Raw genomic sequence first — 57,671 nt, forward strand, 5'->3', positions numbered from 1 at the left:
TACAATAACTTGGCCGGAAACGTAAAAAGGAAATATACGAATTTCTTTGAAGGTGTCATGGATGTTGTCAGTAGTGTAAACAAAGCTGTCGATGACTTTGAAAAAGGAATAGTAAACAGCATTGCGGGCATGGTTACGGGACTGGTAACCGTTGTTAAAGATGCAGGTGTTGTCGCCGTATCTGGAGTTGTTCCTGATCCTGTGGAGCCATCTTGGTTAAAAGATAGCGCAGATGAAACAGTTGATGCCTACACACAAGCTGCGATACAATTCTTACAAGACCCTATACGTGCGGTTGAATCAACTGCCCAAGCCTTCACAGATACTGTGGAGCAAGAGGGAGTTATGTACGTTACTGGTGCGACCTTCCCTGCCTTGATACCAAGTAGTTTGGCTGTCAAAGGAGCATCAGGCGTTGCCAAACTAGGCGCAGGGGCAGCGAGAAGAACGCCGAAATTATTGGATAGTAAGCCTTTTAGTGGTAATTATTATCGGAAAAAGATAGAGGCAGCTAAAGCTGAAATGGTTAAAGTGACAGAGAAGATCTCTTTTGGTAAAGACTATGCCCTTTCAACTGGTGGCGCAAACTTTATACTAAGAGATAAAGCTCTTGAGGACCACGTCAATCCCCAATTGGTTAATATGAAGAATGGTGGAGGGGGAGAGGCTAAAGGTATAGATAATGTTAAATCAGGAGATACGAGTTCTCTTGCACCTGGGGGCGGATTGGCTGCACATGAGCTAAAAGGTGGGCATTTAATTGAAAGACATGTTGGAAAAACTGATGGAGAATTATTAGAAAGAATAAGAAACAATCCTAGAATTAATGGCTCTTCTACTTTTAAAGATAGAGCTACTGCTGAGAAAGTTGCTAGTAAGGTCTTAAGCGATCTGAATAACAAAAAAGCAGTTGAAACTTGGATAAGTAATCCTCAAAGTAAGTCAAACTTAGTCTTAACTTATGAAGGAACCGAAGTCATTGGACGTGGAGTAAAAAGAGGTTCTACAACTGTTGAAAATATGACAAATGCTAGAATTGTCTTGAAGAAGGATGGAGAAGGGAATTACATTCTAACTGGCTATCCAAATTAATACTAAAGGGTGAGATGTTATGTTGTCTTCTAACAAACTAGAAGAACCTGTATTTCAGTTCTTGGCTGGAACTTTTCATCAAGATATTGATTCTCCAGAAGAGGCCTTACAAGAATTATTAACAGAGGAAAGTAAAGAGTATCTGGAATTTGCTATTATCTTTTTAACAGATTTTATTGAAAGTGAATATTCAGATAAAGAAAAAAATGAATACATTCAATCTTGTGCGGATGGTGTGTACTTTCCGGCTACTGGTTTAAAACCACTTCAGTGGCTCTATCAGGTTATTGAACAAATAAGAGAAGCTGTTAAAACAAAATAACATTATTATAAACCTTAATTGGCTAATAGCCTTTCAAGGTTTTTTACTTTAACTTACAATTGCATGGTCTAACTCCACTGGAGGACATTTGGGATAGGAACACATTTTAATGGTCCTCCTGATATTGATAATCTTGTACCACGAAATAATTACATTAATAGGAGGGGGGAGTTTGGTACGAAATGGAGACTGAGTGGGCCATTGCATTGAGAGAGATACCGCCCAAAAAGGTCTCTGTTATTATTGAACCGATTTAGAATTAAATTTTCATCGTGTATCGTTGCGCGTATTTTCGTTTAATGAAAGAGCAATTCAATTATATCGTAATTAGGATTCAAACAAGAAGGAGTAAGTAGACAAGCGCTGTTTCGAAATGGGAATTGGCATGATATGATCCATATGGCCATACTGCAACAAGAATATATGCCAGCTCAAGAAAGCTAAATAAGGTTTTTGCGTACTCTTTCTTAAGTTCGTATAATTTAAAAAACTTTCAATTTACAAATTTATAAATTTAATGTATAATGTTGGTAAAAATTATATTGCTCGTTTGGAAGAATGTATAGTGAGTCAAGGGTAAATAGCAAAAGCAATCTACTTTTATATTGCTAATACAAGTGGATTGCTTTTTTTTATGTTTTCAACGAAGGGCAGACTTCATTTTCAAAGAATAGGTGGGGATTTATAATGGCAATTCAATATTTAGAAAATAGCTGTAATGATCAAGAGCAAATAACGGCTTTGTATGACAATGTAAAATGGACAGCATATACAGATGATGTTCCTAATTTAATGCAAGCGATAGCACATTCACTATCTGTGATAACAGCATGGGATAATAATCATTTAGTAGGTCTCATTCGCGTCGTTGGGGACGGCTATACGATTATTTATATTCAGGACATTTTAGTAAACGAAGCGTACCAAAATCAAGGGGTCGGATCTGCATTAATGCAGCGGGTGTTGGATAAATATCGAGATGTGCGCCAAAAAGTCCTTCTGACAATAGATGAACCTGGTGTAAGAGCTTTTTATGAAAAACATGGATTTAAATCGTGTGATAAGGGCAGTTTAGTAGCCTTTGCCAAATTGCATGCATAGTTCGCATTACAATACTAATGAAATGCGTTCAATTTTTAAAGAAACAGGAGGAATGAAGGTGAAATATGATTCTGTCTTATCAGAACCATTATATAAGGAAGTGGAGTTCTATGCTTGGGAAAAGCGACTTTTTCAAACAAGTTTTGTTAAAAGATTGAAGTATCTTGCACACTTCGGTGGTGGTGCCTTTATGTCTCCTGTTGTGCATAGTAGGTATGAACATACTGTAGGAGTGTGGAAGTTGGCGGCACTTTATTTTCCAAATCATGATGTCTTAAGGGCAGCAGCCATTTTACATGATATTGGTCATTTACCATTTTCCCATGCGGTCGAAAAACCATTAGATTACAATCATCATGCTCTAACAGAAGCATACATACAAGATGGGGAAATTGCTTCCATTCTCCATAGTGCTAATTTACAGCCTGAAGATGTTGTGCAATATCTTCGTCAACCTTCTCCTTTAACAGGGACAAGGGAGGTTTTAGGTTTGGATCATTTAGATAGTTTTTTACGAGATACGTACATGAGTGGCAGAATGGAAGAATTGCGCCAGGGAAGTATTAAAGCGAATTCATTGTTCAGATCGAGGTGTAGAAACAGATAAACAAACGGGTCTTCAATTACTTCGATTAATTATTCGAGATCATGAACTATTTCTTTCGCCCCTATTATTAGCAGTAGATCGGTTGCTAGCAGAAGCTATTTCGATTTTGTGGAACAATGGTGGCGAAAGTAAGGAAGCGTTCGCTAAACAAACGGATGCAGATGTCATTGCTATATTAAAGTGCTCGCAAAATCCGAAAGTGCGAGCTATTATCCATACTATTTTATACCATCCTGAGCAAATTTATGTACATCAAGCCACATCGGAACAAGGTATCCGTTGTGGCGTTAGAAAGGTGTATCAAAAAAGCCCTATTGCAAACGGAAGGGCTTTAGCTGAAACCGTAGAAGGAAAAGCAATACTAAACCGTTTGGAGCAATTAAAAAAAGAATACGAGGTAAGTATTCCTTTATGAGCTTAATGAGGCGGGGAGGAGTATTAAAAAAAGTGACAATGGGTCTAATTAAACAAACGTTTGTATGAAATAGTTTAGCTAGAAAAGTGGTGGGAGAGGTCAATGAATCCTTACCGCTTGCCAGAGATGTTAACTAAGTTTATGCAGGGCAGAAAACGATAACAGCGACATCGTAAGCAAAAAACGCTTTTCTTCAAAGAAACTTAAACTTAGCTCCCCTCTGCCCTTATTACCATCTTCTTGACAGATATTAGCGCAACTGTTTTACAAAGCAAACTCTATCTTGACCTTTTCCATCATAATTAGTCGTAACGTCAACACCGTCGAGCTGTTTATTTCCTTCCTCGATGTCAAAGCCCATTTTCTTATGGTAAGCAATCGAAGTTTTATTGACAGGCGAAGTTACACAGCGGACAATTTGACGGTTATGCTGTTTAGCCACCGTAAAAAAGCGCTTATATAATAATGTCCCAATTTGTTGATTTCTATATGGAGGATGAACACCGATGAAATGAATGTATGCTTCATTCACTTTAGACGGAGAGAGGAATCCAATAAGAAAGCCTACAATCTCCCCCTCTATTTTTGCAACAAAGCTTGTATTTGTAAAGTGATCGAAAAATAGCTTCGGTAACATAGCTGCCATATCCCTTCCTCCCCACCATTCATTAATGAGTGGTGCTAGTGAATAGAAGTCGGAACCGTTAACAAAACGAATATGTATGCTTGCATGCATGATTTCCTTACCCCTTTTACTTTATATTTTCCCATATTGTATCATAGGCTTCAAAGCTATTCGGAACTGTTTTTTTTTTTTTGAGGATAAGAAGAATGATAGCAGCTTTGTAAATTCCATTTTATGTAATAGATACATTGAAAAAAATGAATCATTTACAAACAGAATCTTTCGAAAAGTTATGATAAACTAGAACATAACAATTCATAGAGAGCTAGATTTTTCATTTAATTCTATCAAGCGTATGCAAGAGGGGGATTAGACTCATGGAATGGTATTTAAAATTTATTTTAGTGGGGTTTTCCATTGCCTTGCCTGTTGGGGCGATTACTGTAGAAATGACGAAACAAGGCTTGAAGAATGGCTTCTTTCATGGGTGGGCTGTTGGCTTTGGTGGAATGACAATTGATGCGTTGCTGATTCTGGCGTTATACTTTGGTTTTGCGCAAATATTATCATTACCTTATGTACAACTACCTTTATGGGTGATTGGCGCAGTGTTTTTATTTATGCTTGCTTACGACTCCATTAAAAATGCGGATAAGGATATTACAATGGCAGGAGGGAAGGTAAATCGCTCCTTAGCAAAAACGTATCGGAATGGATTGCTAGTGGCTGTTTCTCCAGGAAATCTAGTTTTTTGGGTTTCCATATTCGGAGTCGTTTTAGCGGATTCTTACTCTCAATCAGGACAGGCTAGCTTCATTATTTCTGCTTTAGGTATATTAACAGGGATTCTTTTGCATGATGTTGGCTTGTTATCTGTGGTTTCCATTACCCGTAAAGTGATGAGCAGAGCGATGATTAAATGGACATCCGTGGTTGCAGGCGTAATGTTATTCGGTTTTGGTTGTTATTTTCTCTATGAGTTTTATGTGAATGTACAAAATGTATTGTAACCAAGGTTATAGTTTATATAGAAAGTGTTCAACATTAGGGTGTTTAAAAACTGATCAATGGCGGTCAGTTTTTGTTTTGGTTAATTTGCTCTTTTAAAAGAAAAATAACTTTCACCAGAAAGGATCTAATTGCTTAATTTTTCATAGTTAACGTAATAGTTGCGTTCATGAATAAATGATTATATGATAATGCTTAGCATATTTGCTTCTGGAAAAGATGACGCCATTTATTCCAAATAGAAGGTGTTGTAACCTTATTTCAAGGATTGCAAATATGCATTGGTTACATCTAAATGGCTCGTTTTATAAGGGATAGTATGTAGTAAAGATAAGATTTACCTTAGATGCTTAAAGGAATAGATGACTAGCAAAAAAATAGTGAATGGATATATGTATGAAACTATTAAGTTGAGGATATTTATCAGAATTATATAAAAAACAATAAATTTCGAGCATACAAGGAGGAAATAAATGGCGTACAAATATAATGACAATACTTTTATAATGGAAATAACGCAGTTTGATGCAAAAGGATCTGGAAGAGCGGTTATTCAACGTGAAAACAAACAAGGTAAACGGAAAAAACAACACATCACCATTCCCTACACACTTCCTGGAGAAAGGGTGCAAGCGACACTTGTGCCTCCGTATCGAAATAGAGTTGCCAAGCCAGATCAAATTATCGAAGCCCATCCAGAACGCATCGAGCCAGCATGTCTTCATTTTGGTAAATGCGGTGGCTGTTCTTGGCAGCATATATCATATGCAACTCAATTAAAGAAAAAAACTTCCCAAGTAAAACAATTATTAGAAGAGCAACACTTTGATTCCAATGTCGTACAATCAACTATTGGTGCAGATGAAGCTTGGTATTACCGAAATAAAATGGAATTTACATTTAATAAAGCCGGTGATCTTGGTTTACATGAAAAGGGTAATTATCAAAATATTATTCCTTTAGAAACATGCTTCATTGCCAGTCAGGAAATGGTGAATGCAACGATGGAAGTAGCTAAGTGGGCTCAAACACACAGGTTGTCAGGCTATGATAAAGAAACGAAAGAAGGGCTGCTCCGTCATTTAATGGTGCGTCATTCCCAAGCAACTGGCGAAATGATGCTCGCTCTATTCGCAACAGAAAGCCCAGTTGAATCTCCTGCTTTGTCGGATCTTAAGGAACGCATAAAGGATAAATTTCCGTCTGTAACAAGCTTGCTTTGGTTGGAAAATCGGGATATTGCTGATAAAGTACAAGCGCAGCAAGTCCATGTTCTTGCAGGGCGAGATTTTATTTACGATGAATTGGCTGGTTATCGCTATCGATTGTGGTATGATACATTCTTTCAAACAAATCCGAAACAAGCGGAAAAATTAGTAGAATTAGCACTAGAAATGGCTCAACCTCAAGCAACAGATAAAATGATTGACTTGTTCTGTGGTGTTGGTACCTTTTCTTTACCGTTTGCAAGTCGTGTTTCACAACTTGCTGGAATAGAAATCGTAGAATCCTCCATTGCATCGGCAAAACGGAATGCCTCAGACAATGGTGTTCATAATACATTATTCTTAGCTCAGGATGCTCGCCACGGTCTTAGAAAGATGCTTGAAACATTTGGTAATCCTGATGTATTGCTACTCGATCCCCCTCGGTCAGGAGCGGGCGGAAAAGTCATGCGTCGGATTGCGCGTTCAAAGCCAAAGCGCATTGTCTATGTATCTTGTAATCCAAAAACACTTGCTTCAGATATAAAAGAGCTTGTCCCGTTTGGCTATCAACTAGAAGTGGTTCAACCGGTTGATTTGTTTCCACAAACGTATCACGTGGAGTGTGTGGCGTTGCTAGAGTTGAAACAAGAATAGATTTCCAATGGGGTGTTAATAGGTTTTTTCTTCTGCATTTTCGATTCACTGAACAGAATGGTAATAGATAAGCGAGGAGGTTAAGTTTGCAAGCTACATGTGTGAAATTCTGTGAGTTTGGAGCACCAACTAGAGTGTTGCAAGTTGGAAACCGATATTTATCGCCACCAGCAGCCGACGAAGTGCTTGTTCGAATGCTAGCACGTCCAATCAATCCTTCTGATCTTATTCCTATTAGAGGATCTTATGCACATCGTATTTCTTTGCCTAATATTCCTGGATATGAAGGTGTTGGCATCATTGAAGAAGTTGGTGAAGCGGTTTCTAAACAGCTTGTCGGCATGCGAGTCCTTCCTTTACGTGGAGAAGGAACTTGGCAGGAATTTGTGCAAACAAAAAAGGAGTATGTGGTTCCAATTCCTGATGCTATTCCTAATTATATAGCCTGTCAGTTATATATAAATCCGATAACAGCGTGGGTGATTTGTACAGAAGTATTACGCTTAAAAGAAGGGGACGTGCTACTTGTTAATGCAGCTGGTTCTTCTATTGGTAGGATTATGGCACAATTATCTAGGTTAATCGGCTTTGAGATGATTGCAGTATTACGAAATGATCATCATAAAAAGGAGCTACAACGATTAGGCGTTGCGCATGTAATTCATTCGACAAATACAACGAAATCCATCTATCATAATGTGATGGAGATCACCAATGGGAATGGTGTAGCAGCTGCAATTGATGCTGTAGGAGGCTTTTCTGGAACAGAGCTAGCTTTGTGTGTACAACCTGATGGTGATTTTTTAACACTTGGTTTGTTATCAGGAGTTCCTGTTGATTGGAAGTTGGTTTCGACACAAGCAAAAGTTAATGCGCGTTTATTTCATTTAAGACATTGGAATAAGCAAGTTTCTACACATGATTGGCAAAAAGCCTTCAAACAAATAATTCAATTCATCGTCGAAGGAAAAGTAACTTTGATGAAGCATGCGGCAACTTATCCTTTATTTGAGGTTAAAGAAGCTGTGCAATGTGCTGAAACAGCTCAATCCAATATGGGGAAGGTTATTTTAATAAATTAATAAACAAAACCATCAGTGAACTGAACTGCACCTCCAATTATTAAAGTTGTGTCTAAAAATTGGGATGCAGTTCAACTGGTGATGGTGTGTATTAGTGTTATTGCCCATCGTATCCAGATTAGATGAACACAACTATCGTTGAAGCTAGAGAATAAATTTCATCCAACTCTCCATTATAACACCAGACTTTCCATCCATGTTACGGTAATAGTATGGGGGTAATAACTATGTATACGTATAAAACCTCGCAAATTGCTGAATTAATTGGAATTCATCCTAATACAGTACGACTATATGAAGATTTAGGTCTTATTCCAAAACCTAAACGTCAAGCAAATGGCTATCGTATTTTTACAGATCATCACGTAGAACAATTTAGACTTGCCCGGCGAGCCTTCCAAATTGAAGTGTTACAAAATGGACTAAGGAAAAAAATGGTCAAGATGGTCAAGACAGCAGCGTCTGGTGATTATGATAAGGCTCTTCAGCTTACCCAGGAATACATAGAACAATTACAAGAAGAACGAAATAATGCAGAAGAAGCTATAGGCATTGTGAAAAGGCTTCTATACGGTGAACCAACCCAAAACAAACAGCATATGAAACGAAAGGAGGTTTCTGAATATCTTCATATTTCTATGGATACACTTAGAAATTGGGAGATGAATGGTCTCCTATCTGTGAAACGTAAGAAAAATGGTTATCGCATTTATAGAGATGACGATATTCTGCAGTTGAAAATTATTCGCTCTCTTCGATGTGCAAATTATTCTCTTGAGTCCATTTTACGTATGCTCCATGCTGTGTCTTTAAATCCTAACACAAATTTAAAAAAAGTACTTAATACGCCTACGAATCAGGAAGATATTATTTCAGTATGCGATAAGTTAATAGACTCATTGAACAAAGCTGAAAGCAACGCGCAAATCATGATTAATCAACTACAATATATGAAAAATAGATTTCGTTAAACCCTACACTTTAACACCAGCCTTCTCGCTGGTGTTATTCTTTTATTCGACAATAAAATAAGGAGGAGATGTCAAAATGTCTATGCAAGACGTTATTCGTGTGGAGCACCTATCGAAGTCTTTTAATGGGCTACCAGTAATAAGAAATTTGAGTCTTTCCATAAAAAGGGGAGCGGTATTTGGCTTACTTGGTGCAAATGGTGCGGGAAAAAGCACAACGATTGAATGTATGCTAGGTACCAAAAAAGCTGATAGTGGAAGAGTTACTATTTTAGGGAAAAACCCATGGAAAGAAAGAAAACAATTGTTTCAAAGAGTAGGAGTGCAATTTCAGGAAGCGCATTATCAAGAAAAAATAACAGTCCAAGAATTATGCGAAGTAACGCAATCTTTTTATAAGAAAACGGATAATTATAAAAAATTATTGGAGCAATTTGGTATTTTTGAAAAGCGTAAAAATTTTGTGAGCGAGCTTTCGGGAGGGCAGCGTCAAAGGCTATTCATTGTTCTTGCTCTTATCCCTCAACCAGAAGTTGTTTTTTTAGATGAATTAACAACTGGGCTTGATGCAAGAGCAAGACGAGATGTATGGAAAATTCTTACTAGTTTAAAGAAAAAGGGGCTAACCATTTTCTTAACCTCACATTTTATGGATGAAGTGGAAAATCTCTGTGATGGCATTTGCATTTTGAGGAAAGGGCAGATGGTGTTTCATGGAACAGTTGAAGACGCTATAGCTTCAAGTCCTTTTGATAAATTTGAAGATACTTATTTATGGTATACAGAGGAGGAAATGGGAAATGAGTACCTTTAGAACCATGCTTAAAACAGAATTAAAACTTTCGCTAAGAGGAATGGATATGTTCATTTTTGCTATTTGTATGCCGCTAATCGTGTTAGTCATCCTAGGTATTATCTATGAAGACAACCCTGCTTTTCATGGAGCAGATTATACTTTTTTACAGCAGTCCTTTGGAGCGCTTGTTACCATTTCCATTTTGGCTGGTGGAGTGATGGGTCTTCCGTTAGTAATATCTGAATACCGCAGTAAAAAAATACTGAAACGTTTTAAAGTAACCCCCGTTACACCTGTGATGATTCTGTTCGTACAATTAGTCATTTATGCATTATATGCCGTCGCGTCACTTCTGCTTCTTTATCTTGTTGCCGTATTATTTTTCAATTTCCAATTGGTAGGATCGTGGTTTTATTTTTTGGGTGGTTATTTTTTAGTTATGCTATCTATTTTTAGTATCGGCATGATGGTTGGTGGGCTCGCACCTAATACAAAAACAGCTAGTGTATTAGCCATTTTATTGTATTTTCCTATGCTTATTTTTTCGGGTGCAACATTGCCTTATGAAGTTATGCCAGAGGCACTTCAAAGAGTGGCTGATATAATGCCGATGACGCAGGGTATTAAGCTAATAAAAGTCGCTTCTCTTGGAATGGAAATGGACCATGTATTACTTCCAATCATGGTAATGGCGATTGTTGCAGTAATATGTACAGTGCTTTCTATCAAATTTTTTAAGTGGGAATAACGCATGTGATCATACCATTTTGTCTGGAAGCGCTCGCTTTGGGATAATAGTGAAGTGATTTTGTAACAGAATAATCGATATGTTTATTATTCACGTTTGGAAGTTCTTCTAGCAGATAAATGAATAAAAACAAAATCTGCCGGTCATTTTCCGGCAGATTATTATGAAAGCAACATGAATGAGAAAACAATATCGATCTAGCTAAAATGAACAATTGGGGGTGTTAGCTATACTGTTCATTTGTTTATCTATAAACAAGGCCACCATCTGTTAGAATCGTTTGACCTGTAATGTAATCTGCATCATCGGAAGCTAGGAATGAAACTAAGTTAGCAACATCTTCTGGAGTTTGATAACGTTGTAAAGCGATAGCAGAAGAATATTGTTCAAAAGCTTCACCTGGTTTTAAGTTATCGCTATGTTTTACCATTTCTTCATCAATTCTATCCCACATTCTTGTTTTTGCTATACCAGGGCAGTATGCATTCACTGTAATTTGGTGTTTAGCTAACTCTTTGGCTGATGAATGGGTAAAAGATCTTACAGCATGCTTTGTAGCGGAATAAGTACTTAGCATTTCATATGATTCATGGCCAGCAATGCTACATGCGTTAATTACTTTCCCTTTTGTTTCCTGTTTTATAAATTGTTCGGCAGCAGCTTGTGTACCGAATACAGTACCATTTACATTGATTTGGAAGGAGCGATTTAGCTCTTCTTCTTCAACTTCTAAGAAAGGTGTAATAGCGTCAACGCCAGCGTTATTTATAAATACATCTAAACGACCGAAATGTGCTACTGTTTCTTTCACTACATGAAACTGGTCTTCTCGTTTGGCAACATTACCAACAACGCCATGGACGTCAAAACCTTCTTCTTTAAACTCTTTTACTGTTTGGTTTAGCATTGGCTCATTAATGTCATGAACGACTACTTTGAACCCATCTTTACATAAACGATGAGCAATCCCTTTTCCTAATCCTTCTGCGGATCCTGTAACTACGGCTACTTTTTCCATTATAAAGCCTCCCAAAAATTAACTTTTATATCCATTTCCTATTATACCACTCAGTTATAGCCTCGTATTAATAAAAAACGACAAAATGTGACAAAACTCTAAACATATAGCAGTTTTGACTAGGGGATTTTTAAGCATCTGTAAATAAAACAAGGAAGAAAGTGGTCTTCGTTGGAGATGAAAAAAGGTATGCTAGCAGCTTTTCTTTAATTATAGCGTTATTAGTAGTAGCTTTTTATCACTATAGTAGTATATAGAGGGAAGGAGTATAAGATGTTTTGGTTTATAGTATAATAAAAACAAAGGTTTTTGCCATAAGACTTAGCGACAAGCCAAGTCTTTCTAAGAGAAAGGAAAGCAGATAGGAATTGCATTGACATTTTATGTGAATTTTGATTAAATGATAGTGAGTAAGTAATCACTTTATAAAAAGGTGGAGATACCATTGCAACATGCGGTGTCAGTCAAAAATGTTAGTAAGCGTTATCGGAAAAATAATGTGCTACGACAGGTAGATTTGATGATAGGTGCAGGGAGTGTCTATGGTTTAATTGGACCTTCAGGAGCTGGAAAGACAACTTTAGTCAAAATGGTGGTTGGAATGGAAGTTCCCGATCAAGGGGAGATTCATGTGCTCGGACAATCTATGCCGAATTTGTCTTTAATGCAAAGAATTGGTTATATGGCGCAATCGGATGCCTTGTACTTTGAGTTAACAGGGAGAGAAAACTTGCAATTTTTTGGTTCTCTTTATCAATTGAAAAGCCAACAGCTGAAAGAAAGGATGAAGTATGTGGCGGATTTGGTGAATCTAGAAAAAGATTTGTCCAAAAAAGTCTCTACCTATTCTGGTGGGATGAAACGCCGACTATCGCTTGCTATTGCCTTCATTCAAAATCCTGATGTTCTTATTTTAGATGAACCAACTGTTGGCATTGATCCCGCATTACGGCTTAGCATTTGGAATGAATTGTTACGCCTAAAAAACGAAGAAGGGAAGACCATTATCGTGACAACGCATGTCATGGATGAAGCGGAAAAATGCGATTGTATTGCAATGATTAGGGAGGGAGCCATTATTACAACAGGTTCTCCATCCGCATTAAAAAAGAATTATAGTGCAAATAATTTAGATGACGTGTTTTTGAAAGCGGGGCGAATGTAGTATGAGGATAAAGGCAATTGTGCGACGTATTTTTAAGCAGATGTTTCGAGATAAACGAACGTTAGCATTATTATTTGTTGCCCCTCTATTCATATTGACCCTCATGCATTTGTTATTTAACAGCGAACAAGTAGATCCGCTTTTAGGTATAGAGGGTGCGGATGACAGTTTTATTAATAAGTTAGAAGCAAAAAATATAGAGGTGCAGACATATACCAATGTTAAAAATGCCCACGCTACAGTAGTTGACGATGAATTGGACGGATTTTTAAAAATGGATGATGAAAAACAGCAACTTACGCTATTAAATAGTGATCCAACGGTTTCGCGAACGCTTGAAATGAACATAAAGCAAATAACAAGTAAGATGCAAATTCCTGATCAAATGCAAAAAAGTTTAAACCAAGAGGATAGTACAGTTGCCATTTCATATGTTTATGGAGATGAAGATACCGCATTTTTTGATCGGTTAGGTCCGTTATTAATTGGCTTTTTTGTATTTTTCTTCGTGTTTCTTATTTCGGGTATTGGTTTATTGAAGGAACGAACGACTGGAACATTAGAACGATTAATGGCTTCCCCTGTTAAAAGAGGGGAAATTGTTGCTGCATATTTAATCGGTTTTGGCATATTTGCTTTGTTGCAAACGATTATTGTAGTTTTCTTTGCTGTGAATGTACTTCAAATGATTTTAATCGGCTCGATTTGGAATGTGCTTCTCATCAATTTGTTGTTAGCTTTAGTTGCCTTATCTTTAGGCATCTTACTATCTGCCTTTGCTGAATCGGAGTTTCAAATGATGCAGTTTATTCCAATCGTTGTGATTCCACAGATTTTCTTTTCAGGGATTATTCCACTAGAAGGCATGGCAGATTGGCTACAAGTATTAGCAAAAATAATGCCGCTTTATTACGCTGGCGATGCGTTACAGAGCGTAATGTATGAAGGCTTAGGGCTAGCTGATATAACTGGGGATTTGTATGTGTTGCTGTTATTTGCATGCATACTCATTATCTTGAATTTATTCGGATTAAAGAAATACCGAAAATTGTAACAATGTATTTTCTATGAAGTAAATATTAGGGACGTATTTTGTATAGAGAGGACGGAAGGGATTTGACGTACAACAACTTATTGGATTCCATGATTGCAGAGGCGAAACGTTCTAAAAAACAGACAGAAAAGCAACAAAAGATAATAGAGACAGCAATTCAATTATTTGCTGAAAAAGGGTATGCGAATACGTCTACAAATGAAATTGCCAAGCAAGCAGGGGTTGCAGAAGGTCTTATTTTTAAGCATTATGGAACGAAAGAGAATGTATTGCGTTCTGTCATCTTGCCATTCTTCAAATCATCCCTTCCAGGCATGGCAGAAGAAGTATTTGCTGAAGTCCTGCCAGCAGAAACAACGACGTTTGAAGAATTTTTACGTGCGTTTCTTTATAATAGAATTCAGTTCTTTTCTGAGAATAAACAAATTTTACAAGTGGTTATGAAAGAGATCATATACAATGAATCCTTAAAGAAAGAGTTGTTACCTTATTTGGCTAATGAAATTCGTTATCGTTTTAGAAAGGCGATTGAAACGTTTAAAACGAAGCAGGAACTGAAAAATATTCCAACAGATGATGTCGTCAATATACTGCTTTCTGTTTTAGGGGGGTTTATTATCTCGCGTTTTGTTATTGTAGATGTAGATAGGATTCATGAATACGAAGTGGAGCAACTAATTCAATTCATTATGGATGGCATACGTCAAAATGACCATTAGACTGTTGCTGCGGTCTTAGGTGAACACATAATACCCTTTTTGTTATAGGTTAGAAATGCACTTTTATTCGAACAGAAGCATGTAAAACTCGGCAACCTTTAGTATAGACATTGCCGAGTTTATTTGTACTATAGGAAAAAGCATAGGATTTGATTTTTGGTGTTTATAGCAAAACTAAGGCTTCTGCCATAAGTCATGGTGAGAACCCAAGTTTTTCTATAGTTTATAATTTTTTAACGAAGACATAACTCGTTTTACCATACTCCAATTTTTCTTCGTAAAATTGATGTGCTGACGCACGTTGTAATCCAGAAGAAAGAGAAACAACGTCATAGTTTTGCTTTTTTGCCCAATGTTCAACATAGTGTAAGATGGTTTTGCCGTATCCTTTTGAACGTAAGCTGGAGTCAGTAACTAAGTCACAGACCCATATGGATCTACCGTTGTATAACGTAATCATTGGCATAAACCCACAAACAGCCACGATACGATTTTCATCATATAAAGCAAAAAGTTGGTAATCATTCTCTTCCACCGCTTGTGAGAATAGTTCTATAAAGGAATGCGCATTTAAATGTGGTCTTAATTGTTTCATAATTGGAAAAGCTTCTATCCACTCTTGCTCAATCTTTAATTCTTTGATGGTTGGTTGGGTAATGCTCATTATCTTTTCTCCAATCCCATTATATGGTAGTTACATTTTTAATGAAGGGTCAAAGGTTACAATGGTACCTTGTGCAGTGGCGCAGAGTTTCTTTTCGCCGTTCTCGATTACTTCCACATCACAACGACAGACGGCTTGACGTTTTCCGGCATACACTACCAAGCCGGTAGCAATTAAACTTTCTCCAATAGCTGGACGTAGATAATTAATTTTGTATTCGGACGTTAATACATGTGGGCCTAAAACAGATCCTCCTGTAAAAGTTAATGCATTATCAGCAGCATAGCTTAAAACACCACCGTGGACAAAGCCATTTTGCTGTAGTAGATTTTCTTTTATTGGTATTTCTAGCACAGCTTCCCCTTCATTAAATGTAGTTAGTTTGGCGCCTACAAGCTTGCTAAATGGTTGCGCATCTAGTAATTGTCTTCCTATGTAAAGGTATTCATCGTGATTTTTCAACTATTTCTCCTCCTAAAAAACATCTATTTTTTTATTAAATATTTAGAAAATAAAGATTAAACTAATCGTAATGGTGAGGTTCAAATAAGTCAAGAAAATACGGATAATTATTATAAGAAGAAATTTGCGCTTTTTTCATTATGAAATGAATGATTAGAAACACTGAACATATATACATATATGGAAAGTATGATGGAATCGATGTTGGGAGAAATGATCATGCTAGAATAGCAAGATCCCTTGATTCGGATTATGTTTATGCTGTTTTTATGGACCATTGTATTCATTTTGTGGGGAATACGGGAAACTGCTAGCGAAGAAAAAATTGGAATCATCCAGCCGTAACAGCGGATCATTTTTATGTTAATGAGTCAGGGGTTTTCATCAATTTGGATCACTCGTTTAGGTTATAAAGTTGAATATAGTGCGGTGCGCCGTCTGTGTGTATTTGAATGGATGTAACTATGCTAGTTTAAATCAAACAAAGCGTAATAGAAGAGTGGGGGAGAGCCCGCCCCCCGCATCAAATTAATTGCTTGTAGTTACGTTTCATTCGTATGCTGTTTGGTAGAATTTTCAGGAGATAGTCTCTGCATTACAGATTGCCGCTTTACTAATTCGGTTGATAATGTGTATTGATGGTCGACTTTTTCTCCTGCTAATACTTGAAAAATAACATGAACGGCTAATGAGCCTGCTTCATATTTTGGTTGTTTTATTGTTGAAAGCGGAGGAGAGACATATTCGGCGAGTTGAATGTCGTCAAATCCAATAACGGATAAGTCATTAGGGACAGAAATATCATTTTCTCTTAAAGCTTCTAATCCACCTATTGCCATTTCGTCATTGGCATAAAAAATAGCATGCGGTAATTGGCGCTGTGCAATGAGCATCTTGGTTGCGCGATACCCGCTTTCTCGAGTGAAGTCACCGATGATTTTCCATTTGGACTTATAAGGGATGTTGTAATCTTTTAAAGCATTCAAGTACCCTTGGAAGCGAAGTTGATTATCGTGTGAGTTGTAAGGACCGCTCACATATGCAATTTCGCTATGGCCATGTTGGATTAAATGCTCTGTTGCTAAATATCCGCCATGGATATTATCAACTTCAATATTATAAATAAAGCTACTATCTAAATTTCTATCCAATACAACAAGCGGAAATCCTTTACGAGCGGATTGTACGGTTACCTCGTCGCTAATATTATGTGCAAGTATAATCGCCCCATCAACCCGTTTTTCTTGTAAAAATTTTACCGCTGTAGAATCTGCTCCACCAATAGAGCTGCAGGCAATTAAGTCAAAGCCGTTTGCAGTAGTTACATCTTGCACGCCTTGAATTAACTCTGAGTAATAAGGACCTGACAAATCGCTCAAAATTAACGCGATCGTATTTGTATTTGTCCTTTTTAAATCAGAAGCTAAGCCATTCTTTCTATAGTTTAATGACTTTGCCGCTGCTGCTACTTTTTCTTTTGTAGTTTGGCTTACTTTATCGCTATTGTTTAAAGCATAAGAAGCAGTAGATACTGCAACTCCAGCAAGCTTTGCTACATCTTTTATTGTTGCCATGCACACACTTCCTCCATAAAAAACATAAAAACGATTCCATGCTTCTATTATTGTATCTTAGATTGATGTCGTTAGCACTACCTATTTAAAAATGTGGTCGTCTGTAGTTAATTTCGGCGTTTAGACAGTTCATGTGAAGAGGAATGACAGTGTATCATCTTATAATAGTAAAGAGTTTCAAGTTATATGCTACACTTGAACATCACTAGTGTTTTATTATTTAATACCAGACATGGTAAAACCTTCCACAATGTACTTTTGGAAAAAAGCAAAGATGATAATAATTGGTACGACCATAAAGGCTGCACCTGCCATTTGTAAAGCAAAATTATTGCCATACTGGCCTTGTAATAAAGATAAACCTACAGAAAGCGTATAGAGGCTCTCATCATTTGCGATAATTAAAGGCCATAAGAAACTATTCCATGCGCCGATAAATGCAAGAATTCCTTGTACGGCAAAAATAGGTTTAGCAATAGGAATAATAAGCCGGAAAAAAATATAAAATTCTCCCGCTCCGTCTAAACGTGCAGCTTCAATTAAATCCGTTGGTATCGTGCCCATAAACTGTCGGAATAAGAAAATGCTAAATGCTGCGACTAGACCTGGCAAAATAATACCCGGTAACGTGTTGGTGAGGCCCATTCCATTAAGTAATAAGTAAACAGGTATCATCGTTACTTGGCCTGGGATCATCATAGTTGCTAGAACAAGATAGAATATTTTTTCTCTGCCTTTAAATGCAAACTTAGCAAAACCGTATCCTGCCATGCCGTTAAACAATAAGCCGACAAACGAAAAAGCGACGATAATTAATGTATTTCGTAAATAGACTAAGAAATTTAATTCTGTAAATAGGTGTTTAAAATTATCCAGCGTTGGATTTTCCGGTAATATAGTTGGTGGAATGCGCAATGCTTCACTCTCAGGTTTAAAGGCACTTGTTATCATCCAAATGAATGGAATGGATACTAAAATTCCGCCAATAATCATCAGCACGGTGATAAGGGTTTTTTCTGTTTTCCCTTTTGTTGAATGTATAGAAGCCAAGATAAATCCCTCATTTCATAAGGTTAATATTCTGTATCGGATTTTCGAAGTTTAAATTGAATTAAAGTAATGATAATAATCATGATAAACAATACGAAAGAACCCGCAGCAGCATAACCAAACTCACTAAATTGAAAGCCCTCTTGATAAATAAACAATGCAATAGATAGTGTTCCGTCTAGTGGTCCGCCTTGTGTCATCACGTAAGGCTCTTCGAAAAACTGCATCCAGCCAATTAACGTCGTTACAGTTACGAAAAAGGTTGCATATCTCAATAAAGGTAACGTCACATTAAAGAATGTCTGAATGCGGTTGGCGCCATCGATTTTCGCTGCTTCATAATAAGCTCTAGGTATTCCTTGCAGGGCAGCGAGAAAAATAATCATATTAATGCCAATACCTTTCCAAACTGCGAGGATAATAAGCGAAATTTTAGCAATGGTAGGCTCTTGAAGCCAAGGTATATTTTCTACAGAAAGTAAAGATAGAATATAATTAAATAACCCGTACTCTGTGTTGTATAAATAACCCCAAATGACGGCGACGGCAATAATATTCGTTATAGATGGCATATAGTATACCGATCGGAACATGGAAAACAACTTATTGCTTCCGTAGTTCAGCATGAGTGCAATACCTAATGAACAAATAATGACGAGCGGAACGCCAATGACAACATAAAATAACGTGTTGAAAATAGATTTGATAAAAGTATCATCAGCAAATAGGTTTTGATAGTTATCAAAGCCGATCCAACTGATGTTTGACCAATTTGCTAATCCTTTTAAATCGAGATCTGTAAAGCTAATAAAAAAAGCGATCGTAATCGGAATAATACTGAAAATAATTAATAAAGTAACTGCAGGTGCAATGAACATGTAGGGATGTCGATTACGGAATTTTTGTTTAAACATTTCTTAAACCACCTATCGTCATGAAACGTATTTTGGTGGAAGCATATAAGGTCGCTGGATATCGCCTTATATGCTTCTTTATCATAAAGTGAACCTTTAAGTAGTGGGGGATTATTTCATTCCCCACTTATACTTGTTCAACTTTCATCTGTCAATTTTTGAGTGGGTCTTACAGCACCTTATATTGGGAGAAATTATTCTTCTAATAGATCTTGCGCCGTTTTGTTAAATTGCTCTATTTCTTTCTCTAAATCCGCCCCGCCTGCATTGACGCGTTCTAACGCACTAAGTAATTCTTGGGCGATGCGTTCAAACTGTTCTGTTTGAAGTCCTGCTTTTGCTTTTTTCAATTGCTCACCAAACACACTATACATTGGATCATCTTGTAATATTGGATCTTCCCAGCTTTCTAGCTTAGAAGGTAGTGTATTAGATATATCTAACCATTCAAGTTGTGTTTCTGTTTCATTCATATAGGAAAGGAATTTCAAGGCATTTTCTACATTTTCTGAATTATGGAAGATTGATAATGTTGCTCCACCCATACTAGAAGCGTTTGTTTCGTTACCTGGCATAACAGCTGGTGCCCATTTTCCTTCTATATCTGGAGCTTGTTCGTTAATAATATTTACCATCCAAGGGCCACTGAAGAACATTGGTTTTTTCCCATTTGCAAATGCTTGGATAATATCCTCGCCTTGCTCTACTTGGCTGGACCCTTCTTTAAAGAAGCTTGTATAATACTCCATAGCACCTAAAAATTCTGGTGTGTCAAAATTTAATTTGCTTTCTTCCAAATTTGCCTCATAACCATTTTGCCAAGCGAAGATAAATGGCATAATTTGATCATTTTGGTCAATATCTATTCCATAATGACCTTCACCACGGTCTGCTAGTTTCTTTGCTGCGTCTTGTAATTCTTCCCAAGTTTCCGGAGCTTTATCATAACCTGCTTCTTCTAATATATCGGTGCGGTAATATAGTACGCGAGTGTCTACATACCATGGAATACCAACGATTTGGTCATCATACTGCATGATTTCTGCGGCACCATCAAAATAATTTTCGGCTGCGAATTCTGGATGCTCTTCCATATATTCCGTTAAATCTAATAACGCTCCTGCCTCAGCGAATTCTGGCACCCAAGTAGTACCTAATTGCAGGATATCTGGGCCATTTCCAGAAGCTACTGCAGTTAATAGTTTATCGTGGGCACTATCCCAAGGGATAGCTTGTACATCTACTTTCAATCCTTTGTTGTCTTTTTCAAATTTATCTGTTAGTTGCTTTAACAGCTTCCCTTCCTCACCCATTGCCCACACGGTAATTTCATCGTCTTTATTTCCGCTATCTTTTTTAGCAGCTTCCTCATTTCCGCAAGCGCTTAATGCTAGTAAAGCTACGATAAAAGTTAATACCAACCATTTTCTCATAATAGAAACACTCCTTTAGTTTTATTGAAACGTTTCGATAAACTGATTATAATAAAATTTGAAGTCGCTTTCAACTGTTTTTTTCATATTTGCTTACTTTTTTTGTTTTATATTCAATAAATGTTAACAAATCAATGTTTTGTTCTTTATTTTACCTTAATGTTGTTTGACTATAGGTAATAAAACAATTATAATCCAAAATATAAACATCATTGAAACGTTTCGATTAAAGCGGTTTTTTGTTTACACTTTAGGAAAGTATAAAAGTTAAAGGTTTATAGTATAAGAAAAACTATGCCATTCGCCATAAGACTTGCCAAAAAGCCAAGTTTTTCTAATGAGGAGGGGTAACAATGAAAGTAAATCAAATAAAAGATTTAGTAAGCAAAATGACTTTAGATGAAAAAATCGGACAAGTTATCCAATTAGCCACCCCGTTTTTTAAAGGGGCTTCTGATGAGGGGCAAATAACTGGGCCAATGAAAGAAATGCATATACCTGATCACATGCTGCAACATATAGGGTCCGTTTTAGGTGCATCGGGCGCCAAGGAAACGAGGTCGATCCAAGAGCAATATTTACAGGACAGCAGATTACGCATTCCCTTGCTTATTATGTCCGATATTATTCATGGTTATAAGACCATTTTTCCAGTTCCATTAGCCATCGGTTCTTCTTGGGATTTAGAACTTGCTGAAAAAAGCGCAACAATTGCTGCTAAAGAAGCCGCTGTGAGCGGTGTGCATGTAACCTTTGCACCAATGGTTGATTTAGTCCGTGACCCACGCTGGGGAAGAGTCATGGAGTCTACAGGTGAAGATTCTTATTTAAATAGTGCGTTTGCTAAAGCGCAAGTTCGTGGGTTTCAAGGTTCTGATTTAAAAAATGACCACGAAAGCGTTGCTTCCTGTGTGAAGCATTTTGCTGGTTATGGTGCAGCTGAAGGAGGCAGGGATTATAATACGGTAAACATGTCAGAAAGAGAATTACGCGAATCGTATCTCCCAGCTTTTAAAGCAGCCCTTGAGGCAGGTAGCAAATTAGTGATGACAGCCTTTAATACGGTTGATGGAATTCCAGCAAGTGCAAATAAATTATTAATGCGTGATCTTTTACGTGAGGAATGGAATTTTGACGGTGTCGTTATATCTGATTGGGGCGCCGTGAAAGAATTAATTCCGCATGGTGTGGCTTCAGATGAAAAAGAGGCAGCTATGAAGGCCATTACAGCAGGTGTAGATATAGAGATGATGACTGGATGTTATGCTAATCACCTGCAACAGCTCATAGAAACAAATGCAATGGATGTGGAACTTCTAAATGAAGCTGTGATACGAATTTTACAGTTAAAAGACGAATTAGGATTGTTCGATGATCCATATCGAGGTGCAGATGAAAAAAGAGAAGCAGAAGTTGTTATGTGCTCTGCGCATCGACAGGCAGCACGTGACATTGCCGCTAAATCTTGTGTGCTGTTAAAAAATGAGCAAGATGTGTTGCCGCTTGCTACAACGCAAAAAATGGCACTTCTTGGCCCGTTTGCTAATAGCAACGATATTCTTGGCCCTTGGTCATGGTTAGGTGATAAGAATGAAGCAATACCATTAGATGTAGGGATGCGCAATCAACTACCTGCTTCTCAGTTATATGTAGCGAACGGTTGTGGAGTGAATAATCATTGTGAACAGGATCTTTCTAAAGCAATAGAACTTGCTAAGCAATCGGATGTGGTTGTTCTAGCTTTAGGAGAAAGCTCTGAAATGAGCGGTGAGGCCGGCTCAAGAACAAATATACAATTGCCACAAGCGCAACTAGATTTAGTAGCAGCGATAGCTAAGTTGGGTAAACCAACTGTCGCTGTGTTATTTAATGGCAGACCGCTCGATTTACATGGGGTAGTTGACCAAGTAGACGCAGTGCTTGAAGCATGGTATCCAGGAACAGAGGGCGGTACAGCAATTGCAGATATTCTCTTTGGCAATGTCAATCCGTCTGGAAAGCTTACGATGTCGTTCCCGTATAATGTAGGACAAATTCCTGTATACTATAACAGCTATAATACAGGGCGCCCTCAAGGTGCTATCAATGCTCAAGAACGATATGTATCACAATATTTGGATTGTCCGAATGAGGCTTTGTTTCCATTTGGCTATGGGTTAAGCTATACCTACTTTAAATATAGTGATCTAGAGCTTTCTTCCGATTTGATGACACCAGATAAACCAATAACGGTTAAAGTCAAGGTAACAAATGCAGGTGATGTAGCAGGGGAAGAAGTGGTTCAACTCTATATTCGTGATTTAGTCGGCGAAGTGGTGCGTCCGCTTAAAGAATTAAAAGGATTTCAAAAGATTTCTTTACAGCCTGGTGAAGAAAGAGTTGTTATGTTTACGCTAACAGAAGAACAGCTTCGTTATCACCATGCCGATCTTTCCTATCATAGTGATGAAGGAAGATTTGATTTGTATGTTGGAGCAAATAGCCAAGATGTCATGACGATATCGTTCAATTTGCATAAGACGAAAGGAGAATGAGGTTTGACAACAAGAAGGAATTTTCAGATAAAAGCGCAAAATATTACGTTTACATTTCTCCAAAGCGGCGACATTTATGAAATTGCTCATAAGGATACAATGATTAATCAGCTGTTGTCGAACCCGATCGATGGAGCGTTAAATAATATTTATTTACGAATTTATCGCCATGGAGACATCGTAGTAACGCCGTTATTGGGTGTTCAATCGAACAGCGAGATTTTCGTTGCAGAGGATCAGGTGAAGTGGCAAGGTACCTTTGAAGAAGTAAACTATGAAGTTACTTTCTATCTAACAGGAGCCGGAGTTTGGTTTTGGGATGTTTTGTTAGATGGGGAAGATGTCGAGGTCGATCTTATTTATGGGCAAGACTTAGGTTTGGCTGATAAAGGAGCGGTGCGGTCTAATGAAGCTTATATGTCGCAATATATGGATCATGCTATTTTCCAAGATAATGAAAACGGGTATGCCGTTTGCTCTAGGCAAAATCAACCGCAAGCAAGTGGATTCCCATATATTCAACAAGGTGCTTTAGGTAAAGTTATTGGCTACTCTACAGATGGTTTTCAATTTTTTGGTTTATCTTATAAAACGACAAATCAAGCCGAGGTTTTAACGAAACCTAGCTTGGCAAATGAAAACTATCAATATGAATTCGCCTATACTGCATTACAATCAGAGAAGCTTGCTTTAAATGGAAAGCAGCGGTTCGTATTTTACGGTTTGTTTAAAGAAAATCATTCCACTGCTGTTCGGGAGTTGGAATTTAAGCAAGAGATTCAAAAAGCGTGGAAAGAATTAAGCGAAAGTAAAAGGGATCATGCCCCCGTAAAGAGGGTACGTATGATGCCTAGTATAGGTGCGCCACTTACCGCGTTAGAAATGACAATAGCAGAATTAAACACTTATTTTCCAAATCGGCAGTTGGAGGAATATAATGGATCTACACTGCTTTCCTTTTTTACGGATACGTATGAGCATATAGTTCTCAAGCAAAAAGAAGAGCTGATCGAACGACCACATGGACATATTATTATGAGTGGACATAATGACCGGGTGAGAGACGATACGATGGCAACGACGTCATATATGTATGGCATTTTTAATTCACAGCTTGTTATTGGTAATTCTTCTATGAACAAAATGCTGACAAATGCACGAAACCCGTTAAATATTCTGAAAACTTCAGGGCAGAGAATTTATATTCAAATTGATGAAACGTATCACTTATTAACCATGCCTTCTCTATTTGAGATCGGTTTTAACTATGCTAGATGGTATTATAAATTTTTGGATGATGTAATTGTCATTACCAATCTTACTAAGGTAGATGATGCAGTGCTTCAGCTACATGTGAGGTCAGAAAAAGGGAAAGTGTATAGATTTATAGTTACCAATCAATTAACTATGAATAATAATGAATATGAAGTTCCTTTTCATATCAAACATAAAGGAAATACCGTTGTTTGTACGGCTGATTCTAAATCGGATAGCGCGACTATTTATCCTGATTTAAATTATTTTATGCACGTTACAGGTACAGAGTTGACGGTGGGGGATGAGCGACAACTAGCAACAAATATTTCCCCACTATCTGCATCCCTTTTAGTCTTGTCTATGAGTCCTACAGCAGAATGGACATTAAACATAAAAGGTTCGTTATACAAACAAGAACAGCTTGTCCAGTTGGTAGATATTCCAGGAGAAATCGAGCGATATCGTGCGTATTACCGGCATGTGAACAAAGGATTTAAACTTACCTCTTCCGGTTCATCTACGAGGGATTTGGAGAAAATAAATGCGTTAGCTTGGTGGTATACGCACAATATGCTCGTACATTTTTCATCGCCGCATGGGTTGGAACAATTTGGCGGAGCTGCTTGGGGTACTCGTGATGTGTGTCAAGGACCAACGGAATATTTTATGGCAACACAAAATTATCAAGTGGTACGTGACATCATTAAAATCGTTTTCTCTCATCAGTACGAAGATCAAGGCAACTGGCCACAATGGTTTATGTTTGATAAGTATCAACATATTCAGCAGGAAGACAGCCATGGTGATATTATTGTGTGGCCGTTAAAAGTAGTTGCCGATTATTTGGAGGCTACTGGAGATTATGGCATTTTAGAGGAAGTTGTTCCTTATACAGATCGTACTACTTTCAAGTTGACAGCAAGGAAAGCTACGATTATGGAACATGTACAAAAAGAAATTAATTATATGAAAAATCATTTTGCTCAAGACACGTATTTATCTCTATATGATGATGGAGACTGGGATGATACGTTGCAACCTGCGAATGAGAATTTGAAGAAATATATGTCTTCCAGCTGGACCGTTGCATTAACGTATCAGGTGTTACAGAAGTTGGCTCAAGTGTTAGTTAGCTATGATGAACAGGAAGCATTACAGATGCAAGAGCTTGCTGCGGGGGTGAAAGCTGATTTTAATCAATATATTTTGTCAGCAACAGTTGTTCCAGGATTTGTGTATATGGAGAATCCGGATCAGATCGAATATATGCTTCACCCATCTGATGAAAAAACTGGTATTCAGTATCGATTATTACCAATGCAGCGCAGTATTATTAGCGAGCTGTTTACCAAAGAGCAGGCGGAAAAGCATTATCGGTTAATAAAAGACAAGTTATATTTCCCAGATGGCGTTCGGTTAATGAATCGCCCTGCTCACTATAAAGGTGGCGTTAGTACACATTTTAAACGAGCTGAGCAAGCGGCTAATTTTGGTCGAGAAATAGGCTTACAATATGTACATGCGCATATTCGGTTTGTTGAAGCAATGGCTAAGCTTGGATATGAAAATGAAGTGTGGAAAGGCTTGTCCGTCATTAATCCAATTTTAATTCAAAACGAAGTCCCTCATGCAGAGATACGCCAAAGTAATGCGTATTTTAGCAGCTCGGATGGCAAATTTGCTACACGCTATGAAGCACAGGAAAACTTTGATCAGCTACGTACTGGTGATGTTCCAGTGAAAGCGGGTTGGCGCATTTATTCGAGCGGCCCAGGAATATATATGAATCAATTAATTTCTAATGCTTTAGGCATCCGCTATCAGCAAGGAGATCTTGTGATTGATCCGGTAATACCCGATGAGTTGGATCAATTAGAATTTGCATTTCAATATGATGGCAAGCCAATAACATATCATTATCATCTTAAAGAAGGGAAAAAGCAGGTCGTTGTAAATGGTAAAAACGTTCATTTTACGCAATTAACAGATAATCCTTATCGCGAAGGTGGTATGGTGCTAAAAACGGCACAGTTGGAAAAATATTTACAAGCTGGAGAAAATCATATTGAAGTTTATTTGTAAAGACGAGGCGCATGCCTTGTCTTTTTTTTGCCAGATAAGAAAGTATAAATGTAGTGGCTTGAGTATAACAACATAACCGAATAAACCACGTTCAGCCCAGCAACGAGGCGACTTTACGAGATCGCTCTACGCTAAGTCATCTTTTGTTCGTATCCTAAGAAGAGGGCCGACTAAAAACGGGTATGTCTTCGTGCGTCGGCATCCCCCTGCTTTAGTGGCATGAGTCCTAAAACTTTCGTTGTTTCGTTCCAGTCGCCACATTGCTAACCGGGCGCCCGAGCCTTTGTTTCGCTATAGGAAGTAAAAGCTTAGTGGTTTATAGTTTAATTAAAACGGAGGATTTCGCCACGAAAGCGATACCATAGTTTGGCTTTTATTTAGGAAATATAAGAAACCGTCTTCTCTCGTAGTTAGTGAAGTCAGCTATTTATTAGAAAGTCATACATAAAAATAGTAGAAAGAAGTAATCTATAGGGTTACTTCTTTTAACGTTTCTATTACATTTAAATGAATATTTTTCAAACCGTTTACAAAAGGCTAACAAGTGTATGAAATCAAGTGTTTTTATATGAAAACGGCTTTCAAAACGGGTAAAGTAAATAGTGCATCCTATACAAGCAGGATCTAAATAGAATGTAAAAAGATAGGAAATAAAATAGCGACATTTTAAAGCATGGACATATATGAAAGCTATCGTCACCTTACATTTTCTACTTACGAAATATAAAATAAATTTACCGAAAAGGATGGAGATCCATGGAAAGGAACGCTTTTTTTGATAATGCAAAAGTTATCTTGATTTTTTTAGTTGTTTTTGGACATATGATACAGCCTTTTACAGGTGATTCTCCATACGTTCATACACTTTATATGTGGGTGTATACATTTCACATGCCTGCATTTATATTATTGGCAGGCTATTTTGCAAAAGGTTCAGGATCATTCAGTTATATCGTGCAATTGATGAAAAAATTATTGTTGCCATATCTCATTTTTCAACTACTATATACGGGTTACTATTATGTCATCGATAAATCAGGCTGGCAAACGGACTTATTTAGTCCACATTGGGCGTTGTGGTTTTTATTCAGCCTATTTTGCTGGCATATGTTATTATATTGGTTTAAAAAGTTACCGCCATTTTTAAGTGTTTCGATTGCGATCTTTCTCGGCCTAGTCGTCGGTTATTTTAGTGAAATTGGGCATATGTTCAGTCTATCTCGAACTTTTGTTTTCTTTCCGTTTTTCTTAGTCGGCTATTTATTAACGGAAAAGCAAGTGATGCTCGTTAAGCAAAAAGCGGTGCAAGCTGTTTCGCTCGTGGTCATGGTTGGCATTGCGGTAGCTATCTACTACTTACCAGACTTTAATTCTGGTTGGTTACTTGCTTCTAAATCATATGGTGATTTGGGGCTTGTAGAATACGGTGGGCTGGCAAGACTCTTAGTTTATGTATCTGCAGCTTTCATGGTTATAAGCGTGCTATCATGGGTGCCAGTCCAGCATTTTACATGGACCATTCTCGGAACACGCACACTTTATGTATATTTACTACACGGCTTTTTTATCCAATACTTTCGTCAGGCGGAGTTGTTTAAGGTAGATGGAGTATTTGATTTTCTAGGACTTGCTGCTTTATCTATGCTGCTTGTACTCTTATTATCTAGTCGACCAATACTTGGATTATGGCAACCGCTTGTTGAAGGGAAGGCTTCGATAATGAAAAAAATGTATCATAAAACGGTACAAGAGAAATAAAGTAGCCAATTTTGCTGAACGTCAAAGTCCATTCCTTAAGCGAATAGATGGAAAGCGAATTTAACTCAAAAAGTGTCATCTATATAAGCTACTGTAAGAACAGGGTTTGCTACGAAAAGTCAAAGCAGTAAATTTTTTATGATACGATTAGGGAAGTACAAGCGTTTAAAAGTTTATAGTAATAAGAAACAGCCAAGCTATCCGATAGCTTGGCTGTTTTGTTAAGTTTAGGAAATTATAAAAAACGTTGCTAACCGGGCGCCCCTAGCCTTTGCTCCTTTATGAAAGATTTTTTAAAATATAAGATGAGCTATGATAGTGATGACAGGCAAGGTAATGATTGTACGCAGTAAAAAGATAATGACTAAATCTTTAAAGGATACGGGTACTTTAGATCCAATTAATAATCCGCCTACCTCTGACATATAAATTAACTGGGTGACAGAAAGGGCGGCAATGATGAACCGGGTGATCTCTGCTTCGATAGTAGAAGCTAAAATGGATGGTAAAAACATATCTGCAAAGCCAATCAAGACTGTTTCTGACGCTTCTTTAGCATGCGGAATTTGCAACAGTTCCATGAAAGGTACAAACGGCATACCTAGCCATTGAAAAATAGGTGTTGTTTCCGCGATAATGAGAGCAATTAATCCAAATGCCATCACAACTGGGGCGACTCCCATCCACATGTCTAAAATATTTTGCCCGCCTTCTTTGAAGACTTTAAACACACTTTTTTCTTGCTTGGCGCGTTCTAACGCTTTTTTATAGCTAAATGAAAAAAGATGGTCTCCTGCTGGAATTTCTTCAGATATTCCTTCTGCATCTTTATTTATATATGTATCCGGTTTTCTAGAAAGCGGAGGAATGCGTGGCATAATTAATGCAGCTACAACTCCCGCAGCTAAAACGGTACCGTAAAACGGTAAAAACATATGCTCAAGTCCTACTTCAGCAATGATAACTAAAGAAAAAGTAATGGAGACAACGGAAAATGTTGTTCCGATAACAGCAGCCTCTCGTTTGGTGTAATAGCCGTTTTCATACTGTTTACTTGTAATTAATACACCGATTGTACCATCGCCTACCCAAGAAGCGAGGGAATCAATGGACGCACGACCAGGTAGTCGGAATAACGGGCGCATGATCTTTGTCATAAGTGTTCCAAACAACTCAAGTAAACCAAAATTCATTAGTAACGGTAAAAACAAGCCAGCAAATAAAAAGACAGCAAATAATACATGTAATAAATCACCTAATAACATTTGCCCTGTATTCGCACTATGGATAAATTCAGGTCCTAATTGGAAAAATACCATAACAGCAAAAATAGCAGCTACTACCCTTGTCATTGTCCAGAACATATTTACGTAAAAGAGTTGCTGGAAAAATGGTGTTCTATCAAGCTTTTCTTTGCCTAACAGGCGAACGATGATAGTCATAATTGCTGTAAACACGATAATAACCATCATAATGCCAGATAACTGATCGGCTAATAAGGACTGAACTTTCCCAGCTAGGATAGCAATTGGAATAGTTAATCCATCTTCTGTTTTTATAGGTGACATAAATAAAAAAACACCAATAAGGGATGGTATAATAAATTTAATATGATCAAATATAGAATAGCTATTGTTTTTCATAAAATCCTCCACGGTTCTTGTTTCTTATTATTATAAGATAAAATGTATGATTATCCAATGATAAAATGCAAAACAAATGAATATTTCTGTTTTATTTGCAAAAATGTACGTTTTATTATCAGTTTAGATATAATGAAACATGTACATATCGTTTTTATTTATACTATAGGAAATTTTTAAGTGTTAACTTACGTTTTGGAAATTGGGCAGAAGTCAGGTTTTTCAAAGGATGAAAAAGGGTACATAGGAATGAGGTGTTTAAATGCATAAACGGTTAAAGTATAATTTGGGATATCGTTGTACAGTAATGGTGTTGATGACGTTAAAATTTATTGCAAAAATTTATATGTTTCATTTTAAACACCGCATATGGGATGACGAAACGTTTGATAAGTGGAATCTTCTTATTACAAAATTGGCACAAGAATACCGGGAGAAGGCGATCTTGCTTGGTGGTGTATTAATTAAAGTCGGACAGTTTCTAAGTACCAGAACGGATTTTATGCCTGATGCTTTTATTAAGGAGCTGAGTGGGCTTGTCGATCGAGTACCTGCGATGCCTTACTCTTATGCTAAAGAGATTATGGAAGAAGAGTGGGGAGCAGCAATTGAAACGCATATAGAAGAGATTCAAACACCATCTATTGCGTCAGCATCCATTGGAGAAGTATATCGAGCGAAGTTAAAAGGTAGTGATACAGAGGTTGCCATTAAGGTGCAGCGCTATCGGATTAAAGAGGTGTTTCATAAGGATTTTAAAGCACTGCGAATCGTATTTTGGCTCATATCTACGCTAACCTCTTTTGGAAAAAAAACAGACTTGCCATCGTTATACCGAGAGCTTGTAACCGTTATGAATCGAGAACTGCATTTTAACCTTGAATTAGCAAATGCGCACTATTTTAAAGAAAAGTTTAAGGGAAACACGTCGTTACATATTCCATTTTATGTAGATGAATTATGCACCAAGCGAGTCCTTGTTATGGAATGGGTTGAAGGGGCGAAAGTTACAGATATTGAATATATGCAGCGGCACCAAATTGATACAAAACATGTAGCAAGCGTTTTATTTGATTTTTATTTGGAACAATTTTTGACGACAGGTAAATTCCATGCCGATCCGCACGCAGGAAACATATTAGTGCAGCCAGACGGAAGGATTGTCATTATTGATTTTGGTATGGTAGGGGAAGTAAGACAACAGGACAGTCAACATTTTAAACAGCTCATCCAAAGCATTGTAATGGATAATTACGATCGCGTTATTGAAACGCTAGATGAAATGGGTTTTATTTTACCAAATGCTGATCACAATAAATTAAAGCGAGCAATTCAAGAGACGATAGAAATGTATCAAAGTGGTACAATAGATATACAAGATGCTCATATTATGGAGCAAATTAAAAAAGATATTCGTCTTGTTATTCACGATCAACCTATTCAGTTATCTGCAGAATATGCCTACTTAGGTAGAGCTATCTCCATTATTATTGGAATATTAATAGCCATCTACCCGGAAATTAACTTTCAGAAATGGGCAGAGCCTGCAGTGAAAGAATGGCTTGGTGGCAAAAAAGTTGCCGAAACATTATATAAGCAGTATGCCAAAGACACGATCAAACCAATTCTTTCTTATCCGCAAGCCGTTTTGGAATGGTTGGAAAGCGGAACAAAGAATAGACAGTGGGATAAACGAAAACATCAGCGTCGTTTAAAGCATCAGTACTTTATTTGGATAGAAGTATTAATTGTTATGTTTTTGCTGCTTAGTTTGGGCGGTTCGATAGGTGCTTTTTATTTGCAATATCAGCTCACTGCAATCATTACACTATGTAGTACAGCTGTTTTAACTATTTTATTGCTAACCATATTAAGGAAGCATTATAAGATGATTCAATCGTCAAAATAAAGGAGGTGGACTTCATGAATGACTTATTAAAAAAAGGGTTTTTACTTGGGTTAGGTGCAGCAGTGACTAGTAAGGAAAAATTTGAATCGAGAATGAAACAATTAGTAGAAAAAAATGAACTTACACAGGAACAAGCGAAAACATTGTTAAAGCAGTTTGTGGATAAAGGAGAAGCTAAAAAAGGTGAATGGCAAGCACGGCAAAATGAGCAAACTCAAAAGCTTGCGAATGACATTGGCATAGCGACAAAAGAAGAAGTAGAAGAACTTCGTAATCGTGTAGCAGTGCTTGAAAACAAAATAGAAAATCATTAACCCGAGAGGGAGCAGACCAATTGTGGTTTGCTCTCTTTTTTGTTGTCTAAGGAATTTACAAAATTTTGCAGCTGTTGATAAACTAACTAAGTTATTTAGTCGCGTCTGGCTCCAGCGTCCAGCAACTGCGACTTCACTCCATTTCCCTAAGCTAGTCATCAACGGTTCGTTCTAAATAGGAAGGCTGACTAACGACGGGTTTGCCGGATGGCGCCGGCATACTAATTGCAAGAGCATGATTTCTAAAACTTCCGTTGATTCGTTCCAGTCGCTACGTTGCTAAGCGGGTGCCCCGAGCCTTTGTTCTTGCTAGTAAAGCATTCATGGAGGAATTAAGGTGTCTTGTTATGGAAATATTTAAGGTTTATTTGTACTAAAATGTTTAACGTTTTTCCTAATTAGGGAAACAAATTATATAAGGTAGATAGCTGGAAAATATTTGGTGAGCAATCGTCATTTCTAAAAAGGTAGGGCAGCATATAATTTTGAGCAAAACTATGTGTTTAGCGAAGATTTGTGATAAACCAGTTATCACATAGTATCTTAACAAAGGTAAGAAGGTGGGGGCAATGAAAAAAATATTTCTGTTACCGCTATTATTGTTTTTAACGGGTTGTAACATCACTGTTCTTGATCCAAAAAGTGATACTGCAAGTGAACAAGCCTTTTTAATAGAGTTTAGCTTTTGGATCATGATGTTTGTTGTGGTAACCGTGTTTATTTTATTTACTTATTTTGTCATAAAGTATCGCTATACAGAAACAAGGAAGCATGATTTACCGCAAGATGTGAAAGGCAATATTAAATTGGAAATTACCTGGATTACGATTCCAGTTCTCTTGTTAATTGTTTTAGCAGTGCCTACTTTAGCAATTACATATGATCAGTCGCCCCAATGGACGGAAGAAAGTGACCAATCAGGAGTTGTGATTGATGTCGTAGGGAAACAGTTTAATTGGACATTTACGCATGCTAATGGAACAGAAGAAATGGATAAATTACTAATTCCTGAAGGGGAATCAATTGTTTTAAATTTAAAATCGGCGGATGTTATTCATTCCTTTTGGGTCCCTCAGCTAGGTGGAAAAGTAGATGTAATACCAGGAAAAGAATTAACGTATGAAATTAACAACCCGAAAAAAGGTACCTATCAAGGTAAATGCGCAGAATATTGCGGGCTTGGACACACGGATATGACATTTGAAGTTAAAGTAGTATCTAAACAAGCGTATGAGCAATATCTTCAAAAATAATTGGAGAAAATGAAAGGTGATATCATCATGAAATTATCTATGTTTGGAAGTGAATATTCCATACCAACAGATATTGTAGCAGCTTGGGTATCTGTCATCGTTATTGGTTTGGTTGCTACATATTTCGTTGTTAAAAAGCGTAAGTTATATGTTATTTGGGATTATATGAAAACGACCAATCATCGAAAAATAGGGATTCTGTATTTACTTTTTGGGATTTTGTATTTCTTTCGAGCTGGAATTGATGCATTACTTATTCGTACACAACTTGCTATTCCTAATAACGATTTTTGGGTATTTCAAGGTGAGAAATATAATGAATTGTTCACAACACACGGGACATTAATGATTTTTTTCGTAGCTATGCCTCTATTGCTTGGTTTAATGAACATAGCAGTACCTTTACAAATAGGTGCTAGAGACTTAGCTTTTCCATTTTTAAATGCTTTAGGTTTTTGGTTGTTTTTTGCTGGTTCTGTCTTTTTTAACCTTGCTTTCTTTATTGATATGACACCAGAAGTTGGGTGGACAGGCTATGCGCCATTATCAAGAGCTGCCTTCACTCCTGGAGCAGGCACAGAGTTTTATGTGTTTGGTTTACAAGTATCTGGTTTAGGAACGATTTTCACAGCGTTAAATTTAATTGTAACAATCGTGCGTCATCGTGCTCCAGGTATGCTGTATACACGGATGCCATTGTTTGCATGGGCATCACTAATTACATCTTTCCTTATTTTAATCGCATTTACGGTGTTGGCAATAGCTTTATACTTACTCATGTTTGATCGGCTGTTTGGTACTGGATTTTTCTCGGGGGATGAAGGTGACCCTGTGTTTTGGCAACATTTATTTTGGATATTTGGACATCCAGAAGTGTATATATTAGCATTGCCAGCGTTCGGGATTTTTTCTGATATTATTTCTACTTTTTCTAAAAAACGTGTTTTTGGCTATGGAACAATGGTTGCTTCCATAGGGCTAATTGGGTTTCTAGGCTTTATGGTTTGGGTACATCATATGTTTACCGTAGGGCTTGGCCCAGTAGTGAACACATTTTTTGCTATTACTACGATGGCAATTGCGGTTCCAACGGGCATTAAGGTTTTTAATTGGTTATTTACAATGCGCGGAGGGGTTATTCACTTTACAACACCGATGCTATTTGCGTTAGGATTCATCCCTTCGTTCGTCATTGGAGGTGTTACAGGAGTCATGCTCTCCTTGTCTGCAGCAGATTTTCAGTTTCACGACACACATTTCGTTGTTGCGCATTTTCATTACGTTATTATTGCTTCTACCATACTTGGTGTGTTTGCTGGTTTGTATTATTGGTATCCTAAAATAACTGGTTATATACTTGATGAAAAATTAGGTAAATGGCATTTTTGGACGTTTTTAATCGGTTATCATGTTACATTTTTCCCTATGCATATTACGGGATTAGAAGGCATGCCTCGACGTGTCTACACCTATAGTGAAACTGACGGCATTTTCTTGTTGAATGCGTTAAGCACGGTCGGGGCATTTCTAATGGGGATTAGTATGTTGTTTGTGATTTGGAATGTATATAAAACACATAAAATGAAAGTAAAAGTTTCCCATGATCCTTGGAATGGGAGAACGCTAGAGTGGACTGTTCCCTCACCAGCTCCTGTGCATACTTTTGAGCCGATGCCGGTAATTCAAAGTATAGACGCTTACTGGTACGCAAAACTAGCTGGGCATGTGTTACCTACTACGACAGATGTACGTATAAAGCCACTAGAACGCGATTCTATCCAACCATTTTGTATAGCAATGAGCTTATTGATTGTTAGTACAGGATTAACGTTTCGTTGGTATTGGTTAGCTATCACCGGTGGCGTTGCGTTATTTGCAATGCTTGTGTTACGTTCGTTTACCGATGAACGAGAAGATTTCTATGGAAAGGGGGATGAACATGCATAAACAAGAAGCAGCATTATTTCAGGATAAAAAAGTGGGATTCTTTATCTATTTAGGCGTGGAAACAATTATGTTTGCAGTATTATTTGCGACATATATGATCTTTACGCCTGCAGCTAATGGGCCATATCCTTCAGAAGTATTTCAATCAAAAATGGTCATGCTTTCTTCCTTTTTCCTTTTATCAAGCAGTGGCACATTAATGGTTGCAGAAAGAGGTGTGCGCGAAAGAAAGAAAAATAAAACGTTATTAGGTCTAAGATTAACATTGGTACTTGCTATCGTTTTCTTAGGGGTAGAAGTCTATGAATTTTATAGCTTTGTTCAAGAAGGTTACGGCTTAAGTACAAGTGTTTTCTTATCATCTTTTTACGTACTTGTAGGCTTACATGCTGCTCACGTCGCTTTTGGTATTGGGTGGATGATTGTATTATTCATCCAATTTAGACGTACTAAAGTATCTGCATCATTGTATGAAGAAAAACAAACAATTTTCTCATATTATTGGCATTTTGTAGACGGTATATGGGTGTTTATTATCCTTCTTGTCTATTTGCCATATATTACTTAAGAATCGTGTCGGTAAAACGAGAATCTAATTTGTCAAATCAGGCATTTATCTGTAAATTCTGCCTATTAACTAAAAAGTTATTGCGCTTCTATGAAAAGCACGTTACAATGGAAGAAATATCAACTCGATAGGAGGATTCTCGATACGCATGGAAACCTTTTTGCAATTGTGTAAAACTACGGAGAGCAGATTAGGCAGGAGACTGCTTGAAAATGAATTATTGTTTTTGCAGTGGATGTATAATCGTTATTTGGAGGAAAAACCAAAAAAGACGTTAAATGCATGATGATAGAAGGTGTAGAGATTTCCGAGTTGATAGGGTAAAAATAGATTAGAAAAAGAAGCGAGGTCCTGCCATGATCAGGACTTTTTGTTTTTATTGGAAGAAAACAAGAGAAAACGTTAGTCTATAGGTTTATGGTATAAGAAAGACTATGACATTCGCCATTAGATTTAGCGACAAGCCTAGTTATTCTAACATCAGCAAAACTACGGTTTTTTCTGCCATATTGATTGGGAAAAAGCTTATCCATATGTGCTGAAAGGTAGAGGCGTTATATAACTATGTCAAGAAGAACTTGATAAATGTGCAGACAGCCTAATTGTTTTTAGTATGAACTCAATTTATAATGAAGGTACAAATTAAAAGTTAGGAGAACTTGGTATGGCTGTAACCAATACGACTATTATCAATAAAATGTTAGAGGAAATATATGTTGCAAAAAATAACGTGGATAACGAGCATGTTTTACGACAACATGTTCGTCATATTCGTTTATTATGCGAATTGCTGCTAGATGAGCAAGAAAAATCGATGACACAAGCACAAGATACAACGCAATTTTCTGCAGCAGAAATAAAAATGATGCTTGGAGAAAAGGGGGCAGAAAAAATGAACCAACCAAAAGGTGTAAATCCACAAGCAAAGATAGATCACGGAGAAGCAAATGGGGATTCATTGTTTGATTTTTAAGCCATAGTACATGCTGTCTAACTTCATAAGAAAAGAGGGAGAACATGAAATTATTTTTAGTTTTAGGCGCTATTAATGGGTTTTTAGCTGTTGCCTTAGGAGCATTTGGTGCCCATGGGTTAGAAGGGAAAATATCTAAAAATGCGATAGCTACATGGGAAAAAGCGGTAAATTATCAGATGTTCCATACGATGGCATTATTTGTAACAGGCATATTCATGATGAAAGTACATAGTGTCGGAGTGACATGGGCTGGTTGGCTGTTTTTTATTGGCATTTTATTATTTTCAGGTAGTCTGTATATTTACTCTACAACGGGTATTAAAACTTTTGCGATGATTACTCCTATAGGTGGCGTAGCATTTTTAATTGGTTGGATTCTACTAGGTACATGTATTGCTAAGTATGTATAAAATGGCCTTCTCTGTTTACAGACGTAGTAGGAAAAGCAACGTGAAGATAAACACAAGTAACGCACGTACGGCTTGTTTTATTGCGTGGGACGGGATGGAGCGGTATAAATGCCATTGCACGAGGCTGTCAGCAATAAGACTTCCTACAACCAAGAGCAAACCTAATATAATCATAATCGTGTAGCCTTTGATTAAAGCAATAAAAGTAAAAAGACTGGCAGCACCTAAAGCTAACAGCTCTACTATCATGAATTTTTCGTAAGGTTGTTTCATGGTGCTCGCCTCTCTTTTTGTGCTATAGAAAGTATAAAATTTCACAGCGTAGTAAACTAGAATAATTACCGCGATTTTGTCGTTATGACTTTTATTGCTTATTCTGATGTTGTATATACGATAAGGGATGGCATAGAGGAATTAATTATGTGCCATCCCTTATTTAATTTCAATGTTCCAGTAGTGCTACCGGGGTGGATAGGAAACATTGCCCGAAGTTTCGCCAAATGGATAAGCATAATTCAGTTCTTCATCAAATGTAACGTAATCTAAATATACCATTAATAATAAGTAGCGTTTCCCAGATTGTGGGTCACTTATAACAATATGATCACGACCGGCTGCTTCAATAATGCCACGGAATACTTTGGCATTCCATTGGTCGTTATTCTCAAATGTCATATATACCGTTGCTTCTTTACCGCGGTTTAATCGCAAAATATTTTCAATATAGGATTGTTGTTCTGGTAGCATGCCTTGGTTTTGGTTAAAACCACTTGTTGTTGGATAGGGCTGTTGAGACGGTGCATAGGACTGATGAGAAGGTTGCCGCATTGGATACATTGGATAATAGGCTTGTGACGTTGCTGGGTAATAATACGGATAGTACGGATACGTATTCATTTGTGGGTTTGTTTGGTTTTCACTCATGAAAAATCCTCCTTAAAACGGAATAGGGTTGAAGTTTAAAGCACGAAGAAATATCTTCTCAAATAATAGCAGTTGCTATTTTTCATTCCTCCTCCTTTACTAGCAGATTAACGATAAACAGTCGGACATTCTGAAGCGGTTGGGGCGAAAAAACAATGCGATTTGTACCGTCCAACGTTCCACTGTCCAAACCATTGTGCTGGGCAACTCCCTTCTGGTCGAAAAAACCATAGGGAGTTAGAAGCTGGATGCTGTCGTTCTCCTTGGATAACTCTACGTGCTAGACGTTTTTCTGATTCTCTTGCTCTTTGGTAAAAATATCCTCTTTGTGTAGCTTCAAAACCTCCGGGGCTTTGGTATACCATGTTTCGAATGGTACGTATATTTGTAAAGTCCAAGCAATCGGCGATGACTCTGTTGATGCCTGTGTTTCCTACCATTAACATTCCTAACTCACCATCACCTTCTGCCTCTGCTCGCATTAATCTTGCTAATAATTCAATATCTTTATCGGTATGAGCTACTAGTGACATGAGCAATCCCCATTTCTGTCCAATCTCGGTGCATTATCATATGTATGCTACAAGGAACATAGTTATGATTTGTTTTAGAAAAACTTCCCCTGTCGTCAAACTCTAAAGGCGAAAACGCGAGTTTTACTTATACGAGATTTTAAAGTAAAAAAAAGCCTTTACACATGGGACGAAGCCAACGTGTAAAGGCATCAAGTTGTTTTATATTTTAAAGAAGGCAGAAAGCTGTTCTTTCGCTAAATAGTTACCTACAAAGAATTCTCCAAACTCTCCATATCGCGAGCTAACTTCATCAAATCGCATTTCATAAACAATTTTTTTGAATTGTAATGGATCGTGAGCGAATAAGGTTACGCCCCATTCCCAATCATCAAGTCCAATGGAACCAGTGATGATTTGTGATACTTTGCCGGCATATTTACGACCTGTCATACTGTGTTCATATAATAATTTACCGCGTACATCTTTTTCTAATGTATACCAGTTTTCATCTCCGTGACGGCGGCGATCCATAGGATAAAAGCAAACATGCTCCCATTTTGGAAGGATTGGTTTTAACCGCTGAGCTATTTCTGGAATTAACTCTGGATGCTCCTCTTTATAAGGGCGGTATTTAGATAACTCTACGATGGAAAAATAAGAATGAGCAGGGATTAAAAATTCTCCCATCTTTGATTTATTCAATTCATTTTCAATAGCTGCTAACTCGTTCGTAGTTGGGCGCAGAAACATGAACATCAAATCCGCTTTTTGACCAACAATATTGTAAAGGGCATGGCTCCCGTTTTTAGCTGCTTCTACCTCTTCCCATTTAGTAAGCATTTGCTGTAAACTATGAATTGCTTCTTGCCTATCTTCTTCACTTGCAAGCTTCCATGAAGTCCAATCGATAGTGCGAAAATCGTGCAAACTATACCATCCATCCATTGTTTCTACTGCTTCTACCATTGTAATCTCCCCTTTATTGATACGATAAGTTAAAGTACAAGAAACCGCCATGCATTTAAATTAGATAACCACCATCTATGATGAGACTTGCAGGCGGTTTTTTCATAAGAATATTTTTCGCCAAAGACTTGGCGACAAGCCAAGCTTTTCTAATATGAAATAGACATGGCAAATCTGCCTTTACTATAGCATAAATAGGGTATGCTAAGCATGAAATAGACTTCTAATAAGGAGGGATATGTTTAATTGTCATGAGAATGTCAAAAAACATAAGGGACATAGAAGAGAAATGCTTTCATTTATCGTAAAAATCATCTACTATTTAGGTATAACCATATAGGAGGTTTATCAAAAGTGAGTGAATTATTTAAACAAATGCAAGAAAAAGTTTCTAGTCAATCTAAATCTATTGTCTTCCCAGAGGGGACGGATGAACGTATATTGACAGCTGCTAGCCAGCTAGCTGCAACAAAGGTGTTAATGCCGATTTTGCTTGGTGACAAAGTAGAGATCAAGCAACAGGCGCAAAAAGCAGGAGTAGATGTATCACAATGTAAAATAATTGATCCAAAAGATTTTGCCGAATTTGATTTAATGGTTGCAACTTTTGTGGAACGTCGTAAAGGAAAAGCAACGAAAGAAGACGCTGAAAAAATACTTTTAGATGAAAACTATTTTGGCACCATGCTTGTTTATATGAATCAAGCGGATGGTCTTGTTAGTGGCGCTGTTCATTCAACCGCGGATACAGTTAGACCTGCTCTACAAATTATAAAAACGAAAGAAGGTGTGAAAAAGACATCGGGCGCATTCGTTATGGTTCGTGGTAATGAAAAATATGTGTTTGCCGATTGTGCTATTAATATCGCACCTGACAGCCAAGATTTGGCAGAAATTGCAGTGGAGAGTGCAAATACGGCGCAACTATTTGGTATTGACCCACGTGTTGCTATGTTAAGCTTTTCAACAAAAGGTTCAGCAAAATCAGATGAAACAGAACGTGTAGTGGAAGCATTACAAATTGCCAAAGAAAAGAATCCATCATTAGTAATTGATGGCGAATTCCAATTTGATGCTGCATTTGTTCCGAGTGTTGCTGCGAAAAAAGCGCCTGGCGCAGTATTGCAAGGAGATGCAAATGTGTTTGTTTTCCCTAGCTTAGAAGCAGGTAATATCGGATATAAAATTGCGCAACGTTTAGGCGAATTTGAAGCGGTAGGCCCAGTATTACAAGGCTTGAACAAACCTGTTAACGACCTTTCTCGTGGGTGTAACGCAGAGGATGTTTATAACTTGGCGGTAATTACAGCAGCTCAAGCATTATAGAAGCTGATATTACGAAATACATGTCATTCATGCCCCATATAGTGAACTGTTTCACGAGTTTCGCTATATGGGGTAGTTTATTTCTATGGTAAAGAGAATTTTTATCCATGATTGCTTATTATAAGGCGGTGGAGCCAGACACGGTAATTTCTATATCCACGAGCAAAGTATTATATGTTTTTTAAAAGCAGAATCAGACGCAACCAGCTCCTTTAACTGACACCCTCACAAAAGCAATAGGGGGACTAGAGTACTTGTACAACCTTATTTTGCTTAGTTATTACTAAAGAGCGTTTTCTTTTAGTTTAGAATGTGAGTGGTGAGTGGACATCTATTGCGCCTACAAGCTTGGAAAGACTTTTTGGTTTGCTTATTGTTTTGCCTTAGATGCTATTCATCCTGTAATTACTGTATTACGTTTCTTCATCTGTACTAATCTTTTGCGATAATGTGCATACTCTGTTGATGTGAAATCAGTCTCAACAACACGTTCACTAACTTTTAATAATGCATTCATTGCTCGTTGCTTCATGTCATTTACAGTTAGTGGCGTTTGTAATAACTCTGATAAAGAGCGCATCACATGGGGGTCTACAGTGGGGTAGCTAAACTTCGTCGATTCTCCGCGTTTACTAACTGTATAAAAATCTCTAATGACACTCGCTCTTTTAAAACTATCTCCTTGGACATCTAAATATATTTGCACAGCTGCGCCATCTTTTACCCGACGTTGTGAAATTCCCGCAAATTTTTTTCCGTTAATACTTAAATCATAATCTCCCGGACAATAAGAATGGATAATTTCGTATGCTTCAATACGGTCTGTCAAATCACTGAGCATGTATTGAACAAAGCTGACCATCGCTTCATATCCTTCTTGAATAGATATATTTTTAACATCAGGAAAAATGAGCGAAATATTGAGTACACCACTGTCTAAAGCTACGGCTAGTCCACCTGAATTACGTACGACAACGTGGTAACCAGCTTGTTTTAATTGTTCTACTCCTTCATGGATATAAGGAAGTTTTGCATCAGGAATTCCAAGTACAATCGTTTGTTCATGCACCCATAGCCTCATAGTCGGTGGAGATAATTTCTCGCTCACGGACAGGGCAAGTGCATCATCGATGGCAAAGGAGTGAAGGGCAGTGAATCGTTCCTGATCAAACAGGTTCGTTGTTGAATGGTCCATATATCGAAAGATTGTATGTGCCATCATATTTTTCCAGTTTTTCATAAGCAACTCACTTTCTATCTATCATTGTTAATTTTACTGACAGTTCGTCATGAAAAAAAGTTATTTGTTTATTGGACGGCGTTTGTTCGCCTGATATTCGAAAGCTTTCGTTTTCTCATCGGATATGAAACCGACAGATTGTGCTCAAGACAAGCGACAACGCACGATTTCTAATAAACAGCGATGTTTCTCTAAGTTCTCTACTTTATCTTTCCTCTTTTTTCTTCAGCCTTTCTATTATATAATAAAAAGAAATCGTCGAAAAGAAACGGATGAAAAAGCATGCTATATAAAAACGAACAACTTCATGAAGAAAAGGTGTTCAAAGATCCCGTGCACCGATATGTCCATGTGAGAGATCGGGTAATTTGGGATTTGATTGCGACACCTGAGTTTCAGAGACTGCGAAGAATTAAACAGTTAGGCACTACATATTTAACATTTCACGGAGCGGAGCATAGCCGATTTAATCACTCGCTTGGGGTATATGAAATCGTACGAAGAATACTAACAAATTTTGAAGGACGTCCACATTGGAATAAAGAGGAGCGTCTTCTTTGTTTATGTGCAGCGTTATTACATGATCTAGGGCACGGGCCGTTCTCCCATTCATTTGAGAAGGTATTTAAGCTGGATCATGAACATTATACACAGCAAATTATTTTAGGTAACACCAAAGTGAATGCCATTTTAGAACGAGCAGAAAAGGGGTTTGCCCAAAAAGTTGCTGACGTGATAGCTAAAACATATCAAGACCAATTAGTGGTCAGCTTAATTTCAAGCCAAATTGATGCTGATCGAATGGATTATTTGCAACGGGATGCGTATTTTACAGGTGTAAGTTATGGTCATTTTGATATGGAGCGAATTCTTCGTGTTATGCGTCCAATGGAAGATCAAGTGGTGATTAAGGAAACAGGAATGCATGCTGTGGAAGATTATATTATGAGTCGCTATCAAATGTACTGGCAAGTATATTTCCATCCAGTTACGAGAAGTGCAGAAGTCATTCTTTGTAAAATATTGCAACGAGCCAAAGTGTTATATCACGATTCTACATATACGTTTACATTGAAGCCAACGCACTTTAAATCTTTTTTTGCAGGAAATGTAAAGCTAGAGGATTATTTAAAATTAGATGAGGGAATTGTTACGTATTATTTTCAACTATGGCAGGAAGAAGAAGATACGATTCTTCGTGATCTCTGCGAGCGGTTTATGAATCGCAGGCTGTTTAAGTATGTCGAATTTAATCCTAATTCACAGATGAATGAATGGATGGAACTACACAAGCTGTTTACGGATGTACATATTAATCCGGATTATTATTTGGTCGTTGATTCTTCCTCTGATTTACCATATGATTTTTACCGGCCTGGGGAAGAGGAGGAGCGTTTACCGATTCATTTATTAATGCCAAATGGTGAACTGCGTGAATTATCACGGCAGTCTGATATCGTTGAAGCTATTTCCGGGAAGAAACGAACCGATCATAAGTTGTATTATCCACATGATTTACTAGAAAACGTATCCGATCCAAGGAAGAAAAAGCGGATGAAAGAAATATTAATTGGTCAGGGAGAGGAAAAACATGTTAACTAATCATGCGAAACTAATGCAGTTTTTTGCAGTAGCAAACGAAGTAACGGGAAGGAAAAAGCTGCAAAAAATGATTTTTATTTTGCAAAAATGTCACATGCCCTTTGAGGAGAAATTTGCGTTTCATTTTTATGGGCCATATTCTGAGGAGTTAACGTTACGGGTGGAAGAGCTATGTAATTTAGGTTTTATTAAAGAAGAAAAAGAAGATAGAAGCAATTACCATCAATACCATTATACAATTACAGAAGATGGACAAGCTTTTTTAGAACAGTTCAAGAAAGATATGCCTGATTTTTCACAGCAAGTGTATGCCATGAAGGAGAAAAGCTCCCGATTTTTGGAATTAGTCGCAACGATATTATATTTTGATGACTTGTCTTTAGAAGAGTCGATTGCAAAAGTGCATACGGTGAAGCCAAAACAAAAATATACAGACGAGGAAATTCAAGAAGCCATTTCCTTTATTCATGCAATTCGTCATTAAAATTATTTGTGGGAAATCATGCTTTAGACGTTAGAATCTCACTATGATACAATCAAAATAATAATGAAAAAGAAGGAGGGTCTTTCGAATGAGTTTCGATCAGTCTTCAAACAAAAATAAATTTACAATTATTAAAGACGACTCGACAGATGGCCATGGTGGATATGGTTATGGTTCCATCAGCTTGGAAAATATGTCTTCTGTCATTGTAGATCCGAATGAAAATAAAGCTTATGTTGATATGGCCGCAATGCATGCTAGAAGTGATATTGAGCGGCGTGTGAAATATTTATCAGATAAAAGCGAAGTTCCAAATGGCAAATTGTATTGGATTGTTTGGGTAAATGTTGGACGGAATGAAAAAGGGACATATTTTGCGGGTATGGCAGGAAGCGAATTGGTTGTGGATCGACCTAATAAGCGTGCTTACAAATCGATGCCTGAGCATGTAAAACATATGGAGCAATCTTTGAAAGGTAAAATCGTTGTTGATCATATGGATGAGAAATCGAAGCAACTGTTAAAAGATTTTCTCGAAGACTTTGACCAAGAGATGTGGGAAAACTCAACAGAGGAGTTAAAAACAGCTTTGTCTGTATAAAGTAATACTTCAATCAATAGGGGGATCTCCTAGATTGTTAGGTAGGACGAATATGGGGATGTAGTGCTGTTTTCTATTTAGATTTGTCCGGTTAGTGCATTTTCTTGCGCTATACAAAGTTTAACATTTTTAAGTTCATAGTATAAGAAAAACAAAGGCTTTTTCAATAAGACTTAGTGACAAGCCAAGTTTTTCTAAAATCGATTGTTTACAACACGTCATATTCGATATATAAATGTGAACAATTTGTGACTTTGTTATGAACATTGCGATTTTGACTTGTACTTTAGGATGGAAGTTTGTAAAATATAGTCTACATGGGCTATTCATGTATTACTAGGACAAAAAAGAGGTCGAATCCATTTATACTGGGTTTGACCTCTTTTTTATGGTAGGAATTAAAAAATTTAAGAGTTTATAGTCTAAAAAACCATAGCTTTCGTCATTCAACTTGGCGACAAGCAAAGTTTTTCTAATCAATTATAGCTATCTCTAATCACCTTGAATTTTTGCTATTGCGTTTTTCACTCAAACAAGTCAAATAGCCTTTCAATAAATGATTTTTTTTGTTTTTCTATAGGTGCTTTATCAGTTTTATCATCCCTTGGTAAGTGTGCATTGCAGTAGGTTGTTGGCTCACTACCTTTTTCAAAAAACATGACTTTACTAGCAGAACAATAAGGCGTTGCCCGTTTACCAGTGGCAGGGTCCACAGGAATGCCAACAATTCCTGATGGGATGGGCAAGCTTTTAATGGGCTTATTTTGATGTACAGAAGTCATGAAATTAGCCCATATATCCTTTGCATATGCCATTTCTTCAACAGCTTCAATCGTACGATTGTCATCGTAGCCGACCCAAATTCCTGCAACTACGGAAGGGCTAAAACCAATCATCCAGCTGTCAGAATCTGTAGAGCCTGATTTTCCCGCGTATTTTCGATCAAGTTGGTCGATAATGGTAGACCCTGTTACTTGCATATATCCATTCAGTTCTCGATCAAACATACCTGTCATTAATTGGGAAAGAATAAACGTCTTTTTCGGATCAAGCACTTGTTCGTTAGAATCATTAGATTTAGCGTAGACTGTATCTCCATAGCGGTTAACAATTTTAGTAACAGTATGCCCGTCCACTTTCTTTCCTCCATTTGCTAACATGCTATATCCACGAACCATTTCTTTCATGGACACTACTTCTGAACCGAGCGCTAAGGAAGGTACAGCTGATAAATCACTTGTGAAACCAAACTGTTTGGCTGTATTTACTAACGTTTCAGGACCTATAAACATATTTGTTTTCACAGCATAAATATTATCGGATAGCGCCAATGCTTGTGCTAGTGAAATAGGCTCATTTGCGTAATAGCCATTGAAATTACTCGGTTTATAGACATTTCCGTTTTCTAACTTAAATGTAGTAGGTTGACTTATTAACATGGTAGAAGCATTGTAGCCCCGCTCTAACGCTGCATAGTATAGAAAAGGTTTAAAGGTAGAACCTGGCATTCGCTTTGCTTGCGTAGCGCGATTAAACGGACTGTCCACATAACTGCGTCCACCTACTATCGCAAGGATGCCTCCCGTTTTCGGATTCATTACTAATCCACTACCTTGTATGTCACTTTGCTTCGACATTGTTTGTTGAAACTGTTCTTCTAAATCTGTTTGCGCTTTTTCTTGCATCGTGGTGTAAATTTGATACCCACCACCACGAACTTCCTCAGCGTCTAACTCCAAAACGGCTGCTGCTTCTTTGATAGCGGCATGCTGGAAATAGGGACCTATTTGCTCTTGGTTATTCCGTTTAGCTTCATTATGGTACTGTAACGCTTCGTTTTTGGCTTCTTCATAGGCGCGACTTGAAATCATCGCTTCATTTTCCATGATCTTCAATATATGTTGCTGGCGTTGCTCTGCCTTTGTTGGGTCATTCAAAGGGGAATAATATGTTGGACCCTTCGGTATACCCGCAAGCATGGCAGATTCTGCTAGCGAAAGCTCACTAGCAGATTTTTGGAAGAACTGTTTACTTGCAGCTTCAATTCCGTAAGCGCCATGCCCATAATAGATGGTGTTTAAGTAGCCTTCTAGTAATTCCGATTTGGAGTAGAACATTTCCAATCTTATTGTATAAAATGCTTCTTTTATTTTTCTGCCCCATGTTTTTTCATGGCTTAAATATAGATTTCTTGCATATTGCTGTGTTAAAGTACTTGCACCTTCTTTAAGCGACAATGTTTTTATATTTTCAACAATGGCTCCTAAAATTCGTTTTACATCAAATCCATGGTGGTTGTAGAAATTGCGATCTTCAACAGCCAGTGTAGCTTGAATTGCTTCATCAGCAATATGTTCTAGCGAGATCCAATCTTCTGTTTGATGCTCACCGACTTTAGCAAAAGGCTCCCCAGACTTGGTGTATAACGTTGTTTGTTGGTTCATTGATATTGGTGGGGGGCCTAAAAGATAGCTGACGACGTAAACGAAGGTCACAAAGGATAAACATATTCCTACCAAAATGCCGGTTATTTTAAAGAATCGTTTGCGAACTGCGCTGTGTTTTTGTTTGCTTCTCATATATGTTTTCCCTCTTTAAATAAATTCCGTTATTATCATTATGGGAAAATAAATGGAGAAATAAACATCTGAACTTGAATCTTCCATGCAAAGTCCTAAAGGTTAGAGATTATAATAAAGCTTGGTTTTGAATATCTTTTAAAATGGCAATCGAGCTAGCAAATTTTCTTTGCTCTGTTTCATCCAAAGGGAAATCTGCTACTCCTTTTACACCAGTACGGTGAATAATGGATGGGACGCCGACATAAACATCTTTATGCCCATGTTCGCCAGTTAATAGCGTTCCAACCGGCAGGATAATATGCTCATTATTTAAGATCGCTTTTGTTATTCTGGCTAACCCCATGCCAATAGCATAGTAGGTTGCTCCTTTCAAGGAAATAATCTCATAGGCAGCATTACGTACTTGCTCAGCAATTTGCGCTTTTTCTTCGGCCGATATTTTTTCAGCGATGGATGTGCCAGAAATGTTAGCGGTGCTCCATACTGGAAGTTGCGAGTCACCATGCTCTCCAATAATATATCCATGCACGCTAGCTGGTGCGGTAGCAAATTTTTGTCCTAAAAGGAAACGGAATCTAGCGGAATCCAATACCGTACCAGAGCCAATTACTCGTTCTTTTGGCAACTGCGAAAATTTCCATGTTGCATAGGAAAGAATATCAACAGGGTTTGTTGCTACAATAAAAATACCATTAAATCCTGCATCCATAATGGATTTAACCATAGATTTGAAGATCGCCACATTTTTATTAACAAGGTCTAATCTCGTTTCTCCTTCTTTTTGCGCTACACCAGCACAAATTACTACAATGGCTGCATCTTTACAATCGGCATAAGTTCCTTGGGTAATATTCATAGCACTAGGGGCATATACGATGCCATGACTTAAGTCCATAACTTCACCTTTTGCTTTATCCTCATTTATATCCACTAGAACAAGTTCATTGCTTAAACCTTGATTCATTAACGCATAAGCATAACTAGTTCCTACAGCTCCAGTTCCTACTAAAACAATTTTATTTCCTGGCGTAATTTCCATGATTATCCTCCTATGTAGGTTGTGTTCCTATTTTAGTTATAGGCAGTTATGTAACTTAAAAATTGCCTCTCGTTATATATTTCCTCGTTTGTTCAAAAAGAAACCATTCGAAAACGCTTTTTTAAAATAAATTCATAACGCGCCAAGAGATTGGTGACAACGAACAGTCTTAAGTAAAAGGGAGGGGTAAGTAAAGTGTGAAATTAAAGTTCAAAAAAAATGAAAAAATATAAAATTTAGTTCTATTTTTTGTCTTGGTATGGTAATATATGTTGTATATTACAAAATACTAAAAATTAAAATGATTTATATTTTTTTTAAAACAAAAAAAGAAACCGTTATTATATGCGTGAATTAGAGTAATAAAAGGTGTGCAAAGTCATTATTTTTTAATAGTTGCTTGTCTTGTGCTATCTGAAAGTGATGGATTAAGTCGTTTCTATGCAGGTTAGCTTCCGCGGAATTGAATTGGAGGAGGTGGTCGTATATCGTTAAAAGCAATAGATGGGGAAACTTGTAAGGATTAGTAAAAACAGGACAAAGACGTGACGCAGGAGATTCATGTTTTTATGAAGGCATGTACTAACTGATTTACCTTGAACGTAAGGCTGCGACTCCAGCGGAAATAATAGGAGTCTTGAGAACGGATAGCGAACGGTTTTTGAGAGAGAAGAGGCTCAAGCAGCCCTGAGGAAAGCGTCGGCTGTAGTGAAAAGTAATGAAGTTATAACAGATTGTATCATTCGTAAATGTATTCATTCAACTAGGCAAAAACGATACCTAAATATAATATGCGAGGGGGAAGGGTAGTGAAATGGAAATTTTTTGTCATAGTTATCGTCATGTTTTTATCTGCTTGTAGTGAAAATAATAAGGAAGCAGATGGGAAGAAAAGGGAAGAAGCAATAGCCAATTTAAATGAAGAAGGAATGCCAATAGTAGATGAAAAGATTACTATTGAAGTCTTTTCAGGTCAAGCTGCAACTACTGCAGAAGATTGGAATGATGTTCCCATCCTAAATGAATATGAAAAAATGACCAATATAGATATGCAGTGGGAACAAGTAGCCATTGACGGCTTAGCTGAAAAAAGAAACTTAACATTAGCGAGTGGAGATTTACCAGATTTATTTTATGGTACATATCTCCCCAATGCGGATGTGTATAAATATGGAAAGCAAGGTGTGCTCATTCCTTTAAATGATCTCATTGATAAATATGCTCCAAATATTAAGAATTATTTAGATGCATATCCGGAGATAAAGCAAGGGATTACTTTTCCTGATGGGAATATGTACGCTATTCCTAGACTAAGAGATCCAAACTCTCCTACTTCACTTATGGATGATAAACCGTGGATCAATAAAGACATTTTGGAAGAAGTGGGCATGGATAATCCGGAAACGACGGAAGAATTTTATGCGTATTTAAAAGCTGCCAAGGAGTTATCTGTGAAAGGAAAAGACGTTATTCCGTTTAGTAGTGTGTCGATGGATCGCCTTTATCATTTAATATCTGGCGCATTTGGCGTATCTAATAAAGGAATTATGCATCGCTTAATTGACGAAGATCCTAAAACGGGCGAAATGCGATTTTACCGAATTGCTGATGAATATAAACAAATGCTTGAATACATGAACAAATTATATACAGAAGGCCTCATTGAACAAAATATCTACTCCATAGAAGTAGACCAATTTCTTGCAAACGGAATGGAAGGGAGATATGCAGCTATGAACTTCTTTAATCCTATTGATTATTTTGGAGAAGAAGTTGGTAGTAGATATATCCCAGGCAATGCGCTTGAAGGCCCGAATGGAGACAAAATGTTTACTGCAGTTTTATCTCCTGTAAATAGTTTAGGACATTTCTCCATAACAAATGTGAATGAGAATCCAGAGGCAACATTACGTTGGTTGGATTACTTCTGGAGTGAGGAAGGGAAGAAAATGTTTTTTATGGGGCTCGAAGGAGAGACTTATAAAGAGACGGCAGAAGGTCCAAAGCTTTTAGAAGAAATTACAAATAACCCTAATGGTTTGACTATTCAAGAAGCGCTGGCAAATTATATTATCAATCCAGGTGGCGGGCACCCTGTACTAGATGATCCTCGATATTCTACTGCACCAGAGTTTAGACCAGAAGATATTGAAAATGCGGAACACAATGAGCCTTATTTAATAGATGAACCTTGGCCCATGTTTTTCTATGAAGATGATGAACAGAGCCGACTAGATGCATTAACAACAGATTTAAGTAAGTACGTAGGCGAAATGGAGGCTCAATTTGTAACCGGAGAGACCAGTTTTGCTGAATGGGATAATTATGTCCAAACGATGAAAGAGATGGGTCTCGATGAATATATGGAGATACAGAAAAAGGCATTAGATAGGTATCTTGGAAACTAGAGGAGTGAACGTTATCTTGCAATAAAATATGTGAGTTCAGGGGGGGATTAATAATGGTTAAAAGAGTTTTAATGGTTATTGTTGGCGCGTTATTGTTTACTTTTTCTCTATCCGCTTGCAGTAAGGATAAAGAGGAAGAAATTGGTGGTAGCAAAGAAGCGGTAGAAAATGTAACAGAAGAAGAACTGCCAATTGTCAAAGAGCCAATTGAATTAGATATTTTTGCTGGGAAGGCTGCTACTACTGCAGATGATTGGAATGACGTTTTATTGTTAAATGAATATGAAGAAATGACGAATGTGAATATTACGTGGAATCAAGTACCTGCTGATGGGCTTGATGAGAAGAGGAATCTTGCCTTAGCGAGTGGAGATTTGCCAGATGCATTCTATGCTGCAAATGTTTCTATTTCAGATATTCAAACATACGGAGCACAAGGAACTTTTATTCCGCTAAATGATTTACTGGAAGAGTATGCTCCAAATATTTCAAAGGTGCTTGATGAAAATCCTGACATTAGAAAAGGTCTTACATTCCCAGATGGTAATATTTATTCTGTCCCAACAGTATATTCTCCAGATTTCTTATCATTGTTAATCGGTGCAAAAGGTTGGATTAATGGAGATTGGTTAGAGCAATTAGAGATGGAAAACCCAGAAACAACAGAAGAATTTTATGCGTATTTAAAGGCTGTAAAAGAAACAGATCTGAATGGAAATGGAAAAAATGATGAAATTCCACTTAGTAGCGTAGCAGAAATGTCACGTATTATACATTGGATTTCCGGCGCATTTGGTGTTCAAAACAAAGGTCAATTGCATACGCTTGTTGATGAGGATCCAGCAACGGGAAATATTCGTTTTTTCCCTGTATCTGCGTCTTATAAAGAAATGCTCGTCTATTTAAATCGGTTATTTGAAGAGGGGTTGATTGAGCAAAATATTTATACACTTGAAGTAGATCAGCATTTAGGAAATGCTGCAGATAATTTATATGGTGCTGTACAGTTCTTTAATCCTATTGAATTATATGGTAATGATGTTGGCAGTCAGTTCATACCAGGAAATGCACTTGAAGGTCCAAACGGGGATAAAATGTATACAGGAATAACTTCTCCATTACGTTCTTTAGGTAATTTTATTATTACAAGTGAGAATGAAAATCCAGAAGCAACACTGAAGTGGCTTGATTATTTTTGGAGTGATGAAGGAGCAAAAATGTTTTTTATGGGAATGGAAGGCGTCACTTATGAAGAAACGGATGATGGTCCGCAATTAGTAGAAGAAATCACCAATCATCCTGATGGGTTAACGTTAACACAAGCTTTAGCGCAATATATTATCAATCCTGGTGGTAATCATCCAGTTATGGTGACGGATGATTATTTTACAGGATCTGAAAATGCACCATCAGATAAAGAAGCTGCTAAAAATTTAGAGCCCCATCTAATAGAAGAAATATGGCCAAGTTTCACTTATACTGCTGAAGAGAATGAGGAATTATCCATTCTACGAACAGACTTAGAAAAATATGTTAATGAAATGCAAGCCGCATTTATTACGGGTGAAAAAGATTTTTCAGAATGGGAAAGTTATGTGGAAACGGTAGAAAATATGAACCTAGATAAGTATATGGAAATACAGAAGCAGGCTTATGACCGTTATAAAGAAAATTAACCCTTAAATTATTTAAATATTTAAATATTTAGGCGTGATGTATTATAGTGAGTTAACGTCATCCTTGTCTCGTATAAATTTTTTGAATAACCTTTAAAAAGTAAGGGGATATAATAGCTTCCTTTTCATCGGTGTGAAGTGTGAAACGAGTTTATGACACGAAATGTAGAGGAAGCTTTTACATACTTATTAGAGCACTGCTGCACCGTAATTACATCTGACGTAGTAAAGCAATCTTTCGCTTGGAACGAAAGGTGCGACTCCTGTAAAAAAAAAAGCATCCGTATCCCGCTAACACACCAAACGTTTTAGCCAGAGAGGTGTTCAAACAGCTTCCGTCTGTAGTGAAAAGCGATGGGTTTACGTGCAGATACAATTTCGGGAAACCTGTTAGAAAAAATGGCGGAATAGTAACGGCTAAATAATTTGTGAGGAGGTTTATAAATGAGAGCAACCAAATCAGAAGCTTCTCTTCCTAATCAATCTAGAACTTATACCGTAAAGAAAAATTTGTTGAGGAATTGGCAATTATATGTGTTTTTGGTCCCAGCACTTGCTTATTTTATTATTTTACACTATGTGCCAATGTATGGTGTGCAAATTGCATTTAAAAACTTTATTGCTACAGAAGGAATTTGGGGGAGCCCATGGACAGGATTTGATCATTTTACTCGATTCTTTGATTCCTATTATTTTTGGAGACTGCTGAAAAACACATTGCTATTAAGTGCTTATCAATTAATTTTATTTCCTTTACCTATTATATTGGCACTTTCATTAAATGAGCTAAGAACAGGCGCTTTTAAAAAATGGGCACAAACCTTAACCTATGCACCTCATTTTATCTCTGTTGTTGTCGTCGTAGGAATGATTGTTATCTTCTTAGATCCAACTACTGGGTTGGTGAATAGAATCATTGTTGCTTTAGGCGGCGAGTCCATCCCGTTTTTAACGAGTCCGGATTGGTTTCGACATGTCTTTACTTGGTCAGGAGTTTGGCAAACGTTGGGATGGAGTTCGATTATCTATTTAGCTGCACTTTCTGCTGTTAGTCCCGAATTACATGAAGCTGCAAAGGTAGACGGTGCAACACGCTTGCAACGAATCACTCATATTAACATCCCCAGCATTCTGCCGACCATTGTTGTTTTATTTATATTAAATATTGGATCTTTCATGACGGTAGGTTTTGAAAAGGTTTTATTAATGCAAAACAATCTGAATATGTCCACTTCCGATGTCATTCAAACGTTTGTTTATCAAACGGGGTTATTAGAGGGGCAATATAGTTTTGCGGCAGCCATTGGGTTATTTGATTCAGCTATAAATATTACATTACTCGTGATATTTAATTATTTAGCAAGAAAAACAACAGACTCTAGCTTATGGTGAGGAGGTATAGGAATGAAAAGAGTTAGCCTATCAGACAAGTCATTCGATCTATTAAATACACTATTTTTACTTATTATATTGGTATTAATCGTCTATCCACTAGTTTTTGTTTTAAGTGCTTCTATTAGTGATCCTACTGCAGTAAGCTCTGGTGAGATGTGGTTGTGGCCTGTAGACATTACGTTTGAAGGTTATCAACGGGTTTTTGCTGAAGCGTCAATTTGGAGAGGATATGGGAACACGATTTTATATACGTTAGTAGGTACAGCCATTCATTTGTTTGTTCTTTTGCCATGTGCCTATGCTTTATCAAGGAAAGAACTGATGGCAAAAAAAGCTATATTATGGTTTTTTCTGTTTACAATGCTATTTAATGGTGGACTCATTCCAACTTATCTTATAGTTAAGTCTTTAGGTATGTTAGATACCATGTGGGCAATTGTTATTCCGAACGTTGTAGGTGCTTGGTCGATTTTAGTAGCACGTACTTTTTTTCAACAAAGCATTCCTGACCAGTTAGTTGAAGCTTCAAAAATTGACGGTGCTTCTGATTTTTATATTTTTATAAGGGTGATTTTACCTCTTTCTCTTCCTATTATTGCAGTTATGGCTTTATTCCATGCAGTAGGTTTATGGAATCAGTATTTTAACGCCTTAATTTATTTATCTGATAGAGATAAATTTCCATTGCAGTTAATTTTAAGGGAAATTTTAGTTGTAAATCAGATGCAGCTAAACGATCCTACAGCAGGTGGAGGGGCAGAATCTCTCGTAGATCAGGTGAAAACAGCAGGTTTAATTAAGTATGCCGTCATCATCGTTTCCTCGCTCCCTTTATTACTTGTGTATCCTTTTATTCAAAGATATTTTGTGCAAGGAGTTTTAATTGGATCAATTAAAGAATAAATTTATTTGAACAAATGAGGGGGACTACAATGAGTGGGTTTATAGCTGGCTATTATCATTTCTCGGTGTGGGTTACTAGGTTCGCCTATTTAAATTTTTTATGGATTATATTTTCAGTTGCTGGTTTACTTGTATTCGGAATTTTACCTGCTACTGCTGCTATGTTTTCGGTTGTTAGAAAGTGGATAAATAAGGAAACGGATATACCAATATTTTCAACCTTTTGGAGGTCATATCGAAAAGAGTTTAGCAAAATAAATGTATTAGGATACATTATTTTAGGAATTGGCTATTTGATGACGATCGAGTTTCAAATCCTTCGTTCACAAGAGCATATTGCCTATCTTTTTGCTAGTTTTGGCGTTGTCGGTCTGTTTTTAGTGTATATGATTATACTCCTTTATATTTTTCCGATTTTTGCACATTTTAAGTTGAGATCGTTGGAGTATATAAAGTGGGCTTTTGTTATTGGCATAGGCCATCCACTCTTAACTGTATTCTTAATGGGGGTTACTAGCGGTTTGTTTTATTTTATTTACCTAACCATTCCAGCTTTACTATTTTTCTTTGGGGGGAGTGTGTTTGCTTATATTGTAACATGGGGAGCGCAGCAAACGTTTTCAAAGTATGAGCAAGCATGACATTCTTTGTAAGAGACGTTATACAACTAGCTAATTAATCGTCATATAGAAATTCACACTTCTTGTATAGTTGTTATTTCATAAGATTGTCATGTCTTTTATTCCTTCTTTCACCGCTTGATAAATAATCTTTGTTATAATAGAATACACAAGAATACACTATTTTATCATCATTTATGAAGTAAATCTCCATCTGGAACGGTATGAATGGAGGAGTTAGGTATGTCGAATAATAAACAACAAACAGCTGTATGGATTGAACTTCATACGACGATTAATGACAATGGACAAAAAGAATTCCACGAAAGCAAACAGGCTGGTACGCTTTATCAAAAAGAAAATATAGACGTACTGACGTTTGAAGAAGTGGTAGAGGATGCGTCTGTTGTAAAAAATATGATTACAATTCAACGTGAAAAGGTAAACTTGAAACGTTCGGGTAATGTTACCATGAATCAGCAATTCCATATGAATCAAACGACAGAGAATGTACTAAAGCATCCTTATGGTAATATACATATGGAAACTTATACGACAGCTATTGTCTATGAACCGTTATCGTCAACAAAGAATGGCAACCTGCAAATTGTTTATGATCTCAAACTAAATGGACAAGATGCGAGACAGCAAACGCTCGACTTAGTTATAAAAGAGGAGGACATGGCATGAATGTATTAGAGCAAACAGAAGAGACATTGAAACAACAAATTAGGGATGCCGTCTTGCGAGCGGGTCTTGCAAGTGAAGAAGAAATACCGGAAATGGTGCTTGAAAAACCAAAAGATAAAAGGCATGGGGATTTTGCGACAAATATTGCTATGCAACTAGCACGTGTTGCAAAAAAAGCGCCACGTCAAATTGCGGAAGAATTAGTAAACGTGTTTGATAGAGTGAAGGCATCTGTTGAAAAGGTAGAAATTGCAGGGCCAGGCTTTATTAACTTTTTTATGAAAGAGGATTTTCTAGGCTCAATTGTTCCAAATATTTTACAAGAGGGAGAAGCCTATGGAAGATCACGAGCTGGTAATAATGAGCGTGTACAAGTGGAGTTTGTCTCTGTGAATCCAACGGGTGATTTGCATTTAGGTCATGCAAGAGGCGCGGCTTTCGGAGATGTCTTATGTAACGTATTCGATGCTGCTGGTTATCGGGTTGAACGAGAATACTATATTAATGATGCTGGGAATCAAATCGATAATTTAGCCTTGTCTATAGAAGCGCGCTATTTGCAGGCATTAGGTCAAGACGTACCCATGCCTGAAGACGGCTATTTTGGTGAAGATATTACGGAAATTGGTAAACAATTAAGGGAAGAATATGGAGAACAGTGGGTACAAAAAGATAGGGAAGAACGTTTAGCTTTCTTTAAAGAATATGGGTTAAGTTATGAACTGGGTAAAATTAAAGAAGATTTACAAGCATTCAAAGTTCATTTTGACTCGTGGTTTTCTGAGCGCTCCCTTTATAAGGAAAATAAAATTGGAGAGACACTAGAAAAAATAGCCACCTACACATACGAAAAAGATGGTGCTACATGGTTCCGTAGTACGGAATTTGGCGATGATAAAGATCGCGTTTTAATTAAACAAGATGGTACTTATACTTATTTAACCCCGGATATTGCGTATCATAAGAATAAATTGGATCGTGGGTTTGATCAAATTATTAACGTTTGGGGCGCCGATCATCATGGTTATATCCCGCGGATGCGTGCTGCGATTCAAGCGTTAGGCTATCCCGCTGAAAAGTTTTCCGTAAAAATCGTGCAAATGGTAAATTTATTTGCGGATGGCGAAAAGGTGCGGATGAGCAAACGTACCGGTAAAGCTGTAGCATTAAGAGAGCTTATAGAAGAAGTCGGGGTAGATGCGGTTCGCTATTATTTTGTAATGCGTTCCAATGATTCACAGCTTGATTTTGATATGGATCTTGCCCGATCTGAATCGAATGATAACCCTGTATTTTATGTGCAATATGCACATGCAAGAATTTGTACGATGTTAAAGCAAGCAGAAGGGAAAGGACTTTCTTTTGAT

Annotated in this window: 52 protein-coding genes and 1 pseudogene (1 of these 53 running past the window's edge); 37 read left to right on the forward strand and 16 right to left on the reverse strand. The window is 37.3% G+C overall.

Translation table 11 applies throughout. The features are described 5' to 3' along the window. Positions 1 to 9: 9 nt before the first annotated feature. The 6 genes and pseudogenes from BUB45_RS19895 (at position 10) to BUB45_RS20435 (ending at position 3,537) form a co-directional block, all read left to right on the forward strand. A complete protein-coding gene (locus BUB45_RS19895) occupies positions 10 to 1,092 on the forward strand; it encodes an RNase A-like domain-containing protein (protein WP_425303967.1) in 1,083 nt (360 codons plus the stop codon). Positions 1,093 to 1,111: 19 nt separating this feature from the next. After that, on the forward strand, positions 1,112 to 1,414 hold the full coding sequence (locus BUB45_RS11140) for a contact-dependent growth inhibition system immunity protein (protein ID WP_073009009.1): 303 nt from the start codon (positions 1,112 to 1,114) through the stop codon (positions 1,412 to 1,414). A 253-nt stretch (positions 1,415 to 1,667) separates the two neighbouring features. Next, positions 1,668 to 1,858 (forward strand): annotated as a pseudogene (locus tag BUB45_RS20425) (GNAT family N-acetyltransferase); the annotation flags it as partial. A gap of 243 nt (positions 1,859 to 2,101) precedes the next feature. Beyond that, positions 2,102 to 2,515 carry a GNAT family N-acetyltransferase gene (locus tag BUB45_RS11145; RefSeq protein WP_073009012.1) on the forward strand — a complete coding sequence of 138 codons (414 nt, stop codon included), beginning with the start codon at positions 2,102 to 2,104 and terminating at the stop codon, positions 2,513 to 2,515. Positions 2,516 to 2,573: 58 nt separating this feature from the next. Next, positions 2,574 to 3,122 carry an HD domain-containing protein gene (locus tag BUB45_RS20430; protein ID WP_244527721.1) on the forward strand — a complete coding sequence of 183 codons (549 nt, stop codon included), beginning with the start codon at positions 2,574 to 2,576 and terminating at the stop codon, positions 3,120 to 3,122. Further along, complete coding sequence (locus BUB45_RS20435; RefSeq protein WP_244527722.1) at positions 3,046 to 3,537, forward strand: hypothetical protein; 492 nt, start codon at positions 3,046 to 3,048, stop codon at positions 3,535 to 3,537. The genes BUB45_RS20430 and BUB45_RS20435 overlap by 77 nt, the downstream gene beginning before the upstream one ends. A 250-nt stretch (positions 3,538 to 3,787) precedes the next feature. Here the strand turns inward: BUB45_RS20435 and BUB45_RS11155 are convergent, their stop codons facing one another. Continuing rightward, on the reverse strand, positions 3,788 to 4,261 hold the full coding sequence (locus BUB45_RS11155) for a GNAT family N-acetyltransferase (protein WP_073009447.1): 474 nt from the start codon (positions 4,259 to 4,261) through the stop codon (positions 3,788 to 3,790). A 278-nt stretch (positions 4,262 to 4,539) separates the two neighbouring features. Here BUB45_RS11155 and BUB45_RS11160 point away from each other — a divergent pair, with 278 nt between their 5' ends. From BUB45_RS11160 to BUB45_RS11185, 6 genes are all read left to right on the forward strand, one after another. Beyond that, positions 4,540 to 5,172 carry a LysE family transporter gene (locus tag BUB45_RS11160; RefSeq protein ID WP_073009014.1) on the forward strand — a complete coding sequence of 211 codons (633 nt, stop codon included), beginning with the start codon at positions 4,540 to 4,542 and terminating at the stop codon, positions 5,170 to 5,172. Positions 5,173 to 5,643: 471 nt separating this feature from the next. Beyond that, positions 5,644 to 7,032 (forward strand): 23S rRNA (uracil(1939)-C(5))-methyltransferase RlmD, encoded by a 1,389-nt coding sequence (gene rlmD / locus BUB45_RS11165; RefSeq protein ID WP_073009017.1) that lies wholly within the window; start codon positions 5,644 to 5,646, stop codon positions 7,030 to 7,032. An 86-nt stretch (positions 7,033 to 7,118) separates the two neighbouring features. Next, the gene (locus tag BUB45_RS11170) at positions 7,119 to 8,114 is read left to right on the forward strand and encodes a zinc-dependent alcohol dehydrogenase family protein (protein ID WP_073009019.1); all 996 of its coding nucleotides are present in this window, start codon (positions 7,119 to 7,121) and stop codon (positions 8,112 to 8,114) included. Between the two features lie 227 nt (positions 8,115 to 8,341). Beyond that, positions 8,342 to 9,085: a MerR family transcriptional regulator gene (locus tag BUB45_RS11175; RefSeq protein ID WP_073009022.1), complete on the forward strand. Its 744-nt coding sequence runs from the start codon at positions 8,342 to 8,344 to the stop codon at positions 9,083 to 9,085. Positions 9,086 to 9,161: 76 nt separating this feature from the next. Next, complete coding sequence (locus BUB45_RS11180; protein WP_342068355.1) at positions 9,162 to 9,899, forward strand: ABC transporter ATP-binding protein; 738 nt, start codon at positions 9,162 to 9,164, stop codon at positions 9,897 to 9,899. Further along, complete coding sequence (locus BUB45_RS11185; protein ID WP_073009025.1) at positions 9,886 to 10,629, forward strand: ABC transporter permease; 744 nt, start codon at positions 9,886 to 9,888, stop codon at positions 10,627 to 10,629. The genes BUB45_RS11180 and BUB45_RS11185 overlap by 14 nt, the downstream gene beginning before the upstream one ends. Before the next feature lie 244 nt (positions 10,630 to 10,873). Here the strand turns inward: BUB45_RS11185 and BUB45_RS11190 are convergent, their stop codons facing one another. Further along, on the reverse strand, positions 10,874 to 11,647 hold the full coding sequence (locus BUB45_RS11190; RefSeq protein WP_073009028.1) for an acetoin reductase: 774 nt from the start codon (positions 11,645 to 11,647) through the stop codon (positions 10,874 to 10,876). A 445-nt stretch (positions 11,648 to 12,092) separates the two neighbouring features. Between BUB45_RS11190 and BUB45_RS11195 the strand changes: the two genes are divergently transcribed. From BUB45_RS11195 to BUB45_RS11205, 3 genes are all read left to right on the forward strand, one after another. Beyond that, positions 12,093 to 12,812 (forward strand): ABC transporter ATP-binding protein, encoded by a 720-nt coding sequence (locus BUB45_RS11195; RefSeq protein WP_073009031.1) that lies wholly within the window; start codon positions 12,093 to 12,095, stop codon positions 12,810 to 12,812. A 1-nt stretch (position 12,813) separates the two neighbouring features. Next, positions 12,814 to 13,866 carry an ABC transporter permease gene (locus BUB45_RS11200; RefSeq protein WP_073009034.1) on the forward strand — a complete coding sequence of 351 codons (1,053 nt, stop codon included), beginning with the start codon at positions 12,814 to 12,816 and terminating at the stop codon, positions 13,864 to 13,866. Positions 13,867 to 13,928: 62 nt separating this feature from the next. Further along, entirely contained in the window at positions 13,929 to 14,585 is a 657-nt protein-coding gene (locus BUB45_RS11205; RefSeq protein WP_077706497.1) for a TetR/AcrR family transcriptional regulator, read from the forward strand. 223 nt (positions 14,586 to 14,808) lie between these two features. Here BUB45_RS11205 and BUB45_RS11210 read toward each other — a convergent pair whose 3' ends face one another. The 6 genes from BUB45_RS11210 to BUB45_RS11235 all read right to left on the reverse strand — a co-directional run bounded on the left by BUB45_RS11210 (position 14,809) and on the right by BUB45_RS11235 (position 20,682). Then, on the reverse strand, positions 14,809 to 15,249 hold the full coding sequence (locus BUB45_RS11210) for a GNAT family N-acetyltransferase (protein WP_073009038.1): 441 nt from the start codon (positions 15,247 to 15,249) through the stop codon (positions 14,809 to 14,811). Between the two features lie 30 nt (positions 15,250 to 15,279). Further along, positions 15,280 to 15,711 (reverse strand): PaaI family thioesterase, encoded by a 432-nt coding sequence (locus BUB45_RS11215; protein WP_073009041.1) that lies wholly within the window; start codon positions 15,709 to 15,711, stop codon positions 15,280 to 15,282. Positions 15,712 to 16,253: 542 nt separating this feature from the next. Then, a complete protein-coding gene (locus tag BUB45_RS11220) occupies positions 16,254 to 17,285 on the reverse strand; it encodes a LacI family DNA-binding transcriptional regulator (protein ID WP_073009044.1) in 1,032 nt (343 codons plus the stop codon). 216 nt (positions 17,286 to 17,501) lie between these two features. After that, on the reverse strand, positions 17,502 to 18,278 hold the full coding sequence (locus BUB45_RS11225) for a carbohydrate ABC transporter permease (RefSeq protein ID WP_073009455.1): 777 nt from the start codon (positions 18,276 to 18,278) through the stop codon (positions 17,502 to 17,504). 80 nt (positions 18,279 to 18,358) lie between these two features. Next, on the reverse strand, positions 18,359 to 19,249 hold the full coding sequence (locus tag BUB45_RS11230) for a carbohydrate ABC transporter permease (protein ID WP_073009047.1): 891 nt from the start codon (positions 19,247 to 19,249) through the stop codon (positions 18,359 to 18,361). Between the two features lie 194 nt (positions 19,250 to 19,443). After that, positions 19,444 to 20,682, reverse strand: a complete 1,239-nt coding sequence (locus tag BUB45_RS11235; RefSeq protein WP_073009050.1) for a sugar ABC transporter substrate-binding protein — start codon at positions 20,680 to 20,682, stop codon at positions 19,444 to 19,446. Positions 20,683 to 21,035: 353 nt separating this feature from the next. Between BUB45_RS11235 and BUB45_RS11240 the strand changes: the two genes are divergently transcribed. The 3 genes from BUB45_RS11240 (at position 21,036) to BUB45_RS11250 (ending at position 28,313) form a co-directional block, all read left to right on the forward strand. After that, complete coding sequence (locus BUB45_RS11240; RefSeq protein WP_073009054.1) at positions 21,036 to 23,216, forward strand: glycoside hydrolase family 3 N-terminal domain-containing protein; 2,181 nt, start codon at positions 21,036 to 21,038, stop codon at positions 23,214 to 23,216. Positions 23,217 to 23,219: 3 nt separating this feature from the next. Then, positions 23,220 to 26,555, forward strand: coding sequence for a GH36-type glycosyl hydrolase domain-containing protein (locus tag BUB45_RS11245; protein ID WP_073009076.1), 3,336 nt, complete (start codon positions 23,220 to 23,222; stop codon positions 26,553 to 26,555). 756 nt (positions 26,556 to 27,311) lie between these two features. Further along, complete coding sequence (locus BUB45_RS11250) at positions 27,312 to 28,313, forward strand: acyltransferase family protein (protein ID WP_073009079.1); 1,002 nt, start codon at positions 27,312 to 27,314, stop codon at positions 28,311 to 28,313. Positions 28,314 to 28,606: 293 nt separating this feature from the next. Here BUB45_RS11250 and BUB45_RS11255 read toward each other — a convergent pair whose 3' ends face one another. Continuing rightward, on the reverse strand, positions 28,607 to 29,956 hold the full coding sequence (locus tag BUB45_RS11255) for a YjiH family protein (RefSeq protein ID WP_073009081.1): 1,350 nt from the start codon (positions 29,954 to 29,956) through the stop codon (positions 28,607 to 28,609). 262 nt (positions 29,957 to 30,218) lie between these two features. On the opposite strand from BUB45_RS11255, the gene BUB45_RS11260 reads away from it, so the two are divergent. The 8 genes from BUB45_RS11260 (at position 30,219) to BUB45_RS11290 (ending at position 37,333) form a co-directional block, all read left to right on the forward strand. Further along, a complete protein-coding gene (locus BUB45_RS11260) occupies positions 30,219 to 31,865 on the forward strand; it encodes an ABC1 kinase family protein (protein ID WP_073009084.1) in 1,647 nt (548 codons plus the stop codon). Positions 31,866 to 31,879: 14 nt separating this feature from the next. Continuing rightward, entirely contained in the window at positions 31,880 to 32,179 is a 300-nt protein-coding gene (locus BUB45_RS11265) for a phasin family protein (protein WP_073009087.1), read from the forward strand. A gap of 569 nt (positions 32,180 to 32,748) precedes the next feature. After that, a complete protein-coding gene (coxB, locus tag BUB45_RS11270; RefSeq protein WP_073009090.1) occupies positions 32,749 to 33,432 on the forward strand; it encodes a cytochrome c oxidase subunit II in 684 nt (227 codons plus the stop codon). 27 nt (positions 33,433 to 33,459) lie between these two features. Next, positions 33,460 to 35,379, forward strand: a complete 1,920-nt coding sequence (locus BUB45_RS11275; protein ID WP_073009093.1) for a cytochrome c oxidase subunit I — start codon at positions 33,460 to 33,462, stop codon at positions 35,377 to 35,379. After that, positions 35,372 to 35,947 (forward strand): cytochrome c oxidase subunit 3, encoded by a 576-nt coding sequence (locus tag BUB45_RS11280; RefSeq protein ID WP_084723629.1) that lies wholly within the window; start codon positions 35,372 to 35,374, stop codon positions 35,945 to 35,947. The genes BUB45_RS11275 and BUB45_RS11280 overlap by 8 nt, the downstream gene beginning before the upstream one ends. Positions 35,948 to 36,095: 148 nt before the next feature. Further along, positions 36,096 to 36,233: a hypothetical protein gene (locus BUB45_RS19900; RefSeq protein ID WP_162985956.1), complete on the forward strand. Its 138-nt coding sequence runs from the start codon at positions 36,096 to 36,098 to the stop codon at positions 36,231 to 36,233. Positions 36,234 to 36,611: 378 nt separating this feature from the next. Then, positions 36,612 to 36,920, forward strand: coding sequence for a YwdI family protein (locus tag BUB45_RS11285; protein ID WP_073009100.1), 309 nt, complete (start codon positions 36,612 to 36,614; stop codon positions 36,918 to 36,920). A gap of 44 nt (positions 36,921 to 36,964) precedes the next feature. Then, positions 36,965 to 37,333 carry a DUF423 domain-containing protein gene (locus BUB45_RS11290; RefSeq protein ID WP_073009103.1) on the forward strand — a complete coding sequence of 123 codons (369 nt, stop codon included), beginning with the start codon at positions 36,965 to 36,967 and terminating at the stop codon, positions 37,331 to 37,333. A gap of 15 nt (positions 37,334 to 37,348) precedes the next feature. Here the strand turns inward: BUB45_RS11290 and BUB45_RS11295 are convergent, their stop codons facing one another. The 4 genes from BUB45_RS11295 to hemQ form a co-directional block, all read right to left on the reverse strand. After that, positions 37,349 to 37,606, reverse strand: coding sequence for a hypothetical protein (locus BUB45_RS11295; protein WP_073009106.1), 258 nt, complete (start codon positions 37,604 to 37,606; stop codon positions 37,349 to 37,351). Positions 37,607 to 37,792: 186 nt separating this feature from the next. Then, positions 37,793 to 38,257, reverse strand: coding sequence for a spore coat protein GerQ (gene gerQ, locus BUB45_RS11300; protein WP_073009109.1), 465 nt, complete (start codon positions 38,255 to 38,257; stop codon positions 37,793 to 37,795). A 107-nt stretch (positions 38,258 to 38,364) separates the two neighbouring features. Further along, positions 38,365 to 38,790, reverse strand: coding sequence for a cell wall hydrolase (locus BUB45_RS11305; protein ID WP_073009112.1), 426 nt, complete (start codon positions 38,788 to 38,790; stop codon positions 38,365 to 38,367). A gap of 201 nt (positions 38,791 to 38,991) precedes the next feature. Next, positions 38,992 to 39,738: a hydrogen peroxide-dependent heme synthase gene (gene hemQ, locus BUB45_RS11310; RefSeq protein ID WP_073009115.1), complete on the reverse strand. Its 747-nt coding sequence runs from the start codon at positions 39,736 to 39,738 to the stop codon at positions 38,992 to 38,994. Between the two features lie 375 nt (positions 39,739 to 40,113). Here hemQ and pta point away from each other — a divergent pair, with 375 nt between their 5' ends. Further along, positions 40,114 to 41,064, forward strand: a complete 951-nt coding sequence (gene pta / locus BUB45_RS11315; RefSeq protein ID WP_084723650.1) for a phosphate acetyltransferase — start codon at positions 40,114 to 40,116, stop codon at positions 41,062 to 41,064. Positions 41,065 to 41,458: 394 nt separating this feature from the next. Here the strand turns inward: pta and BUB45_RS11320 are convergent, their stop codons facing one another. Next, positions 41,459 to 42,304: a lipoate--protein ligase family protein gene (locus BUB45_RS11320; RefSeq protein ID WP_073009121.1), complete on the reverse strand. Its 846-nt coding sequence runs from the start codon at positions 42,302 to 42,304 to the stop codon at positions 41,459 to 41,461. A 282-nt stretch (positions 42,305 to 42,586) separates the two neighbouring features. Between BUB45_RS11320 and BUB45_RS11325 the strand changes: the two genes are divergently transcribed. The 3 genes from BUB45_RS11325 (at position 42,587) to BUB45_RS11335 (ending at position 44,991) form a co-directional block, all read left to right on the forward strand. Beyond that, the gene (locus tag BUB45_RS11325; protein WP_073009124.1) at positions 42,587 to 43,906 is read left to right on the forward strand and encodes an HD domain-containing protein; all 1,320 of its coding nucleotides are present in this window, start codon (positions 42,587 to 42,589) and stop codon (positions 43,904 to 43,906) included. Further along, entirely contained in the window at positions 43,896 to 44,390 is a 495-nt protein-coding gene (locus BUB45_RS11330) for a YwgA family protein (RefSeq protein WP_073009127.1), read from the forward strand. The genes BUB45_RS11325 and BUB45_RS11330 overlap by 11 nt, the downstream gene beginning before the upstream one ends. An 88-nt stretch (positions 44,391 to 44,478) precedes the next feature. After that, complete coding sequence (locus tag BUB45_RS11335; RefSeq protein WP_073009130.1) at positions 44,479 to 44,991, forward strand: YwhD family protein; 513 nt, start codon at positions 44,479 to 44,481, stop codon at positions 44,989 to 44,991. A gap of 524 nt (positions 44,992 to 45,515) precedes the next feature. On the opposite strand, the gene BUB45_RS11340 is transcribed toward BUB45_RS11335, so the two are convergent. Both BUB45_RS11340 and BUB45_RS11345 read right to left on the reverse strand, forming a co-directional pair. Next, positions 45,516 to 47,570 carry a transglycosylase domain-containing protein gene (locus BUB45_RS11340; protein WP_073009133.1) on the reverse strand — a complete coding sequence of 685 codons (2,055 nt, stop codon included), beginning with the start codon at positions 47,568 to 47,570 and terminating at the stop codon, positions 45,516 to 45,518. 109 nt (positions 47,571 to 47,679) lie between these two features. Continuing rightward, the gene (locus BUB45_RS11345; protein ID WP_073009136.1) at positions 47,680 to 48,612 is read right to left on the reverse strand and encodes an L-lactate dehydrogenase; all 933 of its coding nucleotides are present in this window, start codon (positions 48,610 to 48,612) and stop codon (positions 47,680 to 47,682) included. Positions 48,613 to 49,421: 809 nt separating this feature from the next. Here BUB45_RS11345 and BUB45_RS11350 point away from each other — a divergent pair. The 7 genes from BUB45_RS11350 to argS all read left to right on the forward strand — a co-directional run. Continuing rightward, positions 49,422 to 51,020, forward strand: coding sequence for an extracellular solute-binding protein (locus tag BUB45_RS11350; RefSeq protein ID WP_170861750.1), 1,599 nt, complete (start codon positions 49,422 to 49,424; stop codon positions 51,018 to 51,020). A 53-nt stretch (positions 51,021 to 51,073) separates the two neighbouring features. Then, on the forward strand, positions 51,074 to 52,696 hold the full coding sequence (locus tag BUB45_RS11355) for an extracellular solute-binding protein (RefSeq protein WP_244527723.1): 1,623 nt from the start codon (positions 51,074 to 51,076) through the stop codon (positions 52,694 to 52,696). A gap of 444 nt (positions 52,697 to 53,140) precedes the next feature. Further along, positions 53,141 to 54,088 (forward strand): ABC transporter permease, encoded by a 948-nt coding sequence (locus BUB45_RS11360; RefSeq protein ID WP_073009143.1) that lies wholly within the window; start codon positions 53,141 to 53,143, stop codon positions 54,086 to 54,088. A gap of 12 nt (positions 54,089 to 54,100) precedes the next feature. Then, positions 54,101 to 54,994 (forward strand): carbohydrate ABC transporter permease, encoded by an 894-nt coding sequence (locus tag BUB45_RS11365; protein ID WP_073009145.1) that lies wholly within the window; start codon positions 54,101 to 54,103, stop codon positions 54,992 to 54,994. Positions 54,995 to 55,023: 29 nt separating this feature from the next. After that, positions 55,024 to 55,635 (forward strand): YesL family protein, encoded by a 612-nt coding sequence (locus BUB45_RS11370; protein ID WP_073009166.1) that lies wholly within the window; start codon positions 55,024 to 55,026, stop codon positions 55,633 to 55,635. Between the two features lie 222 nt (positions 55,636 to 55,857). Beyond that, the gene (locus tag BUB45_RS11375) at positions 55,858 to 56,304 is read left to right on the forward strand and encodes a YwiB family protein (RefSeq protein WP_073009168.1); all 447 of its coding nucleotides are present in this window, start codon (positions 55,858 to 55,860) and stop codon (positions 56,302 to 56,304) included. Then, positions 56,301 to 57,671, forward strand: the 5' portion of a protein-coding gene (argS, locus tag BUB45_RS11380; RefSeq protein WP_073009170.1) for an arginine--tRNA ligase. It continues 294 nt past the right edge of the window; the window shows 1,371 of its 1,665 coding nt (coding positions 1-1,371); the start codon lies at positions 56,301 to 56,303; the stop codon falls past the right edge of the window. Before BUB45_RS11375 ends, argS begins: the two co-directional genes overlap by 4 nt.

This window comes from Virgibacillus chiguensis (assembly GCF_900129865.1).
GTDB lineage: Bacteria > Bacillota > Bacilli > Bacillales > Amphibacillaceae > Virgibacillus > Virgibacillus chiguensis.

Coding starts and splice junctions, on each gene's coding strand:
- BUB45_RS11140 (WP_073009009.1), top strand. CDS start 1,112: ATGTTGTCTTCTAACAAACTAGAAGAACCTGTATTTCAGTTCTTGGCT.
- BUB45_RS11145 (WP_073009012.1), top strand. CDS start 2,102: ATGGCAATTCAATATTTAGAAAATAGCTGTAATGATCAAGAGCAAATA.
- BUB45_RS11160 (WP_073009014.1), top strand. CDS start 4,540: ATGGAATGGTATTTAAAATTTATTTTAGTGGGGTTTTCCATTGCCTTG.
- rlmD (WP_073009017.1), top strand. CDS start 5,644: ATGGCGTACAAATATAATGACAATACTTTTATAATGGAAATAACGCAG.
- BUB45_RS11175 (WP_073009022.1), top strand. CDS start 8,342: ATGTATACGTATAAAACCTCGCAAATTGCTGAATTAATTGGAATTCAT.
- BUB45_RS11180 (WP_342068355.1), top strand. CDS start 9,162: ATGTCTATGCAAGACGTTATTCGTGTGGAGCACCTATCGAAGTCTTTT.
- BUB45_RS11185 (WP_073009025.1), top strand. CDS start 9,886: ATGAGTACCTTTAGAACCATGCTTAAAACAGAATTAAAACTTTCGCTA.
- BUB45_RS11190 (WP_073009028.1), bottom strand. CDS start 11,647: ATGGAAAAAGTAGCCGTAGTTACAGGATCCGCAGAAGGATTAGGAAAA.
- BUB45_RS11200 (WP_073009034.1), top strand. CDS start 12,814: ATGAGGATAAAGGCAATTGTGCGACGTATTTTTAAGCAGATGTTTCGA.
- BUB45_RS11210 (WP_073009038.1), bottom strand. CDS start 15,249: ATGAGCATTACCCAACCAACCATCAAAGAATTAAAGATTGAGCAAGAG.
- BUB45_RS11220 (WP_073009044.1), bottom strand. CDS start 17,285: ATGGCAACAATAAAAGATGTAGCAAAGCTTGCTGGAGTTGCAGTATCT.
- BUB45_RS11225 (WP_073009455.1), bottom strand. CDS start 18,278: ATGATTATTGGCGGAATTTTAGTATCCATTCCATTCATTTGGATGATA.
- BUB45_RS11230 (WP_073009047.1), bottom strand. CDS start 19,249: ATGTTTAAACAAAAATTCCGTAATCGACATCCCTACATGTTCATTGCA.
- BUB45_RS11235 (WP_073009050.1), bottom strand. CDS start 20,682: ATGAGAAAATGGTTGGTATTAACTTTTATCGTAGCTTTACTAGCATTA.
- BUB45_RS11240 (WP_073009054.1), top strand. CDS start 21,036: ATGAAAGTAAATCAAATAAAAGATTTAGTAAGCAAAATGACTTTAGAT.
- BUB45_RS11250 (WP_073009079.1), top strand. CDS start 27,312: ATGGAAAGGAACGCTTTTTTTGATAATGCAAAAGTTATCTTGATTTTT.
- BUB45_RS11255 (WP_073009081.1), bottom strand. CDS start 29,956: ATGAAAAACAATAGCTATTCTATATTTGATCATATTAAATTTATTATA.
- BUB45_RS11260 (WP_073009084.1), top strand. CDS start 30,219: ATGCATAAACGGTTAAAGTATAATTTGGGATATCGTTGTACAGTAATG.
- BUB45_RS11265 (WP_073009087.1), top strand. CDS start 31,880: ATGAATGACTTATTAAAAAAAGGGTTTTTACTTGGGTTAGGTGCAGCA.
- coxB (WP_073009090.1), top strand. CDS start 32,749: ATGAAAAAAATATTTCTGTTACCGCTATTATTGTTTTTAACGGGTTGT.
- BUB45_RS11275 (WP_073009093.1), top strand. CDS start 33,460: ATGAAATTATCTATGTTTGGAAGTGAATATTCCATACCAACAGATATT.
- BUB45_RS11280 (WP_084723629.1), top strand. CDS start 35,372: ATGCATAAACAAGAAGCAGCATTATTTCAGGATAAAAAAGTGGGATTC.
- BUB45_RS19900 (WP_162985956.1), top strand. CDS start 36,096: ATGGAAACCTTTTTGCAATTGTGTAAAACTACGGAGAGCAGATTAGGC.
- BUB45_RS11285 (WP_073009100.1), top strand. CDS start 36,612: ATGGCTGTAACCAATACGACTATTATCAATAAAATGTTAGAGGAAATA.
- BUB45_RS11290 (WP_073009103.1), top strand. CDS start 36,965: ATGAAATTATTTTTAGTTTTAGGCGCTATTAATGGGTTTTTAGCTGTT.
- BUB45_RS11295 (WP_073009106.1), bottom strand. CDS start 37,606: ATGAAACAACCTTACGAAAAATTCATGATAGTAGAGCTGTTAGCTTTA.
- gerQ (WP_073009109.1), bottom strand. CDS start 38,257: ATGAGTGAAAACCAAACAAACCCACAAATGAATACGTATCCGTACTAT.
- BUB45_RS11305 (WP_073009112.1), bottom strand. CDS start 38,790: ATGTCACTAGTAGCTCATACCGATAAAGATATTGAATTATTAGCAAGA.
- hemQ (WP_073009115.1), bottom strand. CDS start 39,738: ATGGTAGAAGCAGTAGAAACAATGGATGGATGGTATAGTTTGCACGAT.
- pta (WP_084723650.1), top strand. CDS start 40,114: ATGCAAGAAAAAGTTTCTAGTCAATCTAAATCTATTGTCTTCCCAGAG.
- BUB45_RS11320 (WP_073009121.1), bottom strand. CDS start 42,304: ATGAAAAACTGGAAAAATATGATGGCACATACAATCTTTCGATATATG.
- BUB45_RS11325 (WP_073009124.1), top strand. CDS start 42,587: ATGCTATATAAAAACGAACAACTTCATGAAGAAAAGGTGTTCAAAGAT.
- BUB45_RS11330 (WP_073009127.1), top strand. CDS start 43,896: ATGTTAACTAATCATGCGAAACTAATGCAGTTTTTTGCAGTAGCAAAC.
- BUB45_RS11335 (WP_073009130.1), top strand. CDS start 44,479: ATGAGTTTCGATCAGTCTTCAAACAAAAATAAATTTACAATTATTAAA.
- BUB45_RS11340 (WP_073009133.1), bottom strand. CDS start 47,570: ATGAGAAGCAAACAAAAACACAGCGCAGTTCGCAAACGATTCTTTAAA.
- BUB45_RS11345 (WP_073009136.1), bottom strand. CDS start 48,612: ATGGAAATTACGCCAGGAAATAAAATTGTTTTAGTAGGAACTGGAGCT.
- BUB45_RS11355 (WP_244527723.1), top strand. CDS start 51,074: ATGGTTAAAAGAGTTTTAATGGTTATTGTTGGCGCGTTATTGTTTACT.
- BUB45_RS11360 (WP_073009143.1), top strand. CDS start 53,141: ATGAGAGCAACCAAATCAGAAGCTTCTCTTCCTAATCAATCTAGAACT.
- BUB45_RS11365 (WP_073009145.1), top strand. CDS start 54,101: ATGAAAAGAGTTAGCCTATCAGACAAGTCATTCGATCTATTAAATACA.
- BUB45_RS11370 (WP_073009166.1), top strand. CDS start 55,024: ATGAGTGGGTTTATAGCTGGCTATTATCATTTCTCGGTGTGGGTTACT.
- BUB45_RS11375 (WP_073009168.1), top strand. CDS start 55,858: ATGTCGAATAATAAACAACAAACAGCTGTATGGATTGAACTTCATACG.